Source organism: Acinetobacter sp. YH12021 (assembly GCF_013420145.1).
Classification (GTDB): Bacteria; Pseudomonadota; Gammaproteobacteria; order Pseudomonadales; family Moraxellaceae; genus Acinetobacter; species Acinetobacter towneri.
The window spans coordinates 1-42,825 of the sequence record NZ_VOYT01000020.1 but is presented as its reverse complement, the minus strand read 5'-3'; the positions used below and the strand labels follow the sequence as shown (position 1 = coordinate 42,825).

36 protein-coding genes, 3 pseudogenes, 1 riboswitch and 1 other annotated feature are annotated in these 42,825 nt (G+C 42.6%); of the genes and pseudogenes, 29 read left to right on the top strand and 10 right to left on the bottom strand.

Features of this window, described 5'->3' with window-relative positions; translation table 11 throughout:
• Window positions 1–543: 543 nt before the first annotated feature.
• Complete coding sequence (locus FTT91_RS12375) at window positions 544–1,404, top strand: PAAR domain-containing protein (protein WP_178867106.1); 861 nt, start codon at window positions 544–546, stop codon at window positions 1,402–1,404.
• Complete coding sequence (locus FTT91_RS12370) at window positions 1,401–2,060, top strand: hypothetical protein (protein WP_180169551.1); 660 nt, start codon at window positions 1,401–1,403, stop codon at window positions 2,058–2,060. The genes FTT91_RS12375 and FTT91_RS12370 overlap by 4 nt, the downstream gene beginning before the upstream one ends.
• A 48-nt stretch (window positions 2,061–2,108) precedes the next feature.
• Here the strand turns inward: FTT91_RS12370 and FTT91_RS14915 are convergent, their stop codons facing one another.
• Both FTT91_RS14915 and FTT91_RS12360 read right to left on the bottom strand, forming a co-directional pair.
• Window positions 2,109–2,168: a hypothetical protein gene (locus FTT91_RS14915; RefSeq protein ID WP_225531235.1), complete on the bottom strand. Its 60-nt coding sequence runs from the start codon at window positions 2,166–2,168 to the stop codon at window positions 2,109–2,111.
• Window positions 2,169–2,322: 154 nt separating this feature from the next.
• A complete protein-coding gene (locus FTT91_RS12360) occupies window positions 2,323–2,517 on the bottom strand; it encodes a DUF3565 domain-containing protein (RefSeq protein WP_167846407.1) in 195 nt (64 codons plus the stop codon).
• Window positions 2,518–2,633: 116 nt separating this feature from the next.
• Between FTT91_RS12360 and gshB the strand changes: the two genes are divergently transcribed.
• From gshB to lpxC, 8 genes are all read left to right on the top strand, one after another.
• The gene (gshB, locus tag FTT91_RS12355; protein WP_180169550.1) at window positions 2,634–3,578 is read left to right on the top strand and encodes a glutathione synthase; all 945 of its coding nucleotides are present in this window, start codon (window positions 2,634–2,636) and stop codon (window positions 3,576–3,578) included.
• Window positions 3,579–3,896: 318 nt separating this feature from the next.
• Window positions 3,897–5,000 (top strand): undecaprenyldiphospho-muramoylpentapeptide beta-N-acetylglucosaminyltransferase, encoded by a 1,104-nt coding sequence (gene murG / locus FTT91_RS12350; protein ID WP_104852726.1) that lies wholly within the window; start codon window positions 3,897–3,899, stop codon window positions 4,998–5,000.
• 3 nt (window positions 5,001–5,003) lie between these two features.
• Window positions 5,004–6,452 carry a UDP-N-acetylmuramate--L-alanine ligase gene (gene murC / locus FTT91_RS12345; protein ID WP_180169549.1) on the top strand — a complete coding sequence of 483 codons (1,449 nt, stop codon included), beginning with the start codon at window positions 5,004–5,006 and terminating at the stop codon, window positions 6,450–6,452.
• Between the two features lie 56 nt (window positions 6,453–6,508).
• Window positions 6,509–7,438 (top strand): D-alanine--D-alanine ligase, encoded by a 930-nt coding sequence (locus FTT91_RS12340; protein ID WP_004974232.1) that lies wholly within the window; start codon window positions 6,509–6,511, stop codon window positions 7,436–7,438.
• Window positions 7,439–7,440: 2 nt separating this feature from the next.
• On the top strand, window positions 7,441–8,295 hold the full coding sequence (locus tag FTT91_RS12335; RefSeq protein ID WP_004974235.1) for a cell division protein FtsQ/DivIB: 855 nt from the start codon (window positions 7,441–7,443) through the stop codon (window positions 8,293–8,295).
• 67 nt (window positions 8,296–8,362) lie between these two features.
• On the top strand, window positions 8,363–9,625 hold the full coding sequence (gene ftsA, locus FTT91_RS12330) for a cell division protein FtsA (protein ID WP_004974236.1): 1,263 nt from the start codon (window positions 8,363–8,365) through the stop codon (window positions 9,623–9,625).
• A 159-nt stretch (window positions 9,626–9,784) separates the two neighbouring features.
• Entirely contained in the window at window positions 9,785–10,966 is a 1,182-nt protein-coding gene (ftsZ, locus tag FTT91_RS12325) for a cell division protein FtsZ (RefSeq protein WP_004974238.1), read from the top strand.
• A 123-nt stretch (window positions 10,967–11,089) separates the two neighbouring features.
• Window positions 11,090–11,992 carry a UDP-3-O-acyl-N-acetylglucosamine deacetylase gene (gene lpxC, locus FTT91_RS12320; protein WP_004974240.1) on the top strand — a complete coding sequence of 301 codons (903 nt, stop codon included), beginning with the start codon at window positions 11,090–11,092 and terminating at the stop codon, window positions 11,990–11,992.
• Window positions 11,993–12,089: 97 nt separating this feature from the next.
• On the opposite strand, the gene FTT91_RS12315 is transcribed toward lpxC, so the two are convergent.
• Window positions 12,090–12,530: a DciA family protein gene (locus tag FTT91_RS12315; RefSeq protein WP_004974242.1), complete on the bottom strand. Its 441-nt coding sequence runs from the start codon at window positions 12,528–12,530 to the stop codon at window positions 12,090–12,092.
• Between the two features lie 106 nt (window positions 12,531–12,636).
• Between FTT91_RS12315 and FTT91_RS12310 the strand changes: the two genes are divergently transcribed.
• The 10 genes from FTT91_RS12310 to recJ all read left to right on the top strand — a co-directional run bounded on the left by FTT91_RS12310 (window position 12,637) and on the right by recJ (window position 26,390).
• Complete coding sequence (locus tag FTT91_RS12310; RefSeq protein WP_178867112.1) at window positions 12,637–13,320, top strand: M23 family metallopeptidase; 684 nt, start codon at window positions 12,637–12,639, stop codon at window positions 13,318–13,320.
• A gap of 368 nt (window positions 13,321–13,688) precedes the next feature.
• Entirely contained in the window at window positions 13,689–16,391 is a 2,703-nt protein-coding gene (aceE, locus tag FTT91_RS12305; RefSeq protein ID WP_004974248.1) for a pyruvate dehydrogenase (acetyl-transferring), homodimeric type, read from the top strand.
• A 2-nt stretch (window positions 16,392–16,393) separates the two neighbouring features.
• Window positions 16,394–18,373 (top strand): 2-oxo acid dehydrogenase subunit E2, encoded by a 1,980-nt coding sequence (locus tag FTT91_RS12300; RefSeq protein ID WP_180169548.1) that lies wholly within the window; start codon window positions 16,394–16,396, stop codon window positions 18,371–18,373.
• Window positions 18,374–18,472: 99 nt separating this feature from the next.
• A riboswitch (yybP-ykoY riboswitch) is annotated at window positions 18,473–18,632 on the top strand.
• Between the two features lie 72 nt (window positions 18,633–18,704).
• Window positions 18,705–19,280, top strand: a complete 576-nt coding sequence (locus FTT91_RS12295) for a TMEM165/GDT1 family protein (protein WP_004974251.1) — start codon at window positions 18,705–18,707, stop codon at window positions 19,278–19,280.
• 185 nt (window positions 19,281–19,465) lie between these two features.
• Window positions 19,466–20,263, top strand: a complete 798-nt coding sequence (locus FTT91_RS12290; protein WP_180169547.1) for an MBL fold metallo-hydrolase — start codon at window positions 19,466–19,468, stop codon at window positions 20,261–20,263.
• Between the two features lie 106 nt (window positions 20,264–20,369).
• Window positions 20,370–20,735 (top strand): YkgJ family cysteine cluster protein, encoded by a 366-nt coding sequence (locus tag FTT91_RS12285; protein WP_004974255.1) that lies wholly within the window; start codon window positions 20,370–20,372, stop codon window positions 20,733–20,735.
• 328 nt (window positions 20,736–21,063) lie between these two features.
• Window positions 21,064–22,530, top strand: coding sequence for an IMP dehydrogenase (gene guaB, locus FTT91_RS12280; RefSeq protein WP_004974257.1), 1,467 nt, complete (start codon window positions 21,064–21,066; stop codon window positions 22,528–22,530).
• 142 nt (window positions 22,531–22,672) lie between these two features.
• On the top strand, window positions 22,673–24,004 hold the full coding sequence (gene glmM, locus FTT91_RS12275; RefSeq protein WP_178867818.1) for a phosphoglucosamine mutase: 1,332 nt from the start codon (window positions 22,673–22,675) through the stop codon (window positions 24,002–24,004).
• Window positions 24,005–24,016: 12 nt separating this feature from the next.
• Window positions 24,017–24,673 (top strand): pyridoxamine 5'-phosphate oxidase, encoded by a 657-nt coding sequence (gene pdxH / locus FTT91_RS12270; RefSeq protein ID WP_180169546.1) that lies wholly within the window; start codon window positions 24,017–24,019, stop codon window positions 24,671–24,673.
• Between the two features lie 13 nt (window positions 24,674–24,686).
• Complete coding sequence (gene recJ / locus FTT91_RS12265) at window positions 24,687–26,390, top strand: single-stranded-DNA-specific exonuclease RecJ (protein ID WP_180169545.1); 1,704 nt, start codon at window positions 24,687–24,689, stop codon at window positions 26,388–26,390.
• A gap of 58 nt (window positions 26,391–26,448) precedes the next feature.
• On the opposite strand, the gene FTT91_RS12260 is transcribed toward recJ, so the two are convergent.
• Together FTT91_RS12260 and FTT91_RS12255 are read right to left on the bottom strand one after the other, a co-directional pair.
• A complete protein-coding gene (locus tag FTT91_RS12260; protein ID WP_180169552.1) occupies window positions 26,449–27,189 on the bottom strand; it encodes a putative porin in 741 nt (246 codons plus the stop codon).
• Window positions 27,190–27,373: 184 nt separating this feature from the next.
• Window positions 27,374–28,156, bottom strand: a complete 783-nt coding sequence (locus FTT91_RS12255; protein ID WP_168381588.1) for a putative porin — start codon at window positions 28,154–28,156, stop codon at window positions 27,374–27,376.
• A 572-nt stretch (window positions 28,157–28,728) separates the two neighbouring features.
• Here FTT91_RS12255 and prfB point away from each other — a divergent pair.
• The 5 genes from prfB to FTT91_RS12230 all read left to right on the top strand — a co-directional run bounded on the left by prfB (window position 28,729) and on the right by FTT91_RS12230 (window position 33,477).
• A protein-coding gene (gene prfB / locus FTT91_RS12250) for a peptide chain release factor 2 (protein ID WP_180052213.1) occupies window positions 28,729–29,824 on the top strand; the annotation gives its coding sequence in 2 pieces (ribosomal slippage) (window positions 28,729–28,800 and window positions 28,802–29,824; 1,095 coding nt in all).
• Window positions 29,825–29,981: 157 nt separating this feature from the next.
• Window positions 29,982–30,281 (top strand): helix-turn-helix transcriptional regulator, encoded by a 300-nt coding sequence (locus tag FTT91_RS12245; protein ID WP_168417728.1) that lies wholly within the window; start codon window positions 29,982–29,984, stop codon window positions 30,279–30,281.
• Window positions 30,282–30,315: 34 nt separating this feature from the next.
• Entirely contained in the window at window positions 30,316–31,395 is a 1,080-nt protein-coding gene (locus tag FTT91_RS12240) for an alkene reductase (RefSeq protein WP_180169544.1), read from the top strand.
• Window positions 31,396–31,480: 85 nt separating this feature from the next.
• Window positions 31,481–32,761, top strand: a complete 1,281-nt coding sequence (locus tag FTT91_RS12235) for a 3-deoxy-D-manno-octulosonic acid transferase (protein WP_180169543.1) — start codon at window positions 31,481–31,483, stop codon at window positions 32,759–32,761.
• A gap of 2 nt (window positions 32,762–32,763) precedes the next feature.
• Window positions 32,764–33,477 carry a 16S rRNA (uracil(1498)-N(3))-methyltransferase gene (locus tag FTT91_RS12230; protein ID WP_104852714.1) on the top strand — a complete coding sequence of 238 codons (714 nt, stop codon included), beginning with the start codon at window positions 32,764–32,766 and terminating at the stop codon, window positions 33,475–33,477.
• On the opposite strand, the gene FTT91_RS12225 is transcribed toward FTT91_RS12230, so the two are convergent.
• On the bottom strand, window positions 33,451–34,437 hold the full coding sequence (locus FTT91_RS12225; protein WP_180169542.1) for a mechanosensitive ion channel family protein: 987 nt from the start codon (window positions 34,435–34,437) through the stop codon (window positions 33,451–33,453). The two genes, FTT91_RS12230 and FTT91_RS12225, sit on opposite strands and share 27 nt — an antisense overlap.
• Before the next feature lie 469 nt (window positions 34,438–34,906).
• Between FTT91_RS12225 and acs the strand changes: the two genes are divergently transcribed.
• From acs to FTT91_RS12205, 4 genes and pseudogenes are all read left to right on the top strand, one after another.
• Window positions 34,907–36,850, top strand: coding sequence for an acetate--CoA ligase (acs, locus tag FTT91_RS12220; RefSeq protein WP_104852713.1), 1,944 nt, complete (start codon window positions 34,907–34,909; stop codon window positions 36,848–36,850).
• Window positions 36,851–37,042: 192 nt separating this feature from the next.
• Window positions 37,043–38,503: a DUF3375 domain-containing protein gene (locus FTT91_RS12215; protein ID WP_180169541.1), complete on the top strand. Its 1,461-nt coding sequence runs from the start codon at window positions 37,043–37,045 to the stop codon at window positions 38,501–38,503.
• A gap of 10 nt (window positions 38,504–38,513) precedes the next feature.
• The gene (locus tag FTT91_RS12210) at window positions 38,514–38,882 is read left to right on the top strand and encodes a hypothetical protein (protein WP_180169540.1); all 369 of its coding nucleotides are present in this window, start codon (window positions 38,514–38,516) and stop codon (window positions 38,880–38,882) included.
• A gap of 12 nt (window positions 38,883–38,894) precedes the next feature.
• Window positions 38,895–40,128: pseudogene (locus FTT91_RS12205) on the top strand (IS3 family transposase).
• Window positions 39,170–39,286 (top strand) — a sequence feature (AL1L pseudoknot). Its footprint overlaps the pseudogene before it by 117 nt.
• A 172-nt stretch (window positions 40,129–40,300) precedes the next feature.
• Here FTT91_RS12205 and FTT91_RS12200 read toward each other — a convergent pair.
• From FTT91_RS12200 to FTT91_RS12185, 4 genes and pseudogenes are all read right to left on the bottom strand, one after another.
• Window positions 40,301–41,560, bottom strand: coding sequence for a type II toxin-antitoxin system HipA family toxin (locus FTT91_RS12200; protein WP_180169539.1), 1,260 nt, complete (start codon window positions 41,558–41,560; stop codon window positions 40,301–40,303).
• A gap of 4 nt (window positions 41,561–41,564) precedes the next feature.
• Window positions 41,565–41,867: a helix-turn-helix transcriptional regulator gene (locus FTT91_RS12195; RefSeq protein WP_070153706.1), complete on the bottom strand. Its 303-nt coding sequence runs from the start codon at window positions 41,865–41,867 to the stop codon at window positions 41,565–41,567.
• A gap of 570 nt (window positions 41,868–42,437) precedes the next feature.
• Window positions 42,438–42,629, bottom strand: a pseudogene (locus tag FTT91_RS12190) (VF530 family DNA-binding protein).
• A 121-nt stretch (window positions 42,630–42,750) separates the two neighbouring features.
• Window positions 42,751–42,825 (bottom strand): annotated as a pseudogene (locus FTT91_RS12185) (IS6 family transposase); the annotation flags it as partial.

The following is a 42,825-nucleotide window of genomic DNA, read 5'->3' as shown; positions in this document are numbered from 1 at the left end:
AATTCATGCACGTGTAGCAGTCCTCAACAGATTTACGGAATTAGGTCGACCACTTACCCAAGTTACGCCTTAAATTTGGCTCAATTAGGGGCGCTTTGCATTTCAAATCTTTGTGCAACAAAGCCATAATATAATGAAATGTAATAAATAATAAAAAAGCCCGACTGAGGGGTGAGACAAATTTTGTATTTTTAAATCACATTAAAATTTAATATGAGAAAAGTACTATGATTTTTTACTAATTTAAAAGTTTGTTATACTTCGCATTATATAATAAAAACATATACGAACTCAAAAATGACAAGATCAACTTCGTTATACAAATTATTTATCAAAACACTAGAACAACAGATGTTCTCAAAAGAGATTGAGCAAATCTTAAAAGTTGTTGAAGGTATCACTACTCTATTGGTCAGTAGTCAATTAAAGAATGGCGATGAAATTATTGATACTTTTAACAATTCGGTGGCAATATGCATTTTTAAAGATCAATTAACATTTCAGAACTCTCTTAGTCATGACTAAACTATAAGGATTAAGATTATGAGAGGTTTTGCTATTCATAATGCACCAACTAATCATGGTGGTCGTATTCTAGCTACTCAGATAAGAAATTCTCAAATGGGCAATTCTTTTGTTAGAGCGGGCGATGGGCATTTCTGTCCAAGATGTAAATGTTGGTCTTCAGTGATTAAAAGCCATGACCATATTATCTTTGATGGTAAGCCAGTTGCTTATGTCGGGGATAAATTAACATGCGGTGCTATTATTCAGCCGCAACAGTCGCATGTTGTTGGTGGGAGTAATGCTAATTATCATATAGTTTCTAATCCTCAAACTGAGCAAACTCTGCCTATAAGTGCTCAACAGAATTTAATAAATAGTTTTACAAATAAGAGGAAGTATGAGAACTATTATATTGAGTTTAATAAAACCGATTATGTAAAATTTAAAACAGGAATTCCTCCATACGATGAAGATAAAAAAGGGCTATTTGGGAGTGTTTTACAAATAGTTTCAGGAGCATGTGATTTTATCGTTACATCTATTTTAAAGAAAAAGAATCTGTTTATAACAGTTTCATATCACCCGCCAGTTGTAAAACATGATGCAAATAAAATCACTCCTTATGCAACTCTAAGACTCTATAAAGAAAAAAATAGAAAATCTGAATTATTAAAAATACAAGAATTGAAGTCTGATGGTGGGGTTTGGAGTATTGAGCGAGGAAAAGAACCAGTAGGTTTCTGTAACATTACCTTGCCTGAGCCTGATTTACTCCTATTGAGGGTTGAATTAGATCTTGGATATGTATTGACGTTTAGCGGTGGAGTTGTTACCCCGATACCCAGTTTTACAACCCACAGCTTTACTTTAAATTCCGCAGCAAGGGAAGTTAGATGAAGAATTTTCTTATTTTTTTAACAGTCTTCTTGATATTCGGAAGCACTGCCTGCTCATCTAATGGACATAATACACATCATGGTGAAGTTGAACTCACTCAAGATAGTGAAGCTGCCCAGAGTCTTTCTGCAGAAGATCAATCTATTATAAAAAAATATAAAGATACGATTCATAATTTGAATTTTAGGGAAAGAGAACATGCTAATAAGGTAATGAAAGATAGTTTGTCTGAAATAAACAAAATTAAGAATGATTCCGAGCGAGAAAAGTTGCAAATGCAGATTTACTTAGCCACAGCCATGTATAAAGAAGCTTATGATTTAAATAGTAAAATGTTAAAAACTAGGTTTAGCGAAGCACGTTTACTGACTCAATGTGAGTTGAGCTATTACGCTAAAAAGCCTAAAAATGAATATGAAAAATGTTATGCCCAAGTAGCGTCATTGCTGGAAAAGACATTGAAAGTCACTCCTAAAAATGACTCTGAATATTTATATGGTGAGTGGGGGTACTTACTCGCGATGTATAAGGCAGGACATGAAGAATATAGACAAAAAATGGAAGATTTTATTCATTCTACTCAAGATAAAACGCTGAAATATCAGTTTGAAAGTTCTTATGAGTTGGCGATTGAACAGATCGCTAGTTACCAGTGATCTTTGTTGTATTGGTTTTCAGGAGTGCGTAAATACATCAACCTAACCCTACTGTTGTGATGTATGCAAAATTCTTAAAATACGAACAGAATCTTTAACGTCATACACGACAACATAGTGCGATGCACCACAAGTTCTCGAGTTCCATGGATGAGACCAGATCGCCCTTTAATGGCAGCGAAGAATGCTATACACGCACGACTTAAAAGGAGACATTTGGGGTATGAAGAGGGTATGAATAACACTGAGTATCTAAGCGTATTCACTCAGTCTCCTCCTCACACTTCTTACACTCCAGCATCACCCCCAACTTTTCCTTGCGCCCTTGCTCTGTGATTACCCACGGGCGGTTTTGCCACGGTGGATTATGCCGCACATGCTGCCCATGACCGCAGGCCAAATCTGCGACCCAATCATTTTCTTCATCTAAATGAAAATCAATAATCGCTTGTTGCATCGCATACTCCTAAGTGCATGATGATCGTGGATAAAGCGTTACGAAAATTGCAGCAAAACCAAAGCCAAACTCCGCTATACTTTTGCTTATTCAATTCTTCAAAAGAGCACCGAAATATGCGCGTACTTGTTGTGATGGATCCCATCGAAAGTGTCAATTTGAAAAAAGACTCAACCATGGCGATGTTATGGGCGGCAAGCCGTCGTGGGCATACCTTGGGCTATGCATTACAGCAAGACTTATATATTGATCAGGGCAAGGCATTTGGTCTGATTGCATCGCTCAAAGTCTTTGAAGATTATAACCATTATTACGAATTGGGCGAAAAACGCAAAGAATCCTTAGCTGATTATGATGTCATTCTCATGCGTAAAGACCCGCCTTTTGACATGAATTTCGTTTATACCACATATATTTTAGAGCAAGCTGAACGCGAAGGCGCATGGATCATCAACAAGCCGCAAAGCCTGCGTGACTGTAATGAAAAGCTGTTTGCGACTCAATTCCCAGAACTACAAGTTCCGACATTGGTCACTTCACAACAAAGCCTGATTCGTAAATTTATTCAGCAACATGGTGATGTGATCGTTAAACCGCTCGATGGCATGGGCGGCATGGGAATTTTCCGTTTGTACCAAGATGGGGTCAATATTGGCTCAACCATTGAAATTCTGACCAACAACGGCACTCAGCCAATCATGGCGCAGCGCTATATTCCAGAAATTGTAGATGGTGATAAACGCATCCTCATGGTTAATGGTGAGCCTGTGCCTTATTGTTTGGCACGAATTCCACAAAATGGCGAAGTGCGTGGCAACTTAGCTGCAGGTGGTTTAGGCGAAGCACGTCCATTGACTGAAAATGACAAAGCCATTGCCGCCAAAGTCGGGCCATTTTTACGTGAAAAAGGCTTGGTTTTTGTCGGATTAGATGTGATTGGCAACTATGTCACTGAAATCAACGTGACCAGTCCAACGTGTATTCGTGAAATTGATGCACAGTTTGGTACATCCATTGCCGATGATTTATTTACCGTACTTGAAGCAGGTCGTCCCAACTAAGTTTGGGCTTTATGCTCACTGTATCAATACAAAAGCCGTTTTCTATTTGAAAGCGGCCTTGTTTTTAGAGACGTGGATACAAAAAACAACTTAAACACTTTGCAAAATAGATCAATCAAAGCAGTAAAATTGAATAAAACTTAACATTTTCCGTAGATTAATAATAAAACTAGTTTAAACTTGAAAATCTGTAGAAAAAAACAATCAAGCACTTGGTGAAAAAAAGTAAATAACCTTTCAAGCCCATGCGTTTGTGATTACAATTGATAGCTTATACAAGATTTTTATTTGCCTTATTTTGAGTTGAAGAATTAAACCGTGACTGACGCACAGCAACAACAGCCTAAACATGTCATGATGATGGCCGCAGGTACAGGTGGACATGTTTTTCCCGCTTTGGCCGTCGCAAAACAATTACAGCAACAAGGGATTCAAGTGTCATGGTTGGCGACCCCAACGGGCATGGAAAATCGTCTGCTTAAAAATCATAATATCCCAATTTACCAAATTAATATTCAAGGTGTACGTGGCAACGGTTTGATCCGTAAACTGGCTGCACCATTTAAAATTTTAGGCGCAACGCTCAGTGCTGTGCGTTACATGAAGCAATTAAAAGTTGATGCTGTTGCAGGTTTTGGTGGTTATGTGGCAGGGCCGGGTGGCTTGGCAGCACGTGCTTTGGGTATTCCTGTGCTGATTCACGAACAAAATGCAGTTGCGGGTTTTACCAACACTCAATTGTCACGTGTGGCAAAAACCGTGTGTCAGGCTTTCCCAAATACCTTTCCAAACAGTAACAAAATTGTCACCACAGGCAACCCTGTTCGTGAAGAAATCACTGCGACCTTAAGCCCTGCATGGCGCTATCAGGAACGTGAAAAAGCAGGCTTGCCAATTCGTATTTTAATTGTGGGTGGTTCACTAGGTGCACAAGCCTTAAATGAATGTGTACCTGAAGCGTTAAAGCAACTAAATGTCGCTTTAGATGTTTATCATCAATGTGGGCAAAACCATGCCGATGCGACGCAGGCACGTTATGCACACAAGCCTGACCATTTACAGGTTGAGGTACAGCCTTTTATTGAAGATATGGCCAAAGCCTATAGTGATGCCGATTTAATTATTTGTCGTGCGGGCGCACTCACGGTAACCGAGGTCGCGACTGCAGGTGTTGCAGCAGTATTTGTACCATTGCCTAGTGCGGTGGATGATCACCAAACTGCCAATGCCAAGTTTTTAGCCGATCTTGGTGCAGCAAAAATCTGTCCGCAAGCTAGCATGACACCTGAAAGTTTAACAACATTATTAACCCCGTTAATGAATCGTCAATTGTTGTCTGAAATGGCGGTCAAAGCCCGTCAGCAGGCGCAGCCTGATGCAACTCAACACGTGGTTCGTCTTATTCAAGCATTGTTCGAGTAAAATATGTCTCCATCTACACCCGCTGATCAAGCGAAAAAATTAATCAAAGTGCCTGAAATGCGCCGTATCAAACACATTCATTTTGTGGGTATTGGTGGCGCGGGGATGTGTGGTATTGCCGAAGTCTTGAAAAACCAAGGCTATAAAGTGTCGGGTTCAGACATCAAAGCTTCAAAAACCACAGCGCAATTAGAAGAAAACGGCATCAAGGTTTATATTGGGCATGCGGCAGAGAATATTAAAGGCGCCAATGTGTTGGTGGTGTCTACTGCAATTGACCCAGAAAACCCAGAAATTAAAACAGCAATTGACACCCGTATTCCTGTGGTGCGTCGTGCTGAAATGCTGGGCGAGTTGATGCGTTACCGTCATGGTATTGCAGTCGCGGGTACACATGGTAAAACCACCACTACCAGTTTAATCACCTGTATGTTGGCCGAAGAAAACATGGATCCAACTTACGTGATTGGTGGTTTGCTAAACCGTACTGGGGTCAATGCAGCATTGGGTGCTAGCCGTTATATCGTGGCAGAAGCCGATGAATCTGATGCATCGTTCTTATTCCTAGAGCCAATGGCGGCTGTGGTGACCAATATTGATGCCGACCACATGGACACCTATGGTGGTAGTTTCGATACCTTAAAAGATACCTTTGTTCAATTTTTGCACAAACTGCCATTCTACGGTTTGGCTGTGGTGTGTGGTGATGATGCCAATATTCGTGAAATCATGCCGCGTATCGGGCGCCCTGTATTGACCTATGGTTTTAATGAAGACAACGATATTCGTGCCGTTGATGTTGATCAAGACGGTATGCGCACACACTTTACTGTACTGCGTAAAGACCGCGAACCGTTACGCGTGACGGTGAATCAACCGGGGCTGCATAACGTATTGAATGCCTTGGCTGCAATTGGAATTGCCACCGATGAAGGCGTTTCTGATGGTGCAATTTGCCGTGCTTTAGAAGGCTTTAGCGGTGTCGGTCGTCGTTTCCAAGTACAAGGTGAGTTTGCGGTAGCAGACGGCAATGTGAAATTGGTAGATGACTACGGACATCACCCGAAAGAAGTGGAAGCCACCATTAAAGCTGCGCGTCAAAGTCATCCTGATCGCCGTTTGGTGATGTTGTTCCAGCCACACCGTTTTAGTCGCACCCGTGACTGTTTTGATGACTTTGTGGAAGTGTTGTCACAAGTCGATCAATTGTTATTGCTCGATGTTTATCCTGCGGGTGAAAAACCAATTGTTGGCGCAGATAGCCGTACTTTGGCACGCAGTATTCGTTTGCGTGGTCAGGTTGAGCCAATTTTGGTCGATCCAAATGACGGCAACCTACCGAATATTGTGAAACAAGTGTTACAGGCCAATGACTTGTTATTGACCCAAGGTGCAGGTAATGTGGGGGCGATTTCAATCGAGCTTGCACAAAACCATTTATATTTAAAATAATCACAACCTGTGATGTTTGAATTTGATCGACCAGTTTAAAGTTTAAGGATATAAACGTGTCAAATGCTTCAAAGTTCGGCAAAGTTGCCGTGTTATTGGGTGGAAAATCTGCTGAGCGTGAGGTTTCTCTAGACAGCGGTCAAGCAGTACTCGAAGCACTGCTACGTTCTGGGGTCAATGCAGAAGCATTTGATCCACAAACACGTAGCGTGACCGAATTGGTCAATTATGATCGTGCCTTTATTGTGTTACACGGGCGCGGTGGTGAAGATGGTCAAATTCAAGGTGTTTTGGAATGGTTGAATATTCCATACACGGGTACGGGCGTGCAAGGTTCAGCCATTGGCATGGACAAAGTGAAGACCAAGCAAATTTGGCAAGGTTCTGACTTGCCAACTGCGCCATATCGTATTGTTAGCAAAGATTCCAATATTGAAGACGTGGTTGCCGAATTGGGTTTACCACTCATCATCAAGCCTGTACATGAAGGTTCAAGTATTGGCATGAGCAAAGTCGAAAAAGTAGAAGACTTTGCCGATGCTGTAGCGAAAGCAACTGCACATGACGCTATTGTTATGGCTGAAAAATGGATTACAGGACGTGAATTTACCATCGTGCTGTTAAATGGTCAGGCTTTACCGATTATTCGTTTAGAACCACCGAAAGATGTGGCGTTCTATGATTATGAAGCCAAATATCAACGTAATGATGTGCAATACGGTATTCCGTGTGGTTTAAGCACTGCCGAAGAGCAACAGTTACAAGCTTTGGCATTACGTGCCTTCCAAGCCGTGGGTGCAAGTGGCTGGGGTCGTATTGATGCCATGCAAGATGAGAACGGCAATTTCTGGCTATTGGAAGTGAATACCGTGCCGGGAATGACCAGCCACTCTTTAGTTCCGAAAGCGGCAAATGCAGTCGGCTATAGTTTTGATGAGCTGTGTGTGGCAATTTTGGCACAAACCCTTACAGGTGAAGCACACTAAATATGGCTCAACTTCCTGCATCCTTGCGCCGTAAACGGGCAGCGATTACCTCGATTCATGACAAACCGCCAACAGCCAAAGAAAAGCTGATTCATTTTGGCGGTTGGGTAATGCTGTGCGTTGCGGTGCTCGTGTTGGCAGTGGGTGCGTACGGGCTATACAAAGTCATGACCGATGCACAAATTGCCAAGCTAGATGTAGTGGGTACACGTTCAGATGCGGAACACCGCCAAGTGATGACGCATGTGAACCCTGTAATGACCAAGAACTATTTCACCTCTGACCTAGAGCAAATCCGCGATACCGCTTTGGAGTTGTCTTGGGTAGATCGAGTGGTGGTTTCACGTGCGTGGCCGAATGCTATTCGTGTGCGGGTTATGCCGCGTCATCCAATTGCACGTTGGGGGACAGGTCGTTTGCTCAGTGACAGCGGTGAAGTCTTTACCGAGGTCACGCCACAAAATAATCAACATTTACCGTTATTACACGGGCCAACGCATCAATCTAAAATGATGATGCGTCGTTATAATGAAATTAACCAATTATTCTTACCCGTCAACGATCGTTTAAAAGAACTATATTTAACAGAACGTATGACGTGGTTTATGCAGTTTGATTCAGGTCTACGTGTTATTGTAGATAAAGATCAAACCATGAGTAAGCTGCAGCGCTTGGGGCATCTTGCACAAAGTGATTTGAAACCTGTATGGTCTAAAATATCCGCCATCGATTTGCGTTATCGCAATGGTTTAGCCATTCAATGGAAAAACTCAATTCCGCCAAAAATTGCAAATGGTCACTTTGTTGTAACGATTGATGACACAAGCATTGCAGAGGGAATAAGAGCAAAGCCATAATATTGGGCTTTAAAAAAATAGAGGCATTAAGCCATAAATTAAACATACTGGTAATGGTAGTGAATAAATGAGTGAAGCTGTTCCCTCGGTTGTTGCGATTGACATTGGGACGCACAAAGTTTCAGTTTTGATTGCTAAGGTCCATGCGCCAGACAATATCCAAGTCATTGGTATGGCCACCGCACGTAATCGAGGCATGAGTAAAGGAAAAATTGTCAGTCTCGATAAAGTGATTACTGCAATTAAAAATGCCGTGCAAGAAGCAGAAGATATGGCGGAATGCCGTGTGCATTCGGCATGGATTTCTATTCCTAGTGCAGAACTAAAAAGCTTTTATGCTTCAGGTCGCACACCTATTGAAAGTAGTGATCACACCATTACCACCAGTGAAGTGGTACGCGCCTTGGACTTGGCCAAAGCCAGTCACCTCACCTCAGACCATTATTTGGTGAGTGCAGTACCACTCGGTTTCGATTTAGATGATTCGGGTGAATGGGTACAAAACCCAATTCGTATGTCAGCACATAGCATGACGGGGCATTATCAATTGATGATGTTGCCTATTAGCACCATGCAGAATTTAGACCGTGCTTTAAAAGGTGCCAATATTGGTGTCGAAAAAATGGTGGTGTCAAATTTAGCCACTGCAGAAGCCAGTCTGCTTAAAGATGAAAAAGAATACGGTGTGTGTCTGGTAGATATTGGCGCAGGCACGACCAGTATTGCGGTTTATTTAGATGGACGTTTGGCCTTGGCGCACACTTTGCAACGTGGTGGTGAACATGTCACCCGCGATATTGCAGCGGTGTTACAAACCACAACTGAAGAAGCTGAACGGATTAAGCTATTGTATGGCTGTGTAGATATGAAAGTGGTCAAACCTGATCACATGATTCAGATTCAGGGCATTGATGGGCCGCAAACCATTAGCCGTATTGAACTGGCGGAAATTATTATTGCGCGTTATGAAGAAATTTTTGCACAAATTCGTCAGGAACTCGAAAAGAGCGGTGCCATTCATGGTTTATATCATGGTGTGGTTTTGGCGGGTGATGCCTCACAAATTGAAGGCATGATCAGCTTGGTACGTCGTATGTTGGGTGTTTCGGCACACTTGGGGAATCATCCTTCACAAGTTTATGCCGATGAACCGCATCAGGCCGCCTTACGCCGTTCACAATATGCAACAGCTTCAGGCTTATTGCTTTATAGTCAAAACTATACTCAAGACACGATTGTAGAACATGAAGACCCTGAAACCTTATCGGTTTGGGGGCGTGTCGGACGGGCATGGTCTGGCTTGAACGAAAAGTTAAAATCTATTTTTTAGTTGAGTTTTTTGGGAATATTGTTAGGAAGTTGTACGGATCATCACTGGTACTTGACAAGCCAGAAGTTGAACAGCATTCTTAAAAATAATTTTTATGAAGATCAAGGCAGTATACGGGCTTAAGTGACTGCCAATAACGTATTAGGAAATCTAAAGGTCATGGCCTCATTTGAATTTATAGATGATCAAACCGATAGCAACGGTCAAGCCCGTTTCACTGTGTTTGGTGTGGGTGGTGCAGGTGGTAACGCTGTGCAGCACATGCTTGAGTCGGATATTCAGGGTGTAAAATTTGTTTGTGCCAATACGGACAAACAAGCATTGGATCGCATGAATTCGCAATTCAAAATCCAGCTAGGTGAGCAAAGCACACGTGGTTTAGGCGCGGGCGGTGATCCTCAAGTGGGTCAAACTGCAGCGGAAGAAAGCCGCGAGCTGATCTGTCAGCAACTTGAAGGCACAGACATGGTGTTTGTGACTGCAGGGATGGGCGGTGGTACAGGTACAGGTGCTGCGCCAGTTGTGGCTGAAATTGCCAAAGAAATGGGCATTTTGACTGTTGGTGTGGTGACTACGCCATTTAACTTTGAGGGTAAGCGTCGCTTACTTTCTGCGGAAAAAGGGATTGCGGCATTAGAACAGCATGTAGACTCTTTAATCATTATTCCAAACCAGCGTTTAATGAAAGTTTACCGCGACATTTCAATGAAAGATGCGTATAAAAAAGCCGATGACGTTTTGTTGAACGGTGTACGCAGTATTTTTGATTTGGTGGTACGTCCAGGCCACATCAACCTAGACTTTGCTGACTTGAAAACTGCGATGAGCACGCGCGGTTATGCGATGATGGGTGTTGGTTCAGGTCGTGGTGAAAACCGTGCGCGTCAAGCGGCTGAACAAGCGATTCGTAGCCCATTGCTCGATAGCGTAACCATTGCCAATGCCAAAGGCTTGTTGATTAACGTAACGGGTGGTGATGATGTGACCTTCGGTGAAATCGAAGAGATCATGGACGTGATTCATCAACTTTCAGATACCGAACAAACCCAAGTATTCTACGGTACGGTATTTGATCCTGAAGCGCGTGACGAAATTAGCGTGACTGTTATTGCTACTGGTTTAGCGCGTAACACAGGCGATACACCAGAGCCTGCAAAACGCACCGTGACACAAACCACTTCTGCAGCACCAACAGCGGCAGTAGAAGAAGATGATGTGCCTGCAATTCAGCGTCAGCAGGCAGAAACTGCGCCTGCAATTAGTGCGACAACAACATCAGGCTCTGCGCGTCCAACGCCAATGAGTATTCAAGACTATTTGAAAAATCAGCAGCGTAAATAAGCCAAGATCCTCAATTTCATTGTGTGATCGGGAAAAGGCAGTTTTAAACTGCCTTTTTTGTTTTTTATCAATGGCTAAATATGCTAACGTATAGCGGTTTTAAAATTTAGATGAATTGAGAACATGCTGAAACAACGTACCCTACAACGTGTCGTCAAGGCGAGCGGTATTGGTCTGCACAGTGGTCAAAAAGTATTGATCAACTTTGTGCCGCATCATGCCGATGGGGGAATTGTGTTTCGTCGTATCGATTTAAATCCGCCTGTCGATATTCCAGCCGATGCCATGCTGATTCAAGAAGCATTTATGTGCTCGAATTTGGTTCAGGATAATGCCAAAGTTGGCACTATTGAGCATGTTATGAGTGCAATTGCAGGGTTGGGCATTGATAACTTGATTATTGAAGTGTCTGCCTCTGAAGTGCCCATTATGGACGGCAGTGCAGGGCCTTTTATTTATTTGTTGATGCAGGGTGGTTTAAAAGAACAGGATGCTGCGAAAAAGTTCATCAAAATTTTAAAACCTGTAGAAGCTTTAATTGACGATAAACGTGCGGTGTTCAGTCCGCATGAAGGTTTTCAGCTCAATTTCACCATCGACTTTGATCATCCTGCCTTTAAAAAAGAATATCAGTCTGCCACCATCGATTTTTCTACAGAAACCTTTGTCTATGAAGTCAGTGGCGCACGTACTTTTGGCTTTATGAAAGATTTGGACTATTTAAAAGCCAATAATTTGGCTTTGGGTGCGAGTTTAGATAATGCCATTGGGGTAGATGATACAGGCGTGGTCAATGAAGAAGGTTTGCGCTTCTCGGACGAGTTTGTACGGCATAAAATTTTAGATGCTGTGGGGGATTTGTACTTGCTTGGACATCAAATTATTGCCAAGTTTGATGGTTATAAATCAGGACATGCCTTAAATAATCAGTTATTACGCAATGTTCAGAGCGATCCAAGCAGTTATGAAATTGTAACATTTGATGACATAAATTCTTGCCCGATCACTTTTGTGCATGTGACATAAGTCATTGTCTTTTCTTACTACGTTATAATGTAACAACAATAATATGTGAATTTCATCACAAATTTGAGCACGAGTTTTTGGTGTTTTCTGCAAACAATTATTTTTTATTGCTTGCCAAACGTAACAAAGCTTGGCTAAGCTTAGGGTCGCTCACAAAGTCAGCAGCACCTCGTAACATATCTTGAGTTTCTGGACTAAGTGTTCTTAAAGGCTTTTCGCTTTTTGGGGGCGTTTGAGATTCAACTCTTAAACGAACTTGAATTTTTTGTATGTCTTTCAGTTCATGCAGTTGTGACAGTTGAGTAATGTATTGCTTTTGCAAATAAGCAAGTTGACTGACCATCGCTTGATTCGTTCCAGTAATGGTTAAGACACCTTGTTGATAACAAACCACCTGCCATTGCTCTGGTTGCGGCAGTAAAGGTTGAATAAGTTTGCCAAGTTTCTGCCATGCAGCAACTTGGGTTGAGAGAAACGTTAGGTTTCCTGTTTTTATGTGTTTTCTTGTTTGTTGAAAGAGATTCACAGGTTCGGACATACATCATTCCTTCATGTTTATGCCCTAATCTTATGCGCTCCTTTCAGTAGATATCAAGGAAGAGATCACAAGGAACTTCAAGTAAGAACAGTTAAGAGGTTTTTTTATGCATTCGCGCCGTATTTTATTAGCGTTTTCACTGGCAGCTTCGGCAGCATCTGTCGCATTTGCTGATTTAGTTGAGTTAGATTCTCAAAATTCATCGACTGATCGTATTGAGCAATTAACCCGCACCTTGTCACAAGGTTCTTATACAGAAACACAAGACATTGATGTTCCTGCACAAACGCAGATGACCGTTAAGCTTCGTGAAAAGACTACAGAATTAAACAATGCGTCTTTAGCAAAAAAATACGGTACCAATACCAACACCCGTTTTGCTTCTTCAAATCCTTATGCTTGGTTAGTGTCACATCCATTACCAAATGCACGTATTAGCTCGAACTATGGCGGTCGTGTCATGAGTGGTCGTGCTGAAAACCATTCAGGCTTAGACCTTGCTGCACCAAGCGGTACTCCAATTTATGCGACTGGCCCAGGTATTGTGACCAAGTCAGGCTGGGGCACAGGTTATGGTCAATATGTAGAAATTAACCACGGTAATGGTTATATCACGCGCTACGCACACGCTTCACGTTTAATTGCACGTGTGGGTGACCGTGTAGATGCAGGCGAACATATTGCCAACGTAGGTTGTACAGGTCGTTGTACAGGTCCTCACTTACATTATGAAGTAGTGAAAGATGGTCAACGTAAGAACCCTTCTACCTATTTAGCAATGTTGCCGTAATGTTTTGGCTAGAAATTCATGCTCTAGCCACACTCACTGTAAACTACACGCGAACTACAAATTAAAACATGAAATTAAAGCGGCAAAGGTCGCTTTTCTTTATACTCACGTTTTAGCTTTTAGCGAAATCTAGTGAGACATTTCAGACATCAACTTATCACCTAAAAAAATAATAACACGCAGTATCTGCTTTATTGTATAAAAAACCGCCTAAATTGGCGTTTTTTTGTTATTTGCTGTAAGAAAGTGTCAATCACTATTTATTTTCTAAATAGTATGCAGGATACGCATTTAAGATTAGCCATATCTACTAAAGTCTAAATTATGATACATATAAAGCATACGATTAGGCTTAGGAATAGTGAATTATGGCGTTTTACGGTGATACGGACTCACAAGAAACCCAAGAATGGCAAGACGCCTTTGATGCTGTGTTACAACATATGGGTACTGAACGGGCAGCATTTTTACTCGAAAAACTGTACCAACGTGCAATTGCAAAGCATGTACCCATTCAGCGATTAAATACTCCTTACCTCAATACCATTTCAGTGGAAGAACAACCTGCCATGCCGGGCGATCAGGATATGGAGCGTCGTATTCGCGCCCTGATTCGCTGGAATGCGTTGGCAATGGTATTGCGTGCCAATAAAACAGGTGATGATTTAGGTGGTCACCTTGCAAGTTTCGCATCTTCAGCAACATTGTATGATGTTGGTTTTAACCATTTCTTCCGTGCCAATAGTGATCATTTTGGCGGTGATATGATCTACTACCAAGGTCACTGTGCACCCGGTATTTATGCCCGTTCATTTTTAGAAGGGCGTTTAACCGAAGATCAATTGAATAATTTCCGCCGTGAAGTGGGCGGTAACGGTTTACCTAGCTATCCACATCCTTATTTAATGCCTGACTATTGGCAGTTCCCAACGGTATCAATGGGTCTGGGTCCAATCATGTCAATTTATCAGGCACATATTCAAAAATATTTAATGAACCGCGGTTTAATTAAAGAAGAAGACCGTAAAGTCTGGGCATATCTAGGCGATGGTGAAATGGATGAGCCAGAAAGTTTGGGTGCAATTTCACTGGCAGGTCGTGAAAAGCTAGATAACCTGATTTGGGTGGTGAACTGTAACTTACAGCGTTTAGATGGCCCTGTACGCGGTAACGGTAAAATCATTCAAGAACTTGAGTCGTTATTCCGTGGCGCAGGTTGGCGCGTGATTAAAGTGGTCTGGGGGCGTCATTGGGATGCTTTATTGGACAAAGACGACACAGGTGCATTAAGAGCCATCATGGAAGAAGCGGTGGATGGCGATTATCAGCGCTTGCAAGTGAAAGGCGGTGCATACGCCCGTGAGAAATTCTTTGGTAAATATCCTGAAGCCAAAGAATTAGTCAAAGATTTAAGCGATGAAGATATTGATAATCTGAACCGTGGTGGTCACGACCCGTACAAAGTATTTGCGGCGTATGCAGAAGCGACCAAAGCTAAAGGTCAGCCAACGGTCATTTTAGCCAAAACTGTCAAAGGTTATGGTTTGTCTGATGAAATTGAAGCGGTGAACAAAACCCACCAAATCAAAAAAATGCAGTTGGATTCTTTAAAATATGTACGTGACCGCTTCAACTTGCCATTTAGCGATGAGCAACTTGAAGAAGTGCCGTTCTATCGTCCAAGTGAAAATTCGCCTGAATTGAAATATATGAAAGCGCGTCGCGAAGCGTTGGGTGGTTATTTGCCTGCGCGTCGTAAAGACAGCGAAGCTTTACAAATTCCTGAATTATCAGTTTTCGATTCAGTCTTGGCAGGTTCAGGTGGCAAAGAACAATCGACCACTATGGTGATGGTGCGTTTGATTTCTGCCCTGCTCAAAGAAAAAGCCATTAAAGACCGTGTGGTACCCATTGTACCCGATGAAGCACGTACTTTCGGTTTAGAAGGCATGTTCCGTCAACTGGGTATTTATGCCGCACATGGGCAAAAATACACCCCTGAAGACCAAGAACAATTGATGCATTATCGTGAAGCCAAAGACGGTCACATGCTGCAAGAAGGCATTAACGAAGCAGGTGCAATGAGTGCTTGGGCAGCTTTGGGTACCAGTTATTCGACCAATAACTTACCAATGATCCCAATGTATATGTATTACTCCATGTTTGGTTTCCAACGTATTGGGGATATTGCATGGGCGGCAGGTGATGCACAGGCGCAAGGTTTCTTGTTGGGTGCCACTGCAGGACGTACCACACTCAATGGTGAAGGCTTGCAACACCAAGATGGTCACTCGCATATTTTAGCCAATACCATTCCAAACTGTGTGTCTTATGACCCATGCTTTGGTTATGAGCTTGCCGTGATTGTGCATGATGGTTTGCAACGCATGTATGTCAATCAGGAGCGCGTGTTCTATTACCTCACCGTAATGAATGAAAACTACGAGCATCCTGAAATGCCACAAGGTGTGGAAGAAGGCATTAAGCGCGGCATGTATTTACTGCAGGAAGATGAAAAAGCCACGGTTCAATTGCTAGGTTCAGGTGTGATTTTGCGTGAAGTCATCAAAGCGGCGAAAATCTTGCGTGAAGAGTATCAAATCCACTCGAATGTCTACAGTGTGACCAGTTTTAATGAATTGGCGCGTGATGGTATGGCGTGTGAAGAATACAACCGTTTGCATCCATTGGCTGAAGAAAGCAAAGAGCCGTGGATCTCACAACAGTTACGTGGCAAAGATGGCATTGTCGTGTCTGCTACCGATCACATGCGCGCCTATAGCGAGCAAATTCGCGGTTACTTGCCAGACAATCGTCCATTTGTTGCCTTAGGTACCGATGGTTATGGTCGTTCCGATACCCGCGGTAACTTGCGTAGCTACTTTGGGGTCGATGCTGCACACATTGTGGTAGCCACCTTGAAAAAACTGGCTGATGAAGGCGAAGTCGATGCGCGTTTGGTCAAAGATGCAATCTCGACATTTGAGTTAGATACAGATCGTCCTGTCGCGTGGGCACCGCAAGCGGTTCCTGAAGTACAAGCGGTTGCTGACTACAAAGAGGAGCACTGATCATGCAAATTCAAACGCCTGATATTGGTGTCGATAAAGCCACTGTTGCAGATATTCTTGTCAAAGTTGGCGACACGATTGCAGTTGATGACAGCATTGTCCTATTGGAATCAGACAAAGCCTCTGTTGAAGTACCCAGCACCGTTGCAGGGGTGGTGAAAAGTATTTTGGTACAACAAGGCGATGAAGTGACTGAAGGTGCGGTGCTGATTGAGTTGGAAACTGAAGCTCAAACGGCAGCTGCTACAGAAGTTGCTGCACCGCAAGCCCAAGTAGATGCTGCACCGAAGCAAGATGCTGAACCAGTGATCGCTGCAGAACCAAGCTCAGCGACATCAAACACTGCGCAAGAAGTAGATGTACAAGTACCTGACATTGGCGTGGAAAAAGCCGTTGTTGGGGAAATTTTAGTACAAGTCGGCGATGCGATTGATGTTGATCAAAGCATTATTGTGGTGGAGTCGGACAAAGCCACAGTAGAAGTGCCGAGTACGGTGTCGGGTACAGTTACCGCTATCCAAATCAATACGGGTGATACCGTAAAAGAAGGTGTGGTGATTCTGAAAGTGAAAACCGCCGCTGCTGCAGTCACACAGGTGGAAACACCTCAAGTGGCATCAGCAGAAGCGGCTGCTGCAACAGCGAGCGCAGCAACTGCATCTGCACCACAAACAACAGCATCAGCACAGGTTGAAGTCGCAGTGCCTGATTTAGGGGTCGATAAAGCCACAGTGGCAGAAATTTTGGTACAAGTAGGTGATACAGTTGCCGCTGACCAAAGTTTGATTGTGGTGGAATCAGACAAGGCTACGGTAGAAGTGCCAAGTACTACTGCAGGCGTGATTCAAGCGATTCATGTAGAATTAGGACAAAGTGTTGCGCAGGGCAATGCATTAGTGACGATAGTAACTGCAAGCGCAGCTGCACCAACAGCAGTTGCAGCAGCTCAAGTTGCCTCTGCACCAAGTACATCGCCAGCAGTCAGTGCTGCATCTACAGCACAAACCACGACAGTTGCAGCAAGCGCGCATACGAATGTAGACAAATTGAGTAAGGCGCAACATGAAGCCAATGCAAAAGTGTATGCAGGCCCTGCTGTGCGTAAACTGGCACGTGAGTTGGGTGTTGTTTTAGCAGATGTAAACGCCACTGGCCCACATGCGCGTGTACTCAAAGAAGACTTGAAGGCTTATGTCAAAGCGCGTCTTACTGCGCCGCAGACTGTTCCTGTCGCTGCTACAACACAGCAAGTTACAGGTTTGCCAAAGCTACCTGACTTTAGTGCATTTGGTGGTGTGGAAGAAAAAGATTTGACGCGCTTACAACAAGTGTCAATTCCGCAATTGTCCCTGAACAATTACATCCCACAAGTCACGCAATTTGATTTGGCCGATATTACCGAGCTAGAAGCGTGGCGCGGTGAATTGAAAGCCAACTTCAAAAAAGAAGGTGTCAGCCTGACCATTTTGGCGTTCATTGCCAAAGCAGTAGCGCATTTGCTGAAAGATGAGCCATATTTCGCTGCGCATCTGGCAGACGATCAAAAGTCTGTGCTGCTGCGTAAAGAAATCCACATGGGCATTGCGGTGGCAACCCCCGATGGTTTAACCGTGCCTGTACTACGTAATCCAGATCAGAAATCGATTAAACAAATTGCGATTGAACTGGGTGAGTTGAGTCAAAAAGCGCGTGATAAAAAGTTGTCGCCTAAAGATTTACAAGGTGCAAACTTTACCATCACCAGTTTAGGTTCGATTGGCGGTACGGCATTTACGCCGTTGGTGAACTGGCCGCAGGTTGCGATTTTGGGTATTTCACCAGCGACCATGCAGCCTGTCTGGAATGGTGAAGGTTTTGATCCGCGCTTGATGTTGCCGTTGTCATTGTCGTATGACCATCGGGTGATTAATGGTGCAGATGCAGCACGTTTTACCCATAAACTGACCCAGTTGTTGGCAGATATTCGTAGCTTGCTGCTCTAAATTCAGAAAAGCTTTATAAAACCCTGCTACGGCAGGGTTTTTTTGTCAGTGCCGTTACTCGGCTAAATTTGCTTAACCGCAGTATTCCGTTTAGAATAGCTTTACTTCATTGGGGAGTAGCCGCTTTTTACTGATCTCTGTTCAAACTGAATGCAGTAAAAAGGTGATGGTCAACATATTTGTTCCACAGAACATGGTCATCATAGCAAAGAACCAAGTCTGCTTTTTCAAGCTTTCTTTTGTTGGCAAGACCTTTGATTTATCACTCTGCAGATTTTGGCTAGCAGGAGGGATAGGTCATTGGTATGTGTGCTAGCCAGAGAAAAACATCATGTATGAATTCCTCATCTCGACTGCCATTGTCGCCTTAGCCGAAATGGGTGATAAAACCCAACTACTGGCTTTATTACTCGCGGCACGTTTTCGTAAACCTGCTCCAATCTTGGTTGCTATTTTACTGGCAACACTCATTAACCACGGACTTTCTGCAGTTTTAGGGCAGTGGATTACCACGGTACTTAGCCCAGAAATTTTATTGTGGATTTTATCTTTAGGTTTTATTGGCATGGCGATTTGGATGCTTATTCCAGACCAGCTAGATGATGAAACTGAAAGCATCAACAAGTGGCAAAAATACGGGGTATTTGGCGCGACCTTTGTATTGTTCTTTTTGGCAGAAATTGGCGATAAAACTCAAATTGCCACAGTGGCTTTAGCCGCACGTTATGACAGCGTGTTTTGGGTCATGCTTGGAACCACTTTGGGGATGATGCTGGCCAATGCACCTGCGGTATTTATTGGTAATAAATTAGCGACCCGATTGCCAATTGCTTTAATTCATAAAATTGGTGCACTGATTTTCCTAATTATTGGTGTGTCGACTTTGGCGCAACATTATTTATTCTAAACTATTCATTAAAATGCATAAATCCTGAGCAAATTGCTCGGGATTTGTTTATTTGAATGCTGCTGCAATTCACTGATATTTCAGGTAATCTGAGCCATTTTATTTATTGTAACTTTCCATAAATAGCTATATGTTATTCAATGATAGAAAATCTATTTTTAAAATGAAAAAATTGGGGATTGGTTATGGCATTTGACCGTACAACATCGCAGGTCTTATTTGATAATGGGACACATAAATGTATTAGTTTTACCAGTTTGGTCAAAGGTGAAGGTGTTCAGGCCAACCAATTTCTGATCATTGATAATAACCGTGCCGCAGTGCTAGACCCAGGTGGCGACCTGACCTATGTACCACTGACCATGGAATTAAACAAATATACCCGTTTGACCAATCTTGACTATGTCATGGCATCGCACCAAGACCCAGACATCATCACTTCAATGCCGCGTTGGTTGGTCTATACCGAAGCGAAAATTGTAGCGTCAAAATTATGGGCGCGTTTCTTGCCGCACTTGAGCTCATCTTTTATGAGCGACCGTATGAAAGGCAACTGGTTAGATCGTTTGGTGGAACTGCCAGATGAAGGTCAGGCAATTCCTTTGGGCGAGTCTAAAATTATTGCTGTGCCTGCGCATTTCTTACACTCTGTTGGTAATTTCCAGTTTTATGATCCTATCGCCAAAATTTTATTTTCTGGTGATATGGGTGCGTCAATGGTGGAAGATGCTTTAATTCCATTGACTGATTTTGCTGCGCATATTCCTGCGATGAAAGGCTTCCATCAGCGCTATATGTGTTCCAATAAAGTGATTCGCCTCTGGGTGAATATGGTACGCACCATGGACGTTGAAATGATTGTGCCGCAACACGGTACGCCATTTGTGGGCAAAGAACAGGTGAATCAATTCTTAGACTGGATTGAAACATTGGAATGTGGCGTCGATTTGATGGATGAACACGTTTTTAGCTGCCCTGAATAAGCGACAAAAAAAGCTGAAAAAACTGTAAAAAAAACTTGAGTGCAAAAACAACTTTTTTTAAGATTTTCGCCCAAAAACGATTTTTTTGATGACGAGAACTTAACGAATGTTGTCTCAAGTACCTACAGCAGATGCCTGCTTAAGCTGCGGCGCGTGTTGCGCTTATTTCCGTGTTTCATTTTATTGGGCTGAAGGCATGAATATGCCTGAGCACTACACGGAACCAGTAACAGCAGTCTATTCATGCATGTGTGGTACCAATCAGAGTCAGCCGCGTTGTGTCGCTTTAGAAGGTGAAGTTGGACAGCAAGTGAGCTGCGGGATTTATGAATTACGCAGCAGCTCTTGTAAAGAAGTGCAAATTGCCGATGATCAATGCAATAAAGCACGTCGTGCGCATAACATGATTCCATTTGTGCAAGTCGATCCAGCCATTTCTGTGAATGATGATGACTTCGATCAAGTGGTTTAATGGTGCTTTAAGTTGTTGATCGCAATCCAGATTGAAAAAGCAAAGCTGCGGCTTTGCTTTTTTTTACAGCTAATTTTGGATAAATAGCCAATCATGGTTCACATTGAAGCGGCTTTATCTGCCTGAAAAATGAAACATCGCAAGTTTTAAACCTGCACGGCTAAAAAGCAAACTAAGGATGAAAACTTCAATTTTTAGATGAAAATTACCGATTTTTTCATGTCGCATCCCCCAGAAGGGCAGAATAAAAAATATTTCTTAGAGAACAAATGAAATTTGTGCCCAGATTTGTTTATAATGGCTCACGGAAATTACCAGTGAGACTGTTATGCTGACCATCGTTCAAGAAGCGTTAACCTTCGATGATGTCTTATTACTCCCTGCCTATTCTACTGTTCTCCCAAAAGATGTCTCCTTAAAGACACGTTTTACGCGCGGCATTGACCTGAATATTCCTTTGGTTTCAGCAGCAATGGATACGGTGACTGAATCTCGTATGGCAATTGCGATGGCGCAAAACGGTGGTATTGGTATTTTGCATAAAAACATGGACATCGTTGCGCAAGCAGCCGAAGTGCGCCGTGTGAAAAAATTTGAAGCGGGTATGGTGAAAGACCCGATTACCGTAACGCCAGAAACTACAGTACGTGAATTGATTGCGCTGACTCAAGCCAATAATATTAGCGGTGTACCTGTGGTAAAAGATGGCAAAGTTGTCGGTATTGTGACAGGACGTGATACACGTTTTGAAACCAACCTTGAGCAACCTGTCAGCAACATCATGACAGGTCAAGATCGTTTAGTGACAGTACGCGAAGACGAATCTAAAGAAAACATTCAAGCTTTATTGCAACAGCATCGTATTGAAAAAGTCTTGGTGGTAAATGACCAGCAGGAATTAAAAGGCTTAATTACGGTCACTGATTTCCGTAAAGCAGAATTATATCCAAACAGCTGTAAAGATGACTTAGGTCGTTTACGTGTGGGTGCTGCAGTGGGTACAGGCGCAGAAACGCCAAGCCGTGTAGAAGCATTGGTTGAAGCAGGTGTCGATGCGATTGTGGTTGATACTGCACACGGTCACTCTGCAGGCGTAATTGAGCGTGTACGTTGGGTAAAAGCTAACTATCCACAAGTTCAAGTAATTGGCGGTAACATTGCAACTGGCGATGCTGCTTTGGCATTGTTAGATGCAGGCGCAGACGCAGTGAAAGTGGGGATTGGCCCAGGTTCAATCTGTACCACACGTATTGTGGCAGGTATTGGTATGCCGCAAATCTCTGCAATTGACGCTGTTGCCAATGCATTGAAAGAACAGATTCCATTAATTGCCGATGGTGGTATTCGCTTCTCTGGTGATATGGCCAAAGCGATTGGTGCAGGTGCAAGTACCATTATGGTCGGTTCATTGCTTGCAGGTACTGAAGAAGCACCGGGCGAAGTTGAATTCTTCCAAGGTCGTTACTACAAAGCATACCGTGGTATGGGTTCATTGGGTGCAATGGCGGGTGCAACAGGTTCTGCAGACCGTTATTTCCAAGACTCGAAAGCAGGTGCAGAAAAACTTGTACCAGAAGGCATTGAAGGTCGTGTACCGTACAAAGGCCCAATGGGCAACATCGTGCATCAGATGATGGGTGGTTTACGTTCATCTATGGGTTATACAGGTTCTTCAACTATTGAAGATCTACGCCAAAATGCTAAATTCGTGAAAATTACTGCAGCAGGTATGCAGGAATCTCACGTGCATGATGTGACGATTACTAAAGAAGCGCCGAACTATCGCGTTGGTTAATATGAACTATCGCGTTGGTTGATATTTAGTAGCATTTTCAAATAAAAGCCGTCATCAATGTGACGGCTTTTTCATTTTTGGTGTAAAGTAACTCGCAGTAAAAAAGTGATGATAAAGATCACCCCTAAGAAGTGAGAACAATATGAGTTATTTTGGTACAGACGGCATTCGAGGGAAGTTTGGAGAGTTACCAATTACACCTGAATTTGCATTAAAACTAGGTTTTGCAGCAGGTAAAGTTTTAAAAAAGCACACCAAAAAAAATAAACCTATTGTGGTATTGGGTAAAGATACACGTCTTTCAGGCTATATTTTAGAAGCAGCATTACAGGCAGGTTTAAATGCCGCAGGTGTCTATGTGCATTTGCTCGGTCCATTGCCTACGCCCGCTATTGCGCACTTAACCCGTGCCCTGCATGCCAGTTTAGGCATTGTGATTTCAGCATCGCATAATCCGTATTTTGATAACGGGATTAAATTTTTCTCGGGCGAAGGGAAAAAGCTGCCAGATGCCTTGCAAGAAGAAATTAACCAAGAATTGCAGCAAGAATTAAAAATTGATGATACGGCCAACTTGGGTAAAAGCGTTCGTGTTAAAGATGCCAATGGGCGTTACATCGAGTTTTGTAAATCGACCTTTCCATATCATTTAGATTTAAATGACCTCACCATTGTGGTCGATTGCGCCAATGGTGCTGCCTACAATGTTGGCCCTGCGGTATTCCGTGAATTAGGTGCGAAAGTGATTGCCATTCACAATGAGCCAAATGGTTTAAACATCAACGAAAATTGCGGCTCAACCCATCCTGAAAGTTTGCAAAAAGCAGTGCTTGAGCATCAGGCGGACTTGGGTGTTGCATTTGATGGTGATGCAGACCGTGTGATTTTGGTGGATAGTCAAGGCAAGCAAATTGATGGTGACCACATTTTATATATTCTTGCCACACAAGGCTCGAAAAAACCTGCAGGTATTGTTGGGACGTTAATGAGCAATATGGCGCTGGAATTAGCGTTGGAAAAAGCCCAAGTACCATTACTGCGTGCCAATGTCGGTGACCGTTACGTGCTACAAGGTCTGGAAGAAAATGGCTGGGTTATTGGTGGTGAGCCATCGGGGCATATTTTGACTTTGGACAAGAGCACTACAGGTGATGCAATTATTGCGGCTTTGCAAGTGTTAACGGTGATGGTCGAACAAAATAAAGCCCTGCATGAATTGGTGGCAGATTTTAAACTGTTGCCAAACGTGTTGGAAAATGTGCGCTTAGCAAATATGTTTGATCCGTATACTGTTCCTGCCTTAGTGGAAGAGTTTGACCGTGCCACGGAACAGCTGAAAGGTCGTGGACGTTTATTGATTCGTAAATCGGGCACTGAACCTGTGATTCGTGTCATGGTGGAAGGTGATGATTTGGCTGAAGTGAAGGCAATGGCGAAAGATTTAGCCGATGCTGTGCGTCGTCATGCCGTCTAAAGGGGGTAAATCGTGAGTGATTTAATTAAAGATTTAAGTGAGCTGCGTTTAAGTTACCAAAAAGGTGAATTGCTAGAAGCACAGGTCAGTGCCAATCCGCATATTCAGTTTTTGAATTGGTTTAACCACGCCTTAGAAGCCAAGCTACATGAACCCTATGCGATGTCATTGGCAACTGCCAATGCGCAAGGTCGTCCGCATGTGCGTACTGTATTGCTGCGCGGAGCCACCGAAGCAGGTTATGACTTTTATACCAATTATGACAGTCAAAAAGGGTTGGATTTAGCTGCCAATCCTTATGCTGAATTGTTATTTTACTGGCCTGAACTGGAACGTCAGATTCGTGTCAGCGGTTATGTCGAAAAAATTGATGAGCAAGAATCGACTGCGTATTATCACAAACGTCCACGTGACAACCAAATCGCTGCGCATATTAGCACTCCGCAAAGTGGTGTGATTGCCAGCCGTGAAGAACTACAGGCGCGTTTCCAAGACTTGCATGCCCGAGTGGGTGATCAATCTGAATTGCAAAAACCCGTATTTTGGGGCGGTTACCGCTTGCAGCCTGATTATTACGAATTTTGGCAAGGTCGTCCGAACCGTTTGCATGACCGCTTAGCTTATGAAAAAATTGAAGGTGAGTGGAAACTACAACGCTTGATGCCTTAAATGACTGGAAACTATGTCAAAAATTCTAATAAAACAAAGACCTTTACTTACACGCCCTGAAAACTTTCAGGGCGTCTCTACATTTGTTGCTCAAATTTTAGCGCGCCGTGGCGTTGCGTCTGAGCAGGAACTAGAACTTAAACTGAAGCACTTACTTGCTCCAAATATGAAAGGTCTACCTGACGCCATTCAGCTGATGGATCAAGCGATTGATCAGCAGAAAAAAATAGTGATTGTGGGCGATTACGATGCCGATGGCGCGACCAGTACCACACTTATGGTTTTGGCATTGCGCGAAATGGGCGCACACGTGCAGTATTTAGTACCTGACCGTTTTAAATATGGTTATGGCTTAACCCCCGCCATTGCCGATTTGGCTTTTGAGCGTTATACGCCTGATGTATTAATTACGGTAGATAACGGCATTTCCAGTCATGCAGGCGTGGAACGTGCGCAAGCTTTGGGGATGCAGGTCATCATCACCGATCACCACCTCACCACAAAAGCCACCCCAAATGCAGAGGCTGTGGTCAATCCGAATCAATTGGGTTGTGATTTCCCAAGTAAAGCCTTGGCAGGTGTGGGCGTGGCATTTTATCTGTTGGCGAACTTATCCAGTCAACGAAAAAAACAGGGCAAATCTGCTGCAAATTTGACTCAATATTTAGATTTGGTGGCTTTGGGCACCTATGCCGATGTCGCCAGTCTAGATTATAACAACCGTATTTTGGTGGATGCAGGCTTAAAACGGATACAGCAGAATTTATGCCGTCTGGGGATTAGTGCATTGCTGGATTTGGCAGGACGTGAACCCGCACAGCTTAAAGCACAAGATTTGGGCTTTGTCTTGGGACCACGTATTAATGCCGCAGGGCGCATGGAAACCATGGACATTGGAATCGAGTGTTTACTGGCAGCGGATATGCAAAGTGCCTATGCTTTGGCGTGTCAGTTAAATGCTTTGAATCAGGAACGTCGTCAGGTTGAAGGGCAAATTAAACAGGATGCACTGGCAGAATTGGAAAAGCTGCAGTTAGATCAAAGTGATTTACCGCATGCTTTGATTATGTTTGAAGAACATTGGCATCAAGGCGTGATTGGAATTGTCGCAGGACGTTTAAAAGAGCAGTTCCATCGCCCTGCGATTGTATTTGCTGCCGATGAAGATGGTGAGCATATTAAAGGCTCTGCCCGTTCAATTGAGGGGATTCACATACGTGACACTATAGAATTGGTTGCAGAACAATATCCACACTTGGTTAGTCATTTTGGTGGGCATGCGGCTGCGGCAGGTTTGACCATTAAAAAGGCGCACTTTGCAGAATTTAAACAGGTCTTTGAACAGATCATTGCGCAAATGGATGCGGATTTATTTCATGCTGTGCTATGGACAGATGGTGAATTGCCGCAAGAAGCTTTTGATTTACACACGGTAGATTTATTACAGCATTTGGCGCCGTGGGGACAAAAGTTTCCGCAGCCTGTGTTTGAGGGACGGTTTAAAGTGGTTGATTTTAGATGGTTGAAGGACAGTCATTTAAAATTGCGTTTGGCATTGGACAATGGGCAAGTGGTTGATGCGATTGCGTTTGGTGCTAAAGATAAATTTGAATTTAACCCGATGCGGGATGATGTGCGTTTGGTTTATGAGTTAGAGCGCAATGTGTTTAATGGCAATGTGAGTTTGCAGTTGCAGATTGTGCATTTGGAGCAGTAATCCAAATAAAAAAATCCGCTCAAATTTGAGCGGATTTTTTTGCTTTTAATGTAAGGGATTAGAAGCGATAAGCAGCACGAAGACCGAAGACATTTGCATTTTCTTCAAAGTCAATAGAGCCTTCTAGGCTGACTTGTTGATTGAAGAATTTTTTAGCACGAATTTGGAAGGTATCATCTTCACCGTCATCGGTATAACCGAGGCCAATGCTAAATGTTTTGTCTAGATATAGATCTGTACCTAGAGTGAACATTTCATCATCAGCAAAAACAACACCACCCTCAAAGTTCATGTCATATGCACCGACTTGAGTAACGTATTTAGCACGTAAAGTTGCATCGGTATTATCAGCTTCATCGTTATCAAAGCCTACGATACCTGCTGCAATGAGTAAACCAGAAACTGGAAGATAACCTAACTCAGCTGTATAGTTTGTTGTATCAAAATCAAAGCCATCAAATTCAACTGTAGTTTGACCAATGCCAGCACTTACATAGAAGTCTGTATTTGGAACAAAATATTCCACGCCGATACCAAAAGAAGTACTCTCAGCTACATCAAAATCAATATAACTAATCTCAGCATTAACGTTGCTTGCACGATTTAAAAAGGCAGCTTCATTTAATGGTGAGTTCTTCACTTGAACTGGATTAAAGTAAAAAGTCCCATCAAGCGCAAAACCTGTAGAAGTATCTGCATTTTCATAATCAGGATCAATCACTAAAAGTGATCCACCAATTTCAGCTTGATACGCATGAGCTGTACTTAAACCAGCAAGAAGAGCAGTTGCAACTGCAATTTTTTAAACATTATTGAGATTCCCTCTGTTGTAGAAATATGACTGTTTTGTTACAGTTGTTGCTGATTGTACGGAAAATAAACATACAGTCAATGCACTATTTCTACCTAACTGCTTTATTTTAGTGCACAAAAAAGCACCCTTCCGAAGAAGAGTGCTGTTTGAGTATGTAATTAGGCTAAACTTAGAAGCGATATTTTGCAGCGACACCAAAGCGGTTATAGTCATTGTTGCCAACTTCACCAAAGCCAACACGGCCTTCGAGGCTGATTTGCGGGGTAAAGAATTTACGTGCATTAATACCAAATTCGTTAGTATCACCGTAGTCACGATCTTTACTGTAGTAGTCTACACCTAGACTTAAGGTTTTATCGATGAAGTAATCTGCCGCAAGATTATATTCGTCTAAATCACCAAAACCTGCGCCTGCTTCTAAGTTGATATCTTTACCATTGCTTAGAGAAGTGACATATTTAGCGCGAAGCGTAGGATCGACACCGTCGTCATAATCGTTGTCGTAGCCTTTTAGACCTGCAGCAATTAATAAACCTGGTGCGGGTAAATAACCGACTTCAGCGCCATAAACAGTCTCATCAAAATCGCCACCGCGGTCAAATTTCATATCGTCGCGACCAACATTACCACTCACATAGAAATCTGAGTTAGGAATGTAAACTTCAGCACCTACGCCGTAACGATGACGTTCATCATTACCGACTTCGTCATATTGGTATTTGGCATTTACGTTGCTAGCACGATCAAGGAACGCTGCTTCTGCCAAAGGTGCATTACGGGTTTGTACAGGGTTAAAGTAATAAGTACCATCTACACCGAATGAACCGCTTGAACTGCCGTTGTCTGGATCAATCAATCCTGCTGATGCACCAATTTCAGCTTGGTATGCGTTCGCAGTACCAGTGATAGCCAAAGCTGAAAGTAGGGCTGATGCGATTGCTAATTTTTTCATGGAAAGTACCCCTCTGAAATCTGGTTAACAGTTAAACTTTTTGTTACAACTTTTAGTCTAGGCGAAAAAAAATCAGCGTCAATCAAAGGAAAGTTACCGCTTTGTTACAAGCGTAAATTTGTGTAATATTTTGAGTTTAAGTGATTGAAATAAAAATGAAATAATTAAATGTTTTGTTTTATTAAAACTATGTGTATTTTGTGAATTTTACTAAAGTTGATCATTAAATCATCAAACTTGTTTCATCTTTGTTTTATTTTGGCGGGTTGAAGCAATTACCATACACCACTTTTTAAGCATGTTTTCAGCTGAATGTGTCAGGCAAAACATTAGCGCGATAGATCAGCCATTAAGATAAACATACGTGTTAATCGGGCATGCTATTTTAGGTTGGCTATCATCAGGCTTTCACTTTAAAAGTTGAAAGTAATCTTTATTTTTAACCACATTTAGCATTCAACCTATAAAAGCTGAAAAGTTATGCTGGAATTTACAGCAGGGTAGAAATGCTAGAACAGGTCTGTGCTACAATTATCAGCTAATAAGCTTCATTGTTAATTGAGAGAATTTACGTGGAAATTAATCCTTATCTAAACCAATTAAAAGACTTGAACGAACGTGGTCAAATACTACGGGGGTATCTTTGACTACGATCTGAAAAAAGAGCGTTTAGAAGAGGTTCTCCGCGAGTTAGAAGATCCTGCAATCTGGAATGATCAAAGTCGTGCGCAAGCCATGGCCAAAGAAAAGGGCGAGCTTGAAAACGTGATTCATGTTCTAGAAGGTTTGGCGACCCAGTTAGAAGATGCCCAAGCCATGCTGGATTTAGCCGTTGAAGCCGATGATGAAGATTTATTGGTGGATGTGCAGTCTGAATTGACTTCTGCAGAAGAAGAACTGGCGAAATTAGAATTCCGCCGTATGTTCAGCAATCCAATGGATCCAAACCCATGCTATGTCGAAATTCAGGCAGGTTCGGGTGGTACAGAAGCGCAAGACTGGGCATCTATGTTGCTGCGTATGTATATGCGCTGGATTGAACGCCATGGCTTTAAAGCAGAATTGATGGAAGAGTCAGATGGCGATGTGGCAGGGATTAAATCTGCAACCATTCGTGTAGAAGGTGAGTATGCCTATGGTTGGTTGCGTACTGAATCAGGCGTACATCGTTTAGTGCGTAAGTCACCATTTGACTCGGGTAACCGTCGTCATACGTCATTTTCTGCAGTGTTTGTTTCACCAGAAGTGGATGACAACATTGAAATTGATATTAACCCTGCCGATGTTCGTACTGATACTTACCGTGCTTCAGGTGCGGGTGGTCAGCACATTAACAAAACCGACTCTGCGGTACGTTTAACCCACGCACCTACAGGCATTGTGGTGGCATGTCAGAACCAGCGTTCACAACACGCCAACCGTGACCATGCGTGGAAACAATTACGTGCCAAGTTGTATGAATTGGAAATGAGTAAACGTAACGAAGCCGCGCAAGCTTTAGAAGACTCTAAGTCTGATATTGGTTGGGGCAGCCAAATTCGCTCTTATGTATTGGATGATTCACGTATTAAAGACTTACGTACAGGCGTGGAAACCTCAAATACAGGTGCAGTTTTAGATGGTGATTTAGATAAGTTTATTGAAGCCAGTTTAAAACAGGGTCTATAAGTTACGGTCTGAAAGATCACAATAAGCCTGCCCAATTCAGTTGAGTTGCTTAAAAATTTATATAAATCGTAAAAAAACGATATTAATATCGAAAAAATACGATATATTAAAAGCAGCTGCTGAATTGGGCTTATATTTACGAATATGTGTCTGAATGATGGATGTCGATTTAATATTTAAAGCCTTAGCCAATCCTACCCGTCGGCAAATTTTAGAATGGTTAAAAGCACCAGACCAATTTTTGTCGGTAGAAGAGTGTGGCGACTTTAAGCGTGGCGTATGTGCGGGACACATTGAGCGTTTGGGCAAGGTGTCGCAATCGACCATGTCAAATCATTTATCGGTACTGCAACAGGCAGGCCTTATTCGTGCAGAAAAGTATGGGCAATGGTCGTATTTTTCTCGTAATGAAGCACTGATTCAGCAATACATCGAATATTTAAAACACTCACTCTAAACAGTCGCATGTTGCAGTGAGTCATGAGGCAATGATGGCTGAATTAAACTCTCCTTTGGTTTTGGGTGATCTTCATCTTAAAAACCGTGTAGTGATGGCACCTTTAACCCGCAGTCGTGCCAGCGATGACCGTGTACCTACGCCAATGATGGCGGAATATTATGCACAGCGTGCCAGTGCAGGTTTGATTCTTTCAGAAGCAACGGTAATTTCTGAAGAAGCCAATGGTTATTTCAATACCCCAGGTCTATTTACAGATGCACAAGTACAAGGCTGGAAATTGGTGACCGATGCGGTGCATGCCAAAGATGGTCTGATTGTCGCGCAATTGTGGCATGTGGGGCGGGTATCCCATCCTGATTTGCTGAAGGGTGAAACACCTGTTTCGGCAAGTGCTGTGCAACAAGCTGGTCATGTCAGTTTGTTACGTCCAAAGCGTCCTTATGTATTACCACGTGCTTTGGAAATTTCAGAAATTCATGCCATTACCGAGCAATATAAACAAGCCGCGATCCGTGCCAAAGAGGCTGGTTTTGATGGTGTAGAGCTGCATGCGGCCAATGGTTACCTGATTGACCAATTCCTACAAAGTAAAACCAACCAACGTGAAGATGAATATGGCGGTGCTGTGGAAAATCGCGCACGTTTCTTGTTGGAAGTTGTAGATGCCTTGATAGAAGTATGGGGCGCAGGTCGTGTCGGTGTGCATTTAGCACCACGTGGCGATGAACATGACATGGGGGATGATGATCCACGTGAAACCTTTGGCTATGTGATGCAGCAATTGGGTCAGCGCAAAATCGCCTTTTTCTTTACCCGTGAATATTTGGCTGAAGACAGCATTTCCGAAGAAATGAAAGCACGTTCAGGCGGTGTGCCATACATTGCCAACATGCGTTTAAGCCGTGCCGATGCGGTGGAATTATTGGCATCAGGCAAGGCCGATGCAGTGTCGTTTGGTAAGGCTTATATTGCTAACCCAGACTTATATGAGCGTTTACTGGCAGATGCTCCTTTAAATGAACTCAAACTGGAAACTATGATTGGTACTGCTGTTGCAGAAGGCTATATCGATTATCCAACTTTGGCTGAAACACAACAATCTGTAGAATAAAAGCCCGTACAGCGCCACATACGATTAACATGCGTGTGTGGCTCTGTTATATTTTGCCGACAGTCTTTCTTTTGGGGCGCATCTTTTGGCTACTCCATTTTGGTATAACGCAGCTTTAACCCTGCTAAAACCGATTTATCAGTCACGTATTCGTAAACGTGCCGAACATCCTGAGCAATTACAACAAGAACTGCTTGAGCGTTTTGGCCCATTTCAGCCCGCTAAAAATTTACATGCCATTTGGTTTCATGTGGTGTCGGTAGGTGAAACCAACGCTGCACAACCATTAATTGAATATTATTTAAAATCAGGTCACCCTGTTTTAGTCACCAATACCACCAAAACAGGGCAGGCACGCGCCAAATCATTATTTTTAAAAGCACCGTATTTAGATTTATTTCAAGCTGTGTATTTACCTGCCGATCAGGTACATTTAATTCGTGAGTTTTATCAGAAATATCAGCCTAAATTATTGGCACTGGTCGAAACAGAATTATGGCCTAATTTGATTGATCAGGCGCAGCATTTTCAAGTCCCGTGTTTGTTGATTAATGCGCGGCTTTCGGAAAAATCGGCCAAAGGCTATGCCAAAGTTAAAGGATTGACTCGTGGCATGTTGCAAAAATTGCAGCAACTTTTGGCGCAAGACCCTGCCACACAGCAGCGTTTTATTGCATTGGGGATGCCTGCCGAGCGTACAAAAGTGGTGGGTAATATTAAATTTGATATTACTGCACCAGAAGATTTTGTAGAGCAAGCCGCGCAGTTGCAACAGACATGGCAATTGGTACATCGCAAAATTATTACCCTTGCCAGTACCCATGCGCCTGAAGAACAGCAATTATTGACTGCACTGAAACCTTATTTCGCACAGCATCCTGAACTGTTATGTATTGTTGTGCCGCGCCATCCAGAGCGTTTTGATGAAGTGGCTATGCAGGTACAAAAACTGCAACTTAATATGCAGCGCCGTAGCTTGGCTGAAGCGATTCAACCTGAAACACAAGTGTATTTAGCCGATAGCATGGGTGAAATGTGGTTGTGGTACGCCTTAAGTCAGGCCTGTTATGTCGGTGGTTCGCTGAATGAACCTGGCGGTGGGCATAATATTTTAGAGCCTTTGGCCTTAAATGTCGCCACGGTATTGGGCAAAAATTATTTTAACTTCCAAAGTATTGTGGATGAGTTTGTTGCAGCAGAAGCCGTGTATGTGGTCGAAAATGCTGAACAAGCTGTAAATACGTTAACGCAATTGTTGTTTGAACCTGCGTTACGTGCACAGCTGAATCAAAATGCTCAAGTGATTATGTATAAAAATCGTGGCTCTTTAACTGAGCATATTCACGTGATGAATCAGTATCTTTAAATATGAATATCGTTTTGCTTGACCCTCGGCAGACCACAAATGAAGTGTGGTCTATTAGCACCCAGCGGCAAGTGCAGCATTTGCATACGCATGTTGGTGTGCAAGTCGGTGACAGCTTAAAAGTCGGGATTCGTGGTGGCAAGCGTTATTTGACCGAAGTGGTGGAAGTCAGCGAGCAGCGAATTCAAGTCAAAGCCCTGCATGAAGAAGCTGTCCCAAAAAAACTGCCTGTGACCCTGATTGTGGCTTTGCCGCGCCCCAAAGTATTGCGTCGTTTAATTATGGATAGCGTGACGTTAGGTGTGGAAAAAATTATTTTACTGCACAGCTATCGGGTTGATAAAAGCTATTGGCAAACGCCATTTTTGCAGCAGCTCGATCAATATGTAACTTTGGGCTTGGAACAAGCAGGCGATACCATTGCACCTGAGATCCAACTTTATAAACGCTTTAAACCCTTTGTGGAAGATGTTTTGCCCGGTTTGATTTCTGCCGATTGTTCTGCTTATGTGGCGCATCCTTATACCGATCAAGCTATGCCACATGCCATCCAACATCCATGCAGTATTGTGATTGGCCCAGAAGGTGGATTTATTCCCTACGAAATTGATTTGCTCGAAAAAAACGGCTGCCAAGCGCGGCACTTGGGCAACCGTATTATTCGTACTGAAACTGTGATTGCTTATGTTTTAGGGCGTTTGTTTAGTGCGGGCTGAATCATCTTCATTGACTGCTGCATCACCACGATAAACTTTCACTTCCTGCACAGGATAAGGAATCGAAATGTGATGTTCGGCAAAAGCGGCAATTACCCGTTCTTGCACTTCACTGATGGATGCTGAAGTGGTGGTTTCGGTGGTATTGACCCACCAACGCACATTTAAATTAATCGAAAAATCGGCCAAGGCAGTGACATTGACGCTAAATGCAGGTTGGCTCAAGATTTTTATGTCACGGTCTAAAATGGCCAAAATAATATCTTTGGCTTTTTGTACGTCATCTTCATAACCAATACCGACCACAAACTCGCAACGACGACGGGTATAAGCCGTATTGACCGTCACGGCACTGGTATACACCGTAGCATTTGGAATCACGATGCGACGTCCATCGGGAGAGCGCAGGAAGGTGGCACGAATCTGAATATCTTCTACCGTACCTTCCATATTATTTACGATAATGTCATCACCAATTTTAAATGGCTCACCAATCAAAATCAGCACACCCGATAATAAATTCTGGAAAATATCTTTAAAAGCAAAACCAATTGCAACAGAGCCTAGACCCAAAGCACTCATCAGTTGGCTTGGGGTAAAACCCGGAATTGCAATCACCATCGCAATCAGAAAACCAAAGAAAATAATTGCGGAACTACCGACCCGATTCAGCACCAAAACCAGATTTTGTCGGGTATAGGAACGATTGTTTAGGGTCTTGCGGACAAACCATTTAAACACACGGGCAAGCAGCCAAAACAGAATCAGCACCACGGCTGCAATCATTAAATACGGCACACGCTCCCAAAATCCTTCCATAATTTTGTCGATGGTTGAATAGGCGTCATTGTACTTCGCTGTATGATTGATCACGGTTTGCGTAGTTTTTTCAGTGGCCTCATGCAACAGTTGACTGGTATTTTCAGAAACTTCACTGAGTGAGGGTTTGGATTCTGCCACGATAATTCCGAATTCAAAATGAAGCGACTATTTTGCCTGAAAAACTCAATTTGGTTAATGCAGCGATGCTTACTTGCGAGTATTTTAGACAACTTGGATAGAAGTGATGAGCGTACTATTTTGTAGCATTTAAACTGCGAGTTGTATGTGGTTTTATCTGTAAGACAGGGTCGCAGGTATGAATGATTGGCTGCGTAAAAAAATGTTAATACTCGCGATTATTGGACGATATTTTCTTTAAAAATAATGCAATGCGCAGTACAGTGGAATGTAAACCTGAAAAGTATGAATGCAAGGACATGGCATTCGATCAACGCTTTGGCATGCTATTTTTTGTATAAAACTTATGCGACTAAAGCCGAATGGTGAGCCATAAAAAAGAAAGTTCATACTGTAAATGTGCAGAAATAATAATCAATAACGTGGCATACATCTCGTGAGAGATGCAAGAACATCAAGGAAGTAGCAGATGAAAGACGTATATCCTGTTCCAGATGAATTTAAAAAGACTGCCCGCACCACTGAGGCAGAATATTTTCAACGCTATCAACAATCTATAGATGACCCTGATACTTATTGGGCAGAGCAAGCCCAACGCTTAGATTGGATTAAACCTTTTACTCAAGTCAAAAATACCAACTTTGACCCCGAGCATTTTAAAATTGAATGGTTTGCCGATGGGCAACTGAATGTCAGTGCCAATTGCTTAGACCGTCATTTAAAAGAACATCCGCATAAACCTGCAATTATTTGGGAAGGAGATCATCCTTCTCGACATAAAGTGGTTTCTTTTGCTTCTTTGCATGATGAAACCTGCCGTTTTGCCAACGTACTGAAAAAGAACGGGGTGCAAAAAGGAGATCGGGTGGTGCTGTACATGCCGATGGTTTCCGAAGCTGCGATTGCCATGCTGGCCTGCGCGCGGATTGGTGCAGTGCATTGTGTGGTTTTTGGTGGTTTTTCTCCCGATGCTTTGGCTAGCCGAATTGAAGATTGTCAGGCCAAGTTAATTGTCACTGCCGACTCGGCCATGCGTGGTGGTAAGCCAATTTATTTAAAAGCCAATGTTGATGCCGCTCTAAAAGTAGCAGGTACTGACTGTGTGCAAAATGTGATTGTGGTGCATCGTACAGGCAATCCGATTGAGATGTTGCCTGAACGCGACTTGTGGTATCACATGGAAATTATGTCGGTGAATGATATCTGCCCACCCGAGCCGATGAATGCCGAAGATCCACTATTTATTTTATATACCTCGGGTTCGACTGGAAAACCCAAAGGTGTTTTGCATACCACAGGCGGTTATTTGACCTATGTGAATAGCACGTTCCGAGAAGTCTTTGACCTGAAACAGGATGATGTGTTTTGGTGTACCGCAGATGTAGGCTGGATTACAGGGCATTCTTATGTCTTATACGGGCCATTGTCGAATGGTACATCTACCGTGATGTTTGAAGGGGTGCCGAACTATCCAAGCTGGGCGCGCACAGGGCATATTGTCGATAAACACAACATCACCATTTTATATACTGCACCGACTGCCATTCGCGCCATGATGCGGGAGGGAGATCGTTTTGTACGTGAAAGTGACCGCAGCAGCTTGCGTTTACTCGGTTCAGTCGGTGAGCCGATTAATCCCGAAGCGTGGAACTGGTATTACAACGTGGTAGGCGAAGGACGTTGCCCAATTGTAGATACATGGTGGCAAACCGAAACAGGGGGCATATTAATTTCAGCATTGCCTGGTGCAACGCCACTGAAACCCGGTTCGGCAACCCGCCCATTATTTGGCGTGCAACCTGCTATTGTCGATGCCGAAGGTAATGAACTGGAAGGCGCGACCGAAGGCAATTTAATTATGAAAGATTCATGGCCAGGGCAAATGCGCGGTATTTGGGGCGACCCTGCACGTTTTATTGAAGCGTATTTTTCGACCTATCCGGGTGCGTATTTTACAGGAGATGGTGCACGCCGTGATGAAGATGGCTATTACTGGATTACAGGGCGTGTGGATGATGTCTTGAATATTTCGGGGCACCGTTTAGGTACTGCGGAAATTGAAAGTGCCCTAGTAGCGCATGAAGCTGTGGCTGAAGCGGCAGTGGTGGGTATGCCCCATGAGATTAAAGGACAGGGGATTTGCACCTTTGTAACTTTGCAAGTTGGTACACCCGAGTCAGAGGAATTGCGTGAAGAATTAGTCAATTGGGTTCGCAAAATTTTGGGGCCTGTGGCAACGCCTGATGCGCTGCATTGGGCACCTGCTTTACCTAAAACCCGCTCAGGTAAAATCATGCGCCGTATTTTGCGGAAAATTGCAGCGAATGAATTGGATAGTTTAGGAGATACTTCGACTTTGGCTGAGCCGCAAGTGGTGGAGCATTTGATTGCAACGGTGTATGGGGAGAGGTAGGTTAAGGTTGCTGTCACTGTACACAAAGAAGTTAGATAAGGTTTGTTTTTTATTTTTTTCGATGAAGTAAGGTGATTGTTTATATCATCTTACTTTATGCGACAACTCGTGTCGTCTTGCTTGGTAATTTGCTTGGGTGATTAAAAAATAACTGTAGAATAAATAACCATCATACAGATGATGTGGAATGGCATGAATATTCTAGGGTTACAGGCCAAGTATCGGCGTTTATATCATGAAAACTCAATTTGGAAATTATTAAGAGCAGATAACGCACCACATATTTTAGCGTTCATTGTTGACTTATTTGCAGAACAAAATGAAGTCCCTTATGGCCGTGCAAGAAATGTCTTGGATGAGTTGATTAAATCTAGTCGTGAGCAGGGTATTTGGCAGACAGAAAATAATGCAGCGCATTATTTAAATCATTGGATTCATTCAGGCTGGCTCAGAGAAATAGATGGCAAGCTGAGTAAAACGGATATTAGCGAAACCGTATTACGTTTTTGTCAGGGCTTGGATGAGCGAGCAACCCATACCACAGCATCACATTTAAGAATTGTGCAGGATGCGGTTCGTGATTTTGTGATCGCATTGAGTGAAAATATTGAAGAACGAGTGGAGTTGCTCGAACAAAAAAAATTAGTGATTCAAAATGAAATAGATGCTTTGTTGGCGGGTGTTGTTACACAATTAGAAGAATCAGAACAAAAAGAAAGAATACGAGAAATTTATCAACTTGCTTCCATTCTTACAGGCGATTTTAGACGGGTCGAAGATGAGATTCGTCTACGAGATAAAGAGTTGCGTCTAGATATGATTAGTGGTGCTTATTCACGTGGAGAAGTATTGCTGAGCTTAATGGAAAAAGAGCAGTTGCTTGCCCAAAGTGATGCAGGCAGTGCTTTTGATGGGTTTTGTCAATTACTTCAGGATCAAGATCGTTCTACTGAGTTTAGAGAGCAGTTACGCAGTATTTTGAATCATCCTATTGCACAACAATTAAGCGAATCTCAACGTAAATATTTAGGTCAGTTAATGCGTGAGTTAGGACGCGAAAGTAGCCGAGTTTTCCAAGTCCGACGTCGTACAGAAGAAGGTTTGAGAGCTTATATTGAAAGTGGTGCAGCATTGGAAAACCGTTTGATTGATCAGTTGTTGTCGGAATTAGAAAAAAATGCAGTGGCATTGTTGGAATCGGAGTGTGATTTAAAAACAGAAGTACAAGTGGATTTAGCCGTGGGTTCCATCCAGCTGAATTCGCCTGAAAGTCTTGCTTTAAAAAGTCCCACAGAACATATGGATATACGTGAGGTCGAAGAGCAACAAAACAAGACTGAACCTAGTGATCAGATGCTGAAGTACTTAGACAATGTACGGGTTCGTGCTGTTGCTGAAAAAGTATATCAAACGCTCGCACAGAAAGGGGTGATGAGTATTGCCCACTTAACACATGAACATCCTTTACAAGCGGGGCTTGAAGAACTTGTTGCTTATTTGCGTATAGCAAAAGCCATTAAAGCACCACAAATGCAGCATACCGAGCAAGTTGAACTTAAGGATCGTTCAGGTGTGCATTTGCAGGCCAGTATTCCAGTGTATTACTTGAGTGCAGATTTATTTCCCAAAAATATAGATGAGCTGGCACTTTAAGGAGATCGAGATGCAATCAGAAAATAAGATACAACAGCATGACAACTTCTTTGAAATGGTACGCAGACCATCTTCAAATTCAGAGAAAAATATAGAAATCCAAGCTAATCAGCCTGTAGAAGATTCGTTTCCTACAACTGGGGCAGAGGAACAACATGCAGATAATCAAACAGAGATGGAGCATACTCAGGATCGTGATACAGATGCGCTTATGCCACATGCAGCCCGACGCGTATTGGTCTATCTCATGCGTCAAGGGGTTATTCTTGCAGCAGAAAACTTAAAACTTTTTGATTTATTGTGCCGATATGAAGCGGAAATTCGTAGACATTTGGCAGAGGTGAACCGTACCGGGTTTGTCGGAGACCAACTTTCTTGAGAGAATGTTCCAATGACAAAACCAAAATATACCCCTGAAATCAGAGAAAGAGCGGTTCAATTATTGATTGAATCCGAAAAAGATTATCCTTCTACTTGGGCTGCAATCACAGCAATTGCTCCTAAGATAGGTTGTACTCCTGAAACACTACGTGTTTGGTATCAAAAATATTTAGATAAACAAAATCCAGTTAAAGTACAGCAGCTTTCAGACCAAGAACGTATCAAACAACTGGAACGCGAAAATAAAGAACTGCAACGTGCTAACGAAATTCTACGTAAAGCAGCCGCTTTTTTCGCCCAGGCGGAGCTCGACCGCCCACACAAATAATGGTGGATTTTATCCAGAACAATAAAGATCGATATGGTGTTGAAGCGATTTGTAGAATTTTACCGATTGCAGCTTCGACCTATTATCGGGCTTTAGATCTCGTTGATAACCCAGAACATCGAGCGAAACGTGCTCTGCATGATTTACATCATGCAGAGCAAATCAAACGTATTTGGAAAGAAAGTTTAGGTCGATATGGTGTGCGTAAGGTCTGGCAACAATTGAAACGTGAAGGTTATGTTATCGCACGTTGTACAGTTGCTCGATTGATGCAGAAGCTAGGTATACAAGGTGTTTGGCGTGGTAAGAATAAACAAACCACCCGTAGCCGAGAGGATCAAAAAAGAGCAGATGATTTAGTGAAACGTAATTTTAATGCTGATCATCCTGACCCTTGCGAAGCAGTGCTTCTCAGGTCAGTGACTTTACGTATATTCAAACTCATTCAGGCTGGGTCTATACCGCCTTTATTATTGATGTGTTCTCACGAGCAATTGTTGGATGGAAAGTATCGACACGGATGAATACAGATATGGTGCTCGATGCACTGGAGCAAGTATTGCATGATCGAGGCATGCCAAAGAACGTGATTCATCATAGTGACAGAGGCGTGCAATATCTTTCCATTCGTTATACCAATCGTTTAGAAGCAGCAAATTTACGAGCATCAGTCGGTACGACCGGTGATTCATACGATAATGCTTTGGCTGAAACGGTGAATGGCTTATACAAAACAGAGGTGATTGAATATTTAAAAGCGGATTGGCAAGGTTTAGCGGATGTACAACTTGCGACACTAAACTGGGTAGATTGGTTCAATAAAGAGCGTGTACACAGTGCACTGGGTTATGTATCACCTTTTGAGTTTGAAGCAATGTACTATGATAAGATTAACCCGTTAGGTCAGGTGGCCTAACTTAAATAAAAAAGTCTCCGACAAACACGGTACGGTTCACTTTGTCTGTTTATAATGACCAAAGCCCGCAGTGGATATACCATCTTGGGTTCGGGGTTTATCACTGATCTGTTATTGATTAAATTTTATATGTATTTCCAGATTGCTTTTGATTAAATCGGATGGTTTATATTCAATTCAATAAATGAATATTATGCTCAATCCTATTTTGGATCATTTGGAGAGTTTCAGATCTAATTTGTTCAGGTAATAGATCATGAGCAATCTTCGTAAATCGGCTGGCAACTTCGCAAATTGAGTTAATCATTTCATCAACCTCTTGAATAGAAAGCTCTGCTTCCTGAATGCCCAGTTTGACAATGGCAGACCGAGTAATATCCAGTGCTTCACCCATAATATCCATTTGATGATATCCACCTGGGCCTTCACAGAAAGTAACGTCGTAGGCTGGGGCGAGTTTCCATTGTCCATTTTGAGACATTAAAAACGAAAAGTTTTTGCAATGATCATCTCGATTATTGAACACCACATTGAAAACAGCGCGCTTGAATGCAATCGCTTTTTCGCGAATATCATTGGTACAAAAGTGTGTAGCACGAAGAAAGTTGCTGTAGTCTAAACTCCCAGGTGATTTAAAATCAGCCCCTGTAAAGGCAGCTAAACTTTGCATAGGGATGCGCATGCCATCGCAGCGGTCAAATCTTTTTGAGGCAAATGCAGTTAGGCCATTCGGAAGAGTGAAGTATTGGGTGTCTGGGGCGTCAATATGACAATGACGCAAACATTCTGCATAAACAGTTTCAATTGCACAAACTTCAGGATGCTCTTGCTGAGCGGGAAATTTGATCAGCCAAGCTTCATGTTGATGTGAGTGAACTGTTGAGAATTCATTAGTGACAGGATCACGATAAACAAGTGCTTTTGGCCTTGCACCTTGTGGAGACCCGCCCATAATTAATAAATGCTGTAAAAATTCGGCACCTTCTCCTTTGAGAACTTCCTGAACTTCTTGAGCGAGTCTTAGCAATGGAATATTTTCAGCTAATGTTAACTCGGATGCTGAAGGTTCAAAGGATAATGCCCCCATTGCATGTGTACTAATATACGTGAGGCGTTCTAAAGGCCCAACTCGTGCTGGATTAAGTCCATTTTTTTTAAATAAGCGATCCATCAGGAGCATGCCCCAGCCATCGGGTAAGGCATCGTATATAGGGCCTGGTAATCCCATTTGATGTGCAGGAAAGTTCTTTCTTAATGGGTCACCTTTTAGCGGAAGTAGGTAAGATGAAAGCTCTAAACCTTTACTAATTGCTTCTGCGCTGTATTCAAAAGCAATCAATGGTCGACCTGTGATTGCAGTTGAGGAAACTAGTGTGCCCCAAAGCCAATATTCGCCCCATCCATTGTAGTAAACATCAAGTTTTTTGAGCATGGATTCATTTCCTTTTGATACGTTGGCGAGCCGTATTACTCTCATAGCGGAGCATGTCATCTACACTATTTAAATGTGGTTTGAAAAGTTCCTCTAATTCTTTTAATCGGCCGAGCACCATGGCAACACGTACTAAATTTTCAAATGAAACATTTCGACCAGCTTCTAGATTAGATACAGTATTCACACCAATACCCGCACGCGCAGCAACATCTGCCTGAGTCATTTCCAGATAAAGACGTTCTTTACGAAGCCTCTCACATAATAAAGCAACAACTTCTTCAGGTTTTTTGAATATTAAATCCATAATATTGTGTTTTACATTGTGATATCACCATTAAAACACAAAAAAATGGATTTATGAAATTATGCCAGTTGGTCGATAATGAGATGCTTGATTGGCTGATGAGATTCTATTGGATTAAAGAAATCTAATGATTTTAATGCATTTATTTTTTGCAACTACCTACGAATATGTCGTATTTGGGGCCCGAAACTGTGAAATAAAAGATAATAAAGAAAGTATGATTGGGGATAACATAATATAAAATCAATAAAAAAGCCCCCATCTTTCGATGAGGGTTTTTTTGAATTTGGAGCGGGAAACGAGACTCGAACTCGCGACCCCAACCTTGGCAAGAGTCACCGACATAAAATGCACTAAATAACATAATTTGTACTTTAATAAACTCTATATATAACAGTTATATAGAGTTTTTATTTTGTGTGACGTAATTTAAAGTAGGGTGGGGTACTTTGATTTTTGGTCACTAATTTATTGTGATAATCAACAATAATAACCAACATACATATTCTTAATCTAAGAGTATTTTACTGACTGGTATAATTTTATGATGAGAGGGGGGGTTGCCTGAGGCTACGGTTTCTGTTTGGCCTTTTGACGAAAGACGTACAAATATAAGCTTTCTACTTTTTCACGTGCCTATGGTGTAGTACGCAAGAATCGTAATGATGATTTAACACTTGGGTTTATGCAAAAATATCTAATTTCAATTTTGCGACTTAAGTCTTCAAAGCCACCTTAGTAATCCAATAATTCATCCAAAATGTCAGCAAGTTTTTTGCCGTGGAGTGGCTGATTGGATCAATCGTATTTGGCAAAGGAAGCAATTATGACGGCACTGTTGCAAATAGAGATTTGAGTCGATGATGTTCCCTTTAAAAAGTACTTAGAGACCGAAAACCCTGTTGATTAGACACACTTCACCCTGAGGCTGACCATAATAAAATGACGATGCTTGTCC

Excerpts from the sequence above, each read along its gene's own strand:
- acs (WP_104852713.1), top strand. The coding sequence starts at position 34,907 with ATGAAAGACGTATATCCTGTTCCAGATGAATTTAAAAAGACTGCCCGC.
- ftsZ (WP_004974238.1), top strand. The coding sequence starts at position 9,785 with ATGGCCTCATTTGAATTTATAGATGATCAAACCGATAGCAACGGTCAA.
- murC (WP_180169549.1), top strand. The coding sequence starts at position 5,004 with ATGTCTCCATCTACACCCGCTGATCAAGCGAAAAAATTAATCAAAGTG.
- lpxC (WP_004974240.1), top strand. The coding sequence starts at position 11,090 with ATGCTGAAACAACGTACCCTACAACGTGTCGTCAAGGCGAGCGGTATT.
- FTT91_RS12240 (WP_180169544.1), top strand. The coding sequence starts at position 30,316 with ATGGCTGAATTAAACTCTCCTTTGGTTTTGGGTGATCTTCATCTTAAA.
- FTT91_RS12245 (WP_168417728.1), top strand. The coding sequence starts at position 29,982 with ATGGATGTCGATTTAATATTTAAAGCCTTAGCCAATCCTACCCGTCGG.
- recJ (WP_180169545.1), top strand. The coding sequence starts at position 24,687 with ATGTCAAAAATTCTAATAAAACAAAGACCTTTACTTACACGCCCTGAA.
- FTT91_RS12360 (WP_167846407.1), bottom strand. The coding sequence starts at position 2,517 with ATGCAACAAGCGATTATTGATTTTCATTTAGATGAAGAAAATGATTGG.
- FTT91_RS12290 (WP_180169547.1), top strand. The coding sequence starts at position 19,466 with ATGGCATTTGACCGTACAACATCGCAGGTCTTATTTGATAATGGGACA.
- FTT91_RS12375 (WP_178867106.1), top strand. The coding sequence starts at position 544 with ATGAGAGGTTTTGCTATTCATAATGCACCAACTAATCATGGTGGTCGT.
- FTT91_RS12370 (WP_180169551.1), top strand. The coding sequence starts at position 1,401 with ATGAAGAATTTTCTTATTTTTTTAACAGTCTTCTTGATATTCGGAAGC.
- FTT91_RS12215 (WP_180169541.1), top strand. The coding sequence starts at position 37,043 with ATGAATATTCTAGGGTTACAGGCCAAGTATCGGCGTTTATATCATGAA.
- gshB (WP_180169550.1), top strand. The coding sequence starts at position 2,634 with ATGCGCGTACTTGTTGTGATGGATCCCATCGAAAGTGTCAATTTGAAA.
- FTT91_RS12310 (WP_178867112.1), top strand. The coding sequence starts at position 12,637 with ATGCATTCGCGCCGTATTTTATTAGCGTTTTCACTGGCAGCTTCGGCA.
- FTT91_RS12300 (WP_180169548.1), top strand. The coding sequence starts at position 16,394 with ATGCAAATTCAAACGCCTGATATTGGTGTCGATAAAGCCACTGTTGCA.
- FTT91_RS12295 (WP_004974251.1), top strand. The coding sequence starts at position 18,705 with ATGTATGAATTCCTCATCTCGACTGCCATTGTCGCCTTAGCCGAAATG.
- FTT91_RS12255 (WP_168381588.1), bottom strand. The coding sequence starts at position 28,156 with ATGAAAAAATTAGCAATCGCATCAGCCCTACTTTCAGCTTTGGCTATC.
- ftsA (WP_004974236.1), top strand. The coding sequence starts at position 8,363 with ATGAGTGAAGCTGTTCCCTCGGTTGTTGCGATTGACATTGGGACGCAC.
- FTT91_RS12230 (WP_104852714.1), top strand. The coding sequence starts at position 32,764 with ATGAATATCGTTTTGCTTGACCCTCGGCAGACCACAAATGAAGTGTGG.
- FTT91_RS12315 (WP_004974242.1), bottom strand. The coding sequence starts at position 12,530 with ATGTCCGAACCTGTGAATCTCTTTCAACAAACAAGAAAACACATAAAA.
- FTT91_RS12195 (WP_070153706.1), bottom strand. The coding sequence starts at position 41,867 with ATGGATTTAATATTCAAAAAACCTGAAGAAGTTGTTGCTTTATTATGT.
- FTT91_RS12285 (WP_004974255.1), top strand. The coding sequence starts at position 20,370 with ATGTTGTCTCAAGTACCTACAGCAGATGCCTGCTTAAGCTGCGGCGCG.
- glmM (WP_178867818.1), top strand. The coding sequence starts at position 22,673 with ATGAGTTATTTTGGTACAGACGGCATTCGAGGGAAGTTTGGAGAGTTA.
- FTT91_RS12335 (WP_004974235.1), top strand. The coding sequence starts at position 7,441 with ATGGCTCAACTTCCTGCATCCTTGCGCCGTAAACGGGCAGCGATTACC.
- aceE (WP_004974248.1), top strand. The coding sequence starts at position 13,689 with ATGGCGTTTTACGGTGATACGGACTCACAAGAAACCCAAGAATGGCAA.
- FTT91_RS12210 (WP_180169540.1), top strand. The coding sequence starts at position 38,514 with ATGCAATCAGAAAATAAGATACAACAGCATGACAACTTCTTTGAAATG.
- guaB (WP_004974257.1), top strand. The coding sequence starts at position 21,064 with ATGCTGACCATCGTTCAAGAAGCGTTAACCTTCGATGATGTCTTATTA.
- FTT91_RS12200 (WP_180169539.1), bottom strand. The coding sequence starts at position 41,560 with ATGCTCAAAAAACTTGATGTTTACTACAATGGATGGGGCGAATATTGG.